Source organism: Candidatus Poribacteria bacterium, from assembly GCA_026706025.1.
Lineage (GTDB): Bacteria > Poribacteria > WGA-4E > WGA-4E > WGA-3G > WGA-3G.
In genome coordinates, this window is record JAPOZO010000026.1 from 57,672 (window position 1) to 115,342 (window position 57,671).

47 protein-coding genes (2 of these 47 cut by a window edge) are annotated in these 57,671 nt (G+C 46.9%); 16 read left to right on the top strand and 31 right to left on the bottom strand.

What is annotated here, in order from left to right; translation table 11 throughout:
* From OXH00_05620 to OXH00_05645, 6 genes are all read left to right on the top strand, one after another.
* Positions 1-875: the 3' portion of a DUF3352 domain-containing protein gene (locus OXH00_05620; protein ID MCY3740479.1), read on the top strand. 967 nt of this gene lie to the left of the window's left edge; 875 of the gene's 1,842 nt are visible here — the last part of the coding sequence; the start codon falls outside the window, past its left edge; its stop codon occupies positions 873-875.
* A 500-nt stretch (positions 876-1,375) separates the two neighbouring features.
* A complete protein-coding gene (locus OXH00_05625; GenBank protein ID MCY3740480.1) occupies positions 1,376-2,185 on the top strand; it encodes a hypothetical protein in 810 nt (269 codons plus the stop codon).
* 223 nt (positions 2,186-2,408) lie between these two features.
* Positions 2,409-4,250, top strand: coding sequence for an ABC transporter ATP-binding protein (locus tag OXH00_05630; protein ID MCY3740481.1), 1,842 nt, complete (start codon positions 2,409-2,411; stop codon positions 4,248-4,250).
* 165 nt (positions 4,251-4,415) lie between these two features.
* The gene (locus OXH00_05635) at positions 4,416-6,251 is read left to right on the top strand and encodes an ABC transporter ATP-binding protein (GenBank protein ID MCY3740482.1); all 1,836 of its coding nucleotides are present in this window, start codon (positions 4,416-4,418) and stop codon (positions 6,249-6,251) included.
* Positions 6,252-6,376: 125 nt separating this feature from the next.
* Complete coding sequence (locus OXH00_05640; GenBank protein ID MCY3740483.1) at positions 6,377-7,630, top strand: ABC transporter permease; 1,254 nt, start codon at positions 6,377-6,379, stop codon at positions 7,628-7,630.
* Between the two features lie 412 nt (positions 7,631-8,042).
* Positions 8,043-9,599, top strand: coding sequence for an RNA polymerase sigma factor (locus OXH00_05645; GenBank protein MCY3740484.1), 1,557 nt, complete (start codon positions 8,043-8,045; stop codon positions 9,597-9,599).
* Here OXH00_05645 and OXH00_05650 read toward each other — a convergent pair.
* A complete protein-coding gene (locus tag OXH00_05650) occupies positions 9,570-9,692 on the bottom strand; it encodes a hypothetical protein (protein ID MCY3740485.1) in 123 nt (40 codons plus the stop codon). The genes OXH00_05645 and OXH00_05650 overlap by 30 nt on opposite strands.
* Before the next feature lie 49 nt (positions 9,693-9,741).
* Between OXH00_05650 and OXH00_05655 the strand changes: the two genes are divergently transcribed.
* Positions 9,742-12,123, top strand: coding sequence for a carboxypeptidase-like regulatory domain-containing protein (locus OXH00_05655; protein ID MCY3740486.1), 2,382 nt, complete (start codon positions 9,742-9,744; stop codon positions 12,121-12,123).
* Between the two features lie 81 nt (positions 12,124-12,204).
* Here the strand turns inward: OXH00_05655 and OXH00_05660 are convergent, their stop codons facing one another.
* From OXH00_05660 to nusB, 11 genes are all read right to left on the bottom strand, one after another.
* Positions 12,205-13,086 carry a DUF1932 domain-containing protein gene (locus tag OXH00_05660; protein MCY3740487.1) on the bottom strand — a complete coding sequence of 294 codons (882 nt, stop codon included), beginning with the start codon at positions 13,084-13,086 and terminating at the stop codon, positions 12,205-12,207.
* Between the two features lie 181 nt (positions 13,087-13,267).
* Positions 13,268-14,227 carry a YozE family protein gene (locus OXH00_05665; GenBank protein MCY3740488.1) on the bottom strand — a complete coding sequence of 320 codons (960 nt, stop codon included), beginning with the start codon at positions 14,225-14,227 and terminating at the stop codon, positions 13,268-13,270.
* Positions 14,228-14,353: 126 nt separating this feature from the next.
* Positions 14,354-16,660, bottom strand: coding sequence for a tetratricopeptide repeat protein (locus OXH00_05670; GenBank protein ID MCY3740489.1), 2,307 nt, complete (start codon positions 16,658-16,660; stop codon positions 14,354-14,356).
* Positions 16,661-17,042: 382 nt separating this feature from the next.
* Entirely contained in the window at positions 17,043-19,430 is a 2,388-nt protein-coding gene (locus OXH00_05675; protein ID MCY3740490.1) for a tetratricopeptide repeat protein, read from the bottom strand.
* 72 nt (positions 19,431-19,502) lie between these two features.
* A complete protein-coding gene (locus OXH00_05680) occupies positions 19,503-20,588 on the bottom strand; it encodes a DUF262 domain-containing protein (GenBank protein MCY3740491.1) in 1,086 nt (361 codons plus the stop codon).
* Positions 20,585-21,568 (bottom strand): adenine-specific methyltransferase EcoRI family protein, encoded by a 984-nt coding sequence (locus OXH00_05685; protein ID MCY3740492.1) that lies wholly within the window; start codon positions 21,566-21,568, stop codon positions 20,585-20,587. The genes OXH00_05680 and OXH00_05685 overlap by 4 nt, the downstream gene beginning before the upstream one ends.
* Positions 21,569-21,772: 204 nt before the next feature.
* Positions 21,773-22,897: a hypothetical protein gene (locus OXH00_05690; GenBank protein ID MCY3740493.1), complete on the bottom strand. Its 1,125-nt coding sequence runs from the start codon at positions 22,895-22,897 to the stop codon at positions 21,773-21,775.
* 6 nt (positions 22,898-22,903) lie between these two features.
* Positions 22,904-23,752 carry a peptidyl-alpha-hydroxyglycine alpha-amidating lyase family protein gene (locus tag OXH00_05695; protein MCY3740494.1) on the bottom strand — a complete coding sequence of 283 codons (849 nt, stop codon included), beginning with the start codon at positions 23,750-23,752 and terminating at the stop codon, positions 22,904-22,906.
* A gap of 14 nt (positions 23,753-23,766) precedes the next feature.
* Complete coding sequence (locus tag OXH00_05700) at positions 23,767-24,429, bottom strand: hypothetical protein (GenBank protein ID MCY3740495.1); 663 nt, start codon at positions 24,427-24,429, stop codon at positions 23,767-23,769.
* Between the two features lie 100 nt (positions 24,430-24,529).
* Positions 24,530-26,332, bottom strand: a complete 1,803-nt coding sequence (locus OXH00_05705; GenBank protein ID MCY3740496.1) for an NHL repeat-containing protein — start codon at positions 26,330-26,332, stop codon at positions 24,530-24,532.
* Between the two features lie 90 nt (positions 26,333-26,422).
* A complete protein-coding gene (nusB, locus tag OXH00_05710; protein MCY3740497.1) occupies positions 26,423-26,824 on the bottom strand; it encodes a transcription antitermination factor NusB in 402 nt (133 codons plus the stop codon).
* A gap of 280 nt (positions 26,825-27,104) precedes the next feature.
* Here nusB and ggt point away from each other — a divergent pair, with 280 nt between their 5' ends.
* The 4 genes from ggt to OXH00_05730 all read left to right on the top strand — a co-directional run bounded on the left by ggt (position 27,105) and on the right by OXH00_05730 (position 31,045).
* Positions 27,105-28,706 carry a gamma-glutamyltransferase gene (gene ggt, locus OXH00_05715; protein MCY3740498.1) on the top strand — a complete coding sequence of 534 codons (1,602 nt, stop codon included), beginning with the start codon at positions 27,105-27,107 and terminating at the stop codon, positions 28,704-28,706.
* A 14-nt stretch (positions 28,707-28,720) separates the two neighbouring features.
* Entirely contained in the window at positions 28,721-29,509 is a 789-nt protein-coding gene (locus tag OXH00_05720) for an SDR family NAD(P)-dependent oxidoreductase (GenBank protein MCY3740499.1), read from the top strand.
* 180 nt (positions 29,510-29,689) lie between these two features.
* The gene (locus OXH00_05725; GenBank protein MCY3740500.1) at positions 29,690-30,016 is read left to right on the top strand and encodes a Rieske (2Fe-2S) protein; all 327 of its coding nucleotides are present in this window, start codon (positions 29,690-29,692) and stop codon (positions 30,014-30,016) included.
* A 12-nt stretch (positions 30,017-30,028) separates the two neighbouring features.
* Positions 30,029-31,045 carry an NAD(P)-dependent oxidoreductase gene (locus OXH00_05730; protein ID MCY3740501.1) on the top strand — a complete coding sequence of 339 codons (1,017 nt, stop codon included), beginning with the start codon at positions 30,029-30,031 and terminating at the stop codon, positions 31,043-31,045.
* A gap of 81 nt (positions 31,046-31,126) precedes the next feature.
* Here OXH00_05730 and OXH00_05735 read toward each other — a convergent pair whose 3' ends face one another.
* The 4 genes from OXH00_05735 to OXH00_05750 all read right to left on the bottom strand — a co-directional run bounded on the left by OXH00_05735 (position 31,127) and on the right by OXH00_05750 (position 34,975).
* Positions 31,127-31,798 (bottom strand): hypothetical protein, encoded by a 672-nt coding sequence (locus OXH00_05735; GenBank protein MCY3740502.1) that lies wholly within the window; start codon positions 31,796-31,798, stop codon positions 31,127-31,129.
* Positions 31,799-31,950: 152 nt separating this feature from the next.
* Positions 31,951-32,544, bottom strand: coding sequence for an isoprenylcysteine carboxylmethyltransferase family protein (locus OXH00_05740; GenBank protein ID MCY3740503.1), 594 nt, complete (start codon positions 32,542-32,544; stop codon positions 31,951-31,953).
* 90 nt (positions 32,545-32,634) lie between these two features.
* Complete coding sequence (locus OXH00_05745) at positions 32,635-33,696, bottom strand: LptF/LptG family permease (GenBank protein MCY3740504.1); 1,062 nt, start codon at positions 33,694-33,696, stop codon at positions 32,635-32,637.
* A 76-nt stretch (positions 33,697-33,772) separates the two neighbouring features.
* A complete protein-coding gene (locus tag OXH00_05750) occupies positions 33,773-34,975 on the bottom strand; it encodes an LptF/LptG family permease (protein ID MCY3740505.1) in 1,203 nt (400 codons plus the stop codon).
* Positions 34,976-35,282: 307 nt separating this feature from the next.
* Between OXH00_05750 and OXH00_05755 the strand changes: the two genes are divergently transcribed.
* Positions 35,283-35,768 carry a hypothetical protein gene (locus tag OXH00_05755; GenBank protein ID MCY3740506.1) on the top strand — a complete coding sequence of 162 codons (486 nt, stop codon included), beginning with the start codon at positions 35,283-35,285 and terminating at the stop codon, positions 35,766-35,768.
* Positions 35,769-35,912: 144 nt separating this feature from the next.
* Here the strand turns inward: OXH00_05755 and OXH00_05760 are convergent, their stop codons facing one another.
* From OXH00_05760 to purD, 7 genes are all read right to left on the bottom strand, one after another.
* The gene (locus OXH00_05760; GenBank protein MCY3740507.1) at positions 35,913-36,977 is read right to left on the bottom strand and encodes a tagatose 1,6-diphosphate aldolase; all 1,065 of its coding nucleotides are present in this window, start codon (positions 36,975-36,977) and stop codon (positions 35,913-35,915) included.
* Positions 36,978-37,088: 111 nt separating this feature from the next.
* Positions 37,089-38,153, bottom strand: a complete 1,065-nt coding sequence (locus OXH00_05765) for a polyprenyl synthetase family protein (protein ID MCY3740508.1) — start codon at positions 38,151-38,153, stop codon at positions 37,089-37,091.
* 258 nt (positions 38,154-38,411) lie between these two features.
* The gene (locus OXH00_05770; GenBank protein MCY3740509.1) at positions 38,412-38,648 is read right to left on the bottom strand and encodes a hypothetical protein; all 237 of its coding nucleotides are present in this window, start codon (positions 38,646-38,648) and stop codon (positions 38,412-38,414) included.
* 1 nt (position 38,649) lies between these two features.
* A complete protein-coding gene (locus OXH00_05775) occupies positions 38,650-39,456 on the bottom strand; it encodes a glucose 1-dehydrogenase (GenBank protein ID MCY3740510.1) in 807 nt (268 codons plus the stop codon).
* Positions 39,457-39,480: 24 nt separating this feature from the next.
* Positions 39,481-40,680 carry a VWA domain-containing protein gene (locus OXH00_05780; protein MCY3740511.1) on the bottom strand — a complete coding sequence of 400 codons (1,200 nt, stop codon included), beginning with the start codon at positions 40,678-40,680 and terminating at the stop codon, positions 39,481-39,483.
* Positions 40,681-40,738: 58 nt separating this feature from the next.
* A complete protein-coding gene (locus tag OXH00_05785; protein ID MCY3740512.1) occupies positions 40,739-41,257 on the bottom strand; it encodes a DUF2250 domain-containing protein in 519 nt (172 codons plus the stop codon).
* A 12-nt stretch (positions 41,258-41,269) separates the two neighbouring features.
* Complete coding sequence (gene purD / locus OXH00_05790) at positions 41,270-42,544, bottom strand: phosphoribosylamine--glycine ligase (protein MCY3740513.1); 1,275 nt, start codon at positions 42,542-42,544, stop codon at positions 41,270-41,272.
* Positions 42,545-42,896: 352 nt separating this feature from the next.
* On the opposite strand from purD, the gene OXH00_05795 reads away from it, so the two are divergent.
* Both OXH00_05795 and OXH00_05800 read left to right on the top strand, forming a co-directional pair.
* Positions 42,897-43,583, top strand: a complete 687-nt coding sequence (locus OXH00_05795; protein ID MCY3740514.1) for a hypothetical protein — start codon at positions 42,897-42,899, stop codon at positions 43,581-43,583.
* Between the two features lie 59 nt (positions 43,584-43,642).
* On the top strand, positions 43,643-45,652 hold the full coding sequence (locus tag OXH00_05800) for an acetylxylan esterase (GenBank protein ID MCY3740515.1): 2,010 nt from the start codon (positions 43,643-43,645) through the stop codon (positions 45,650-45,652).
* Positions 45,653-45,750: 98 nt separating this feature from the next.
* Here the strand turns inward: OXH00_05800 and OXH00_05805 are convergent, their stop codons facing one another.
* The 3 genes from OXH00_05805 to OXH00_05815 all read right to left on the bottom strand — a co-directional run bounded on the left by OXH00_05805 (position 45,751) and on the right by OXH00_05815 (position 49,841).
* Positions 45,751-46,974: an ammonium transporter gene (locus OXH00_05805; protein ID MCY3740516.1), complete on the bottom strand. Its 1,224-nt coding sequence runs from the start codon at positions 46,972-46,974 to the stop codon at positions 45,751-45,753.
* A gap of 667 nt (positions 46,975-47,641) precedes the next feature.
* Entirely contained in the window at positions 47,642-48,874 is a 1,233-nt protein-coding gene (locus OXH00_05810) for an ammonium transporter (GenBank protein ID MCY3740517.1), read from the bottom strand.
* Between the two features lie 247 nt (positions 48,875-49,121).
* On the bottom strand, positions 49,122-49,841 hold the full coding sequence (locus OXH00_05815) for a hypothetical protein (protein ID MCY3740518.1): 720 nt from the start codon (positions 49,839-49,841) through the stop codon (positions 49,122-49,124).
* 482 nt (positions 49,842-50,323) lie between these two features.
* Here OXH00_05815 and OXH00_05820 point away from each other — a divergent pair, with 482 nt between their 5' ends.
* Positions 50,324-51,733 carry a glycosyltransferase family 39 protein gene (locus OXH00_05820; GenBank protein MCY3740519.1) on the top strand — a complete coding sequence of 470 codons (1,410 nt, stop codon included), beginning with the start codon at positions 50,324-50,326 and terminating at the stop codon, positions 51,731-51,733.
* A 149-nt stretch (positions 51,734-51,882) separates the two neighbouring features.
* Here the strand turns inward: OXH00_05820 and OXH00_05825 are convergent, their stop codons facing one another.
* Positions 51,883-52,104, bottom strand: coding sequence for a hypothetical protein (locus tag OXH00_05825; GenBank protein ID MCY3740520.1), 222 nt, complete (start codon positions 52,102-52,104; stop codon positions 51,883-51,885).
* A 75-nt stretch (positions 52,105-52,179) separates the two neighbouring features.
* Here OXH00_05825 and OXH00_05830 point away from each other — a divergent pair, with 75 nt between their 5' ends.
* Entirely contained in the window at positions 52,180-52,344 is a 165-nt protein-coding gene (locus OXH00_05830; protein ID MCY3740521.1) for a hypothetical protein, read from the top strand.
* A 72-nt stretch (positions 52,345-52,416) separates the two neighbouring features.
* Here OXH00_05830 and OXH00_05835 read toward each other — a convergent pair whose 3' ends face one another.
* From OXH00_05835 to OXH00_05850, 4 genes are all read right to left on the bottom strand, one after another.
* Entirely contained in the window at positions 52,417-54,621 is a 2,205-nt protein-coding gene (locus tag OXH00_05835) for a DUF5916 domain-containing protein (GenBank protein MCY3740522.1), read from the bottom strand.
* 90 nt (positions 54,622-54,711) lie between these two features.
* Positions 54,712-55,461 (bottom strand): hypothetical protein, encoded by a 750-nt coding sequence (locus OXH00_05840; protein MCY3740523.1) that lies wholly within the window; start codon positions 55,459-55,461, stop codon positions 54,712-54,714.
* A gap of 239 nt (positions 55,462-55,700) precedes the next feature.
* Entirely contained in the window at positions 55,701-57,569 is a 1,869-nt protein-coding gene (locus OXH00_05845) for a sigma 54-interacting transcriptional regulator (protein ID MCY3740524.1), read from the bottom strand.
* 6 nt (positions 57,570-57,575) lie between these two features.
* Positions 57,576-57,671, bottom strand: the final stretch of a protein-coding gene (locus OXH00_05850) for a hypothetical protein (GenBank protein ID MCY3740525.1). Its footprint extends 1,224 nt past the window's final position; the window shows 96 of its 1,320 coding nt (coding positions 1,225-1,320); its start codon lies off the right edge, out of view; the stop codon is at positions 57,576-57,578.

Below are 57,671 nucleotides of genomic sequence, written 5' to 3' on the forward strand. Positions count from 1 at the left end.
ATGAACTGGTCTTCCTCAGTGAACTCCCAAATAACGCTTTTCTAAATTGCGCTTTTCAAGGAAGTCCAATTTTGCTAACTGAGACAAGCAAATTTTGGTTTAGTGTTTTTCCAGATGATACCCGAGAAAAACGAACGCAGCGAGATGCGCTCCGCGAACAGGTGAAAGATTTTTATCAATCTTTGGCGGATCGATGGAGTTTCTCTCTCAATTTAGGGGATCCCCCCATACCTGTGTTCATCTATGAACTGAAAGATGAACACAGTGCGAAAATCTATATGGATGAAGTGTTTCTGGAAAAACTTAAGGATACAGGTGCTTATCCGGGTAAGTCAATAGTGCACAACCGTGTTGAGATCAAAAGTTACGTGTTTCCGAACTTTAAGGCGGATCTTCCAGAGGAAGTGCCAGAAACTTCTAATTTGGCACCCTCCGAATGGCACTGGTATTATGCGTTTACTGAAGGGCAACTCCTTTTCGCAACAGGGACCACTCCAGAGATTATTCAAATGGCTCTTGATCGGAGGGCAGGAGGCGAGGAGAAGTTTTCTGACCATCAAAGTTATCAGAAACTCATTGGCAAGTTGGGGACCAACAACAACGTGTTTTTAGCACTTTCCCCGATTACAGCGTTCAAAAGCCTCGCGCCGTTGATGGGAGAGCCAGAGCTAAACGATCCAAACATGGCAATACTACAAATCTTTTCGGGTATGTTCATGAACCTACCAGAGAACTACAGTCTCGGTTTTGCTGCCAAATCAAAAAACAACGGCCTTGATGCAAACCTGCTCCTTAGCCTCGGTGACTTCAAGCAGCTCGGGGAAATGTTTGGAATGATGGAACAAATAATGCCTCAAATGATGCAGATGCAATAGACTCGTTTCTAACTCGTCCATAAGTTATGAAGATTAAGAATTTAATCGGGTAATTTTGCGAGCCCAAAAACGGACACACGCCTGTCACTGTTGCGTTCTGAACTGTGATTTTTCCGATGGCTATGATTCCCATGATAAGAGAACACATCACAAGAAATTGAACACCGAAAACCCAGGCCTGACGACTCAGCAGTTCCGCAGGAACGTCCTCCCTGTAGAAACTTCAACACCACAATCAGCATCTTATTTTTCTTCAGAGATTTTATCACAAAAATCAGAGAAATCACAGTTCAGACTGACTCTGCCGAGAATGGCACGAAATATCCCTAAATTGACACCGATGGTCCGCCGCAAACCGCACCTACCGGACCTGGGATCCTAAAATTGGACGAAAAAACCGAAAACTTAAATAGTCCTGATGATATTGACTTAAAAGGTTGCGATCCGATTTAAAAAATGCTATGATAAGCGCATAACACTAATCGGAGAAGGTACACCCGATGAAAAAGCCAATATTTCTGATTCTTATCGGTATAGGCGTTCTGATGCTTGTCAGTGGGATAGTTTTTGTGGTCCCGTGGTTCGGTAGAATGATGGAGGAGATGGATCAGATACACGCGCAACAAGAAGAACACCGACGCGCCTTAGAAGCATTCGCTCGCGAACCGTTGACTGAAGACAAAAAAATGCTGCTATCGCAACTTCTTGAAGCCGCCCCGGAAACAGACACATCGCAAAGCCCAAACGATTTAGAAGCCATCCTGTCAAGCGAACCGTATCTTACCTATTTAAACACACGAGAAGAACAGGATTATGCTGATTTCTTGGCATACGTCGACGCAATGCCGACAGACAACATGAAAACCGTCGCGATTTCCAGAATCAAAGCAATGCTCGGAGCAGATAAAAGTGATGAAGAATTAAAAGTTTGGCTGAATTACTATTTTATTGTTCGTGAGTGGGGGACTACAGTTGAAAATCCACTTGATAATATCAAGGAACTTCACGAACTCCAGCAGACCCATCTAATAGAGCCGTTGATGGAGAACGATTCAGAACTATCAGGTTTTTCCACTGCAATTGTGCAAATCAGCACGTCTCCCACATCCATAACCGAGGATAACAATGTGTTTCAAGAGGTTTGGCGTGAACGTTTAGAGGCACATGGAGAACAAGAGGGATTGCTGCGGTGCGCTATTGCATCCCCGAGTGAATTTGCGCTCATGCGTTCGTTTTTCGCGGATATGGCAGCATTCCAAAAATGGATTCTCGCACGTCCTGAACCTGAACCCCAAAATATAGAAGAATAAAATCTGTTACGGAACTGGCACCAGACGATTCTTGAAAACGTACTCGGTGCCAGTTTTTTTGCCGGGCATAACTTGCTCGCGTTAACGATTTCGATAGGAACAGGATACACTAACGTTATTATTTACATCGCCGCACAATTTATTATAGAATTCCCAATTTTAAGTGATTTTTTCCAAAGCCTTCGGATTAAACTCGGTAGGCTATTTTTATTGGAGAAAAAAAATGAACGCTGACAATACACATCCCACCAACACCGAACCGGAATCCCGCCCGTCAGCGATAAAGACGCTCCGCCGTTTTTTCTTTATCGCTTGGCATGCGAGTCGATTCGGTGCAATTGCGCAAGCACTTTTGACGCTCGCACACGGGGGCATCCCTATAGGGATTCTTTGGGCAAGCAAGGAACTGGTGAATCTCATCGCTGCGTTTCTCGATGAGGAAGCGGATTTAAGTTTAGAAACCGCAGCTCCGTGGGTGGTAGCACTCGTGCTTTTGGCAATGCTGAGAAATATAGCAGGCACCTGTGATGGCTACCTACGATGGAAGATGAACAACCTTATCGGACTCCACCAGCAGGGCGCCTTACTTGAGGCGACAACGCATATCGACTTCGCCGTTTTTGATCAGCCACAGACGTATGACCTCATACAACGGGCACGACAGGCATTGGGGCATCGGCTCACGAACCTACTACGCTTTCTAACAGAGGTTGGACAACTCTGCGTGACGTTAGTGGGATACGGGGTACTCCTATGGATAGCCGATCCACTGCTGGTCCTCGTAGTGGCGTTACCCGCGCTACCCTCCGCTTGGCTTAAAGTTAAGACAGCCGAAAGCAGGTACAGCCACGATTACGCAGCGACACCTGTACGGCGTATGATGGATTATATGCTGAGTTTATTGCTCGGTACCACCTCCGGACAGGAAGTGCGGCTCTATGGTCTTTTCAATCTGCTTTTCGGACGTTGGCGAACGAACCACGAAAAATGGAAGGAAGAATCGCTTGCAAAGATCTGGACGGAAGCGAGAGCCTCCATCGGTACAACTATTGCTGAAATGATCGCGTACGCAGTCGCGATTGGTATACTCGCTGCGCGTATTGTGGACGGCAATCTCACGCTTGGAGATTATGTGGTTCTTACCGGCATCGCTGCGTTCTTCCAAGGAGATCTGGAGGGATTGCTTAGAGAAATAAAAAAAATACTTGAAGATGTACCCTTGCTGCGTGATTTGCATTTCCTCTTAGAACGCGGAAAAACGGCGCGTACGCAGTCAGGCACCGAGACATTCCCGCAGCCCTTACAACACGGCATAGAAGTCCAGAATCTACGCTTTCACTACCCGGGCGCGACTGACGATGTGTTACAAGACATCAACTTTCACGTGCGTCCGGGAGAGATCGTTAGCATCGTGGGTGTTAACGGTGCCGGAAAATCGACACTTATCAAACTATTGCTCGGATTATACAAGCCTGATGATGGCACAATCCGCTATGACGAGAAAAATATTGCCGCGATTGCCCCAGAACAGATGGCACTTAACTGTGCAGCCGTTTTCCAAGACTTCGCGCGATTTCGTAGACCTGTGCGTGAGGAATTGGTGCCAGGTCCCCCAAACTTCAACATTGACGACGAAGCACTCCGGCGCGTCATCAATGCAGTCGGTCTTGAGGAGCGTTTTCAGACGCTTCCGCGCGGCCTGGATACATTTTTAGATCCTTCACTCGGTGAAGAAGGTGAGGGGGCAGAGTTATCTGGTGGTGAATGGCAAAAAGTTGCACTCGCGCGGGCTTTAGTTCGGAATCCTCAAATCCTTGTCCTTGACGAACCGACAGCAGCGTTGGATCCACAAGCCGAAGTCGAACTCTATCAACGTTTTGTTGAACTTGCAGCAGGACGGATGACGTTCCTGATTTCACACCGAATTGGATCGGCGCGGCTCGCAGATCGGATCTTGGTACTGGATTCGGGACGTATTGTTGAAGACGGGACACATGAGGCATTACTTGCCAGAGATGGACTCTACGCCAGATTTTTTCAAGCACAAGCACACTGGTATCAATAGGAATTGCTCAGAAGAATGGAAACTGTCTGTCTTGAGCGAACCCCAAGGAACAATTAATCAGGATAATTCCAAAAAACGAGTTCGGAACGAAGTGGAGAACGGCTCTACGACGGTGGATAGCAAATGCCAATCCGACCTGACCGAACCGCAAGGAACGATTAAAAGATGCAAAACGTTAATGGAAAATGGAAGACATGGGGATTGGCTGCGAAAGAAAGTATCATCGCGTACTTCCGTACTTTTGCGATTGTCTGGCGGAGCGGGGCACTCTCGCTTTCAGGGATGATGTTTTTCACACTATCCCTCGGCGTTCTGCCTGTAGGCGAGTTTTTCGTGACGGAACACTTGGTCAATGCAATCACCGCAGCCATAGGTGATACCGGCTGGTGGCGGCAAGTTGTCCCGTGGTTGCTTGGTCTGCTCGGCCTACAAATCTATAGTACGGTCGCAGACCAGTTACGAGAACCCTTACGCCTCAATGTCAGAGAAAACATCGAGATTTGGATTAGTGAGGGGATCGTTCGGAAATCCAATACAATAGAACTCGTCGAATTCCAGACCCCAGAATTCCAAAACGCGCTGGCGCGAGCGCGCACCATGTCCGGTGATGAACTTGAAGAAATTGTCTGGTGGATTGTTGATAGCATCCAACAATTAATCAGCGTCATCGCGCTGGGTATCGTGCTGTGGAGCCTCCATCCGTTGTTAGCATTGCTTCCGATGGTGACCGGTATAGCGTCTTGGTGGAGTGGTTCACGCTTTGCTGTTGATACTTACAGCCTTGATGTAGAACAGACCCCACAGCGGCGAGAACGAGATGCGTTAGAAGGTATTTTGACAGATCGGGGCGCAGGTAAGGAGGTGCGGTTATACCAAGCACAGGACCTCTGGATAGGACGCTGGCGAAAGTTATGGAAAGAACTTATACAAGCGCAACAGGCAATTGAACGGCGTAAATTTTGGGCGCATCTTGCAATTGGTATCTCACGCGCCTTGTTGTATGCTGGTTCCCTTATTCTTTTATTGCTGGCGGTTTTTCGGGGCGGACTTACCGTCGGTAAGTATATCGCCGCGATCAACGCCATTGTCAACTTAGATGGCATCTGGGACAGCGTCGCCGGTTATTTTTTATTGATTGCAGACGATATGCGGCGTTTGTCAGGAGATTTGTATTCGTTTTTGGATCGCGACACTGCAGCAGTGGCTAAAGACCCTTCAACACCTCAGAAAGCACCGAATCTGACAGCCGCACAGGAACCTTCACATCTGCAAGTAGAAAATGTTTCGTTCTTCTATCCAAATGCGCAAGAACCCGTACTTCGTCACGTCAACCTAACATTGAATAAAGGGGAGCGGGTGGCACTTGTTGGCCCCAACGGTGCGGGAAAATCCACATTGGCGCGCCTGCTGCTTGGTCTCTACCGACCGCAAACGGGTTTAATTCGCGTTGGAGATATACCTTTAAACGAAGCAGAGCGTCAGCAGTGGCTAACACATTGTAGTGCAGTGTTTCAAGATTTCACGTGCTATCATCTGACTGCACGCGAGAATATTATCTTTGGTGACCTTGAACATCCCGAACGTATGGAAGTGGCATCGACTGCCGGTGGTGCAGTTTCGGTTATTGACAGACTCAATGCGGGTTATGAAACTGTGTTAGGACCCACTTTTGGGGGACGCGATCTATCCGGCGGCGAGTGGCAACGCATTGCAACAGCAAGGGGTTTCATGCGGGAAAGCCCATGGCTCGTCGTCCTTGACGAACCGACTGCGGCACTGGACCCTTTAGCCGAACAAGCGATCTATGAACGATTTATTCAACGAAGTAGCGGACGGACATCCCTTATAATTTCGCATCGCTTGTCTTCAGTCCGCACCTGTGATCGCATCCTTGTCCTCGATAACGGTACAATTGTTGAAGATGGGGACCATGAAACCTTATTGGCAAATGATGGACTCTATGCACAGTTCTTCAGGGCACAAGCGCAGTGGTATGTTTGAGAACGTATCGTTTCAAATCAAACCATCGTTGAGAGTGTTACAGACAGATATCCTAATACCAAAACACCTTGATTGTATTTATCTACGTTTCAACCTCAACACAAATTTGAATGAGGAACAGGGAAGTGAAAGTTTATGAGGGATTTTCAACAGGACTCTCTGTCATACTACAGGAAAAAATGCGGTCGGCGTTGACGATGTTGGGTATCATCATCGGCGTTGCCGCTGTGTTGGCAATGCTTGCTATCGGCGATGGTGCGAAGCGCATTGTCATGCAAGAGTTTGAAAAGTATGGCGGTCATTTTTTTGTCCGTCGGAATCCGTGGATATGGCGCGGCGACCGCGTCTTTCCAAACCGCAGCGGTGAACACCTGAAATACGAAGATGTTTTGGCAATTGAAGCCGAATGTCCTACTGTTGAATCTGTGGTACCGAGTATCGCTGATGAAGTGCTCGCGCAGTCTGAAGATGGTGCTACAAAATGGACGGAGTATGATGGCGTTAATTCTTATTTTCCTATAGGGATGCAATGGCAAATTCAGCAGGGACGTTTTTTTTCCGAAGATGAATTCAATCATCGACGAAAAGTCTGTACACTCGGTACGGAGGTTGCAACAGAACTGTTTGGAAATCAGAACCCCATCGGTAAAGAAATTAAACTTTCACTACAAGGGGGAAGACCTGACCGCTTTACCGTCTTAGGCGTTATGGCGAAACGCGGCACAAGCCTTCAATACGGATTTAGTTGGGACGACATTGTGTTCATACCTCTAACCACCGCACAAGACAGATTCAAAGGCAAACGTCATGTCAATTATATCAACATCAGAGCAGTAGACAACGATTCCATCGAAAAAGCCGCTGAAGAAGTGAAAGCCGTTCTAAGAAAACGACATCGCAATCAAGACAACTTCTTTGATATTAGTTTCGCGACTGCAGCAGTAAAAGAACTCGATAGAATTAGCCGAATTATCAAAATCATGCTCAGCAGTATTGCTGGGTTTTCGTTGTTTGTTGGAAGCATTGGCATTATGAACATGATGCTGGTTTCAGTGAATCAGCGTACACGAGAAATTGGTATCCGTCGCGCCATTGGAGCCAAGCGACGCGATATTCTTTTACAATTTCTGATTGAAGCGGTTATGATGTGCAGTATCGGGGGCTTATTGGGTATTGGACTTGGCATAGGGATTGGATATGCCTGTTCAAACATCGCTGTCAAAATCGTTAAAGTTGTTCCGCAATGGCCAGTTGTGATCTCACCACAATGGATGGCAGTTTCTGTTAGTATTTCAGCGTGCATTGGTATTGCCTTTGGGCTTTATCCAGCGGTGAGAGCGTCCCAAATTTCGCCAATTGAGGCATTGCGAACAGAATGATACCAAAAATTCATACCCTTTGCTATTTTTATTAGGACTTACGCATCAGTGATTTATATGGCAGGAGATTTCAGTTGTTGACAGAGGTATTGTTGAAAAAACGACATCACGAGAATATACCAAGACCGATTCTATGAGGTTATGTCAAACATTATTGCGTAAGTCCTAATTCAGTTATATCTATGAACATTTTTCTGCACTAATTTCGCAAGGCGTGTAGAATTTTTCATTCTTAACCCCCTAAATCCCCCTTATCAGGGGGTTTTTATTTTTTTATCCAAAAACCAAATAGCCCTGTATGTTTGAGGATATTTGCTTCTTCTACGATTTTTTTCGCGGAATTGTGTAAGTTTTTATCCACAAGTCGCGTCACTATATACCAAATAAGGCACTTTCTTTTTTGAGGCGTTTGATGAGAAATAACAATGCTGAACTGATCCAACGTATCCTTGAAGGCGATGATGCTGCTTTCGCGTGCTTGGTTAGGAAGTACCAGAAGCGGGTTCACGCGCTTGCATGGCGGAAGATTGGCGATTTCCATATCGCTGAAGATATTACGCAGGAGACGTTTCTACAAGTCTACCGGAAATTAGCGACACTGAAAGATCCGACTCAGTTTCCGGGGTGGCTTTATGTCATCGCCAATCGTTGTTGCCTCGCGTGGCTCCGAAAGAAAAGGATCCAGACAGAACAATTGGAGGAGGTAGATATAACAATGGTAGAGAGCCCTTCATATTCCAAACACGTCGCTGCAGAGCAGGCAGAAAGTGCAACGGAAACTAAACGCGAACTGGTTAAAAACTTATTGGCGAAATTGAAGGAAAGCGATCGTACCGTTCTGACGCTCTATTACTTCGGTGAAATGACGTATGCGGAGATAAGTGAGTTTTTAGGCGTATCAGTCAATACTGTCGCGACGCGTGTTCATCGTGCCCGGGAACGCTTAAAACAGTACGAACCCATGATTCGAGAAGTACTCAGCAGTTTTCAACTGTCTCCGAATTTAACAGAAAACGTCATGCGCGAAATTCCACGTATCAAACCGCTACCACCTACCGGTGGAAAACCACCAGTTATCACGTGGGCACTTGCAACTTCAACTGTTATTTTCGTTGTGATGATGCTCGGCATCAGTAACCAATACTTCACGCGTTTCCAGCAGCCTTACAACTTTGATGCTACATCCGAAATGACAGTCGAGATTATTGACACACCTGTTGTCCGTGATCTGCCATCAAAGCCGGATGTCCGAAATCAGTTCGGAAATATCAACGGCACCCATAAAAGGAGGGGTACAGACATGAAACTTAATGATACTCTTGAATCACACTTTAATGCGATTGGCGGCCTCGCGAGGCTCTCAGAAATTCGGAATGTCCGACGCTCCGGTGACGCCCAACTCACACAATGGAATGGACAACCTGTGAACGAATCGGGTCGCGTTGAAATAGTAGCAGTCGTTGGAAAAAAATCGTACAACCAACAAGACTTCGGTGAACTTTTCAGAGAAACCAGCGTCTGGAATGGTGTAGGGGGTTGGCAATCCGTTATGGGAAACAGTCCAACAATCCTTCCAGAAACAGAGTATGGACGTGCCAGAAGCACAACCTATATGGATCCATTGCAGGCAATCTACGAAGAATTTGGGAACAGTGTATTTCAACAAATTGACGATGAACTGTTCCGAGGTAAGGAATGCTTGGTGATTCGAGTTATTGACACGGAAGATATATTCTATATCGATAAAGCTTCTAACCTACTCATCGGAGCGAAAACCACCTATACAGGTCTAAACGCGAAAAATGCTATCGCGGTCCTTCACTACGACGATTATACGGATTATGAAGGCGTAATGTTGCCCAATTCCTATGAAATCTTCATTGGAGACGGCGCGCTAACGGTCAATTACACCATTACAAAAACAGAGATTGACAGCGCATTAGACGAGACTATTTTTGAGAAACCGTAAGGTTTCAGTGTGATCCGCAAACGCTTGCGCGACTGCATAGGCGATAAGCATGTTATTCAGCATGCCGAGAGTGACGTTTTTCAAGTATCTCATTCTGTTTATACCACTCACAACCTATCCTAAAGGAAGTTGAAACTCATCCATGAAATCTTGCTTATTCTTCGTCCTATTTATTGGCATCATGATACCCTACTCTGTGTTTGCCGAAACGAACACTGCTCAAGAGGGTATGCCGGAAAGCATCCGACAGCCTATCTCGCCGACTACGGGTGATGTAGAAGGCACCGTCTACTCACAGGACACCGACACGCCCTTAGCTGCGGCAGAAGTGCACTTCACCGAGCTTGATGTGTCGACAAAAACCGATGCATCTGGAAACTTTCAGTTTATTGGCATCGCACCCGGCACCTATGTCCTGTCAATTATGCATCCAACGTCCAAAACCCCAGCCACTGTGAAAATAGAGGTAACCGCGGGTGAGACCAAGCAGGTGAAAATATACGTTGGAACAACTGTCCAACTTGAAACAGTCCTTGTGAAAGGGCAAAGCCTTCCGCCAACGATTAGCCGTAAAGTGATGCGAGGCAGCGAACTCGTCCAGATTCCCAGTGCTGGAAGTGATGCACTTAGAGCGATCATGACACTGCCGGGAATCGGTGTCCCCAACGATTTTCTCCGAGCACTCCATATCCGCGGAAGTGCGCCCGGCGATACGCGCATCTATGTGGATAGGACTCCGCTCAGCTATCCCTTCCACTTTGGTGGATTCTTCTCAACAACGCATTCGGACAGTATCGAAAATATCTATGTGTACGCAGCTGGTTACGGGGCAGAATTCGGGTTAGATTCGCAATCGGTTATTGACATCAAAACGCGCGAACGTTTGAATAAACAAAGAGCAGGGGTTTTAGACCTCAACTTTATATCTCCCTACGGGTTCTTTGAAACCAAAATCGGAGATAAAGGGTACGCATCCATCGCTGGACGTTTCACCACCCTTGACCTCCTCTTAGGATTATTCTTTGATTGGACCTTTCCGACTTGGTCGGATTATCAACTCAAATTTGCATATCAACTCACCGAAAAACATCACCTAACCCTTAATGGTATCGGTGCGACAGATCATTTCGACTTCTCCGACACCCGGTCCTCCGCATATTTCAAGAACGGGTTTCAGGCAGAAGGGGTACACCTACGCTCACATCTCACTGATAGACTCACGTCCCATCTCTCTCTTACCCATTCCTATAATTTCCTGAATATCAATCTCGGTGGTGATCCAAGTCAAGACGAAGCATCGGCAAATGAAAAATTCATCTACTCATCAGTCCAAGTCAACGTCCCAACGTATACCCTTCGCGAAGACCTTTCCTACGAACTTACACCGAAACTCCGACTTGAGCAAGGATTTCTTTTCGCCTTCAGCCCTGCAGAAAGTACCACACATACCTTTCTCCCAGAGATCATCAGTTTCGATGATGAGAAACTCGTTTGGGAAGAGAAATTCGACACATTTCATTACAGTTTTCAGCAGGCAGAAGGATACCTACAGACCCGCTATGATCCGTTAGCCTTTTTGTCCATTGCACTCGGTGTGCGGCTCGATTACCTCAATTTGACAGAAAAACTCTCCATTCAACCGCGTGGCAGCCTTAGCTTAACACTCCCTACTACCTCTACCCTCCGATTCGCCTACGGTAGATATGAACAGAGCCCCTTCGCGTATCAAGTCCTCAAAACGAACGGAAACAGAGACCTGAAATCGAGTATCACCGAACATTATGTTGTCGAATTAGAGCATGAACTCTCTCCACAAACACAACTCAAATTCGCGCTTTATTACAAAGACATGGAAAAATTAGTCACCCGATCTGTCAATGTCGATGCACTTTTTGACAATACCAACACAGTTCTCACAACACCCTATCGCAATCAAGGAACAGGTTTTGTAAACGGGGCAGAGATTTTCCTACGGCACCGTGTGAGCGAAAAGTTTTTCGGCTGGTTCTCCTACGCATACACCCATGCAGAACGGCGTGAGACCCTCAACGCCTCCTACAAACCCTTTCTTTTCGACAATACACACATTGCCAGTCTCGTTGCTAACTACAGTCCAACACCCAAAATCAGCATTGGCGCAAAGTGGCAATATGTCAGTGGAACCGCTGCAGTTCCGCTAAGCACACTCCTGATGATCCAAGACCCAGTCACGCTCGGTATGCATCCCCTCCTCTCCGATGTCACAGGTGCACTTGCGCCCGCTGCATTTCAGGCGTATCACCGCTTAGATCTGCGTTTGAGTCGTCAAAGAACGCAATGGGGTATCCCTGTAACAGAATTCATCGAAGTCTGGAACGTCTATAACAGCCAAAATAAGATAAATTTCAGTTTCCCTGATAATCTCGTCACAGAATTTAAAAAGACAGACTCCGAAGAGTTTCCGTTAGATTTAGAAACCTCGGAGTATAAGAGTCCTGTGCGATTCCCATTTAATTTCACTTTCGGTGCTACATACAAATTTTGATCCAAACCCACTTACGATCCGTAAGACTTGGCATAACAAGCCAACGGCACAGTATCCTACACGCACAATGGATACCATTCTTTACTTCAATTTCAGGTTTTCCGCCAAGATTTCAATCAGTTCGGCTAAAGTCGGGAATTCGTCGCGAGCTTCCGGTGGTAGATCCGCGAGGTGTGTGTCGCCAACAAAGCGGTACATATCCGCCGCGCCTGTCAAGATATTCGGTGTCAGTCCGACGTGTTCAAAAGTTGCTGAAATCTCTTCCATCTCACCTATCCAACGTCTCGCTTTCGGTGGCATGCTCGGCAATCCTCTCTCCATCCGCTCAAAAAGTGCCGATTGGCTCAATTGAAACTCTGCGGTCAATGCGTCCGAAACCCCCAAAACCGATGCTGCAGTGAGCAGCTCTGTGCAGAGTGCTGTCAATCCTTTCGTTAGGGAGGCGTAGCACATCTTAATCGCAGACGCAAGCCCTATCTCGTCGCCAAGCGCGCGCACATCTAACCCGTAATTGTTGAGTTCGGAGAATGTGTCGAGGTTCGGTCCCGATGCGTAGAAGCGTGTTGCTCCCGGTGTGCGAGGGGGCGGGCCGATAATGGACGCATCAACAAAAGTTCCACCTACGGCGGTGATCACATTTCCCAATTTGCGAACCGTCTGGGGTGCGATGGCGTTGCAGTCGGTGTATGTCAGCGTTGTGTCGGTCTCCTGCAATGCTTCCGCGACTGCGGACGCAGCGGACATCGCCTGTGCAGGTACCATAATTGAGAGGATAAGGTCAGCTTCGCTAACAAGTTGCGGATACGTCGGCACATCCACAATACCTGCTTTCTCAGCGAGTTCATGGGTGCGTTGACTTCTTCCGTGCAGACAGGTTATGACGCGCAAACCGTTTTCACGAAGGACGTTCCCGACAGTGTGCCCCATATCACCAGGACTTAAGATTCCGACAGTGTTGGGCATAATGGGCTGTGCCTCCCTTGGTGTTAATTGCCAGACTCAGGATTCATGTAGTATAAAGCGTTAGTTTGTGCGGATGACGCGGATTTTTTAGATATGCGTTTTATCCGCAACCGATTTGGGACTTGGATGGTTTTCCAGAAAAGTGAATGCCTCTGGGAAAATAGAAAAATAATATTATCGTTTAGTAGACTTTATTCAGTAATATCTCACCTCGCTTCTGATCCATTTTTCTCTCTAAATCTTCAAAAGCGTACATATATGTCCGTTCCAAAATCCATGCTTCACTAATAGGAACAGATTTTATTATTCCCATTTTTGGATAACGGTCATTGTTTAACAAACCTCCAATCCATTTAACTTTATCAATAGTTCCTGGACAGGTAATGTGTGCTTTAAGTCTGGTAGATGGATCGTCAGTTTGCCCGACGTATTTAACCTTCCTGCTGTCATTAACCTCCTCAAATAAGACGTAGATATAGGTAGTTTCATCCGGTGCTTTTGGGTATTCGTCCCCGTAATTTATAATTTGCCCGTTTGATGTATCATAGAACACCTCACAATTTTCAATAACTTCATCGTTAGGGTACGGTGCTTTTTCGCCAGAATAGGCTTCCCATGCTGTGCATAAGGTATTGATCGCCCCCTCGGATGCATTCAAAGATTTCAGATAATCCCAAAAATCAATAGGTTTCTTTGCTTTACGAGGCCAAGTATCATCGAAATAGGCATCTCCAGCTAAGTGACTAATGACAGAGTCCTCATCTTTTTTCTTAAAAAGCCATCTTGAAAAACCGGTGGGTCGTACATATTTCCATTTTTCCTCCGAAATCAATAACTTTATTCCAAAATATGCATTCGGACCATCATTAATGACTTTAATGCGATAGCCAAGGTTATGAGCCGCTTGGATAAATGCCCCGTTTGAAACGTATGTATCCGCCCAATCTTCTACTCTATGTTTTAAAGAATATGAACTCTCATTTCCTATTTTTGAATAAGTTTCACTGTATTCTGTGAGCCATTCTTCACAGGTCTCAATTTCATCAGGAATTAAGGGTCTATCTCGGTTAGAATCAAGTTCAGAGTTTGGAATAAGCCCATCACCACTTATCATAAAGTCTTTTCTTCCTGATCTCAACATGACAATCTCCTTCTATATTCTACTAAACTTTGGACAATTTTAAGGATACTCAACGGATAGATCAGATCGAAAAAAATCCGTGAAATTCGCGTCATTCGTATAATCCGCGATTTAGACGATTTATGCCTATGGGGGTGTCAACATCGCGGCGATGTCTTCGGGCAGCTGAACGCCTTTTGACTGTTCAAAGTTGGCAATACTTCCATGGTCTTGGTGAAATACACTGATGATGTCTAACCCCAGTTCTCTGGCAGTTTTTAGGTCTGTTTTGGCTTTTTCCCATTCTCTTAGGATGAACCACGACTTAGTTCTTAGGTAATAGACCATGGCATTATCAGATTGGAGTTCTATAACCTTGCTGAAGTCAATGATGGCCTGATCAACTTTGTCTATGGAAAAATAAGCAAGGCCTCGTTTGTAATAAGCTATAATATCATCGGGATTGAACTGTAGTACTTTATCAAGGTCTTTGATGGCGCGATCAAAGTCACCTTTTATGAAATAAGCACTGCTACGACCAATATAGGCTTCAGAAAACTTGGTATTGAGTTTTATTGCCTTATTATAGTCTCTGATGGCGCGATCAATCTCCTCTTTTTCCATCAAAATATATCCGCGGTTGCTGTAGGCTTCAGCAAATCTTGGCTTCAACTGTATCGCTTTGCTAAAGTCTTCAATAGCACTGTCAAAATCATCTCTGTGGCCGTACATAGTGCCTCGATTGTAATAGGCTTCGGCAAAATCCGGATTGAAGGATATAACTTTGGTAAAGTCCTTGATGGCCAGGTCAAGCTCCCCTTTTTCGATGTAAGCAGCACCACGATGGTAGTAGATTGTAGCATTAGCAGGGTTGAGTCCTATCGTTTTGCTAAAATCTTTAATGGCGAGATCAAAATCGCCTTTTGCGAGATAAGCATTGCCTCGATTGTGATAAGTTTTGACAAGTTCTGGATTGAGGCGTATTGCTTTGTTATAATCTTCAATGGCACTGTCAAAATCGCCCTTGCCACTGTAAGCACGCCCGCGATTACTATAGGTTGCGGCATAATATGAGTTCGGGTCTATAGTGTTATCAACCGTAATTTCGTCAAGAATCAGATAGCCGCGATTGTTATAGACCTCGGGAAAATTCAGTTTCAGTTCGAGTGCCTTGTTAAAATCTTTGATGGCGAGGTCATATTCGCCTTTGATCCCATAAGCAGTACCCCGATCATTATAAGCTGCAGCAAACTTGGGGTCGAACTGTATCGCCCTACTATAGTCCGAGATGGCGAGATCAAGTTCACCTTTTTTTCCGTAAGTACTCCCACGAGCGTAGTAAACCTTAGCATCATTAGGATTGAGTTCAATTGCCTTGTTATAATCAGTTAGTGCTCTATCAACCTTACCTTTTATTTTGTAAATAGTGCCGCGGTTGTTATAAGCTTTGGCAAGCTTAGGGTCTAGTGCTATTGCTGTACTATAGTCATCAATGCTCTCATCAACCTCACCTTTTTTATAGTAAATATTGCCACGATTGCAATAGACTTGGGGAAAATTCGGTCTGAGTTGTATTGCTTTATTATAATCCTCCATGGCTTTGTCAATCTCACCCTTTTCGTCGTAAACTCTACCACGACTGTAATAGGCCACGCTCCACTCTGGTTCGATTTCTATTGCTTTGGTATAGTCTTCAATGGCTCTATCATGTTCACTTTTGCTGGCGTAGGCAGTCCCACGGTTATTATAGGCCGTGGCATCCTCTGGCTCGATTTCTATTGCTTTGGTATAATCTTCAATAGCTTTATCATGTTCACTTTTGCTGGCGTAGGCAGTCCCACGGTTATTATAAGGAGAAGCATGACGGGTGGTGAGTTTAATTGCCTCTGAGTAATTTTCTATTGCCGTGTCTATTTGCCCGAGGAAGAACTGGCTATTACCTCGCTCAAACGCCACCTCAGCGCGTAGTTCCGCTTCAGATGTAATGGATGGAGAATCCATCTGAGACTGCATTTTGCTAACAACTTTTCGGAGGCCATCCACCACACTTTTCCAGCCTTCACTCTCACGTTTCCATACTGAAGAATCAGTAATCGGCTTGCCTTTATCTGGTAGAGCTTGGAAATCACTGAGTTGATGGTTTCCCCAATCACAGTGATCAAGGATAATTGGAACAACTCTTATCTTGGTGTTTGCATCCAAAGCAGCAGCTAATTCCTTATTGCAGTTTTCAGAGGCAAGACTATAAGCAGAGGTGAGGTAGAGCAGAATGTCCGAGTCAGCAAGGTTGCTGAAAATAGCATCATGCCACTTGTCGCCCGGCAGAATTTCGTTGTCATGCCAGAGGTTTATTAATCCCTCACGCTTCAGCACGGCAAGATGAATTATCAATTCGTCCTTTGCCTCTGTATCTTTATGCGCGTAGGTTATGAAAATCTTTAGCGGCTTGCTCATTGGTTCTTCTCCACAATCGCAATCTCTTCAGCAGTTAACCCATATAAAGAATATACCACACGGTCAATCTCATTTTCAAGGGAAATGACATCCGCATCTGGAAACGTCCTCATACCTCTTCCGCTCCAGCGGAGCGGTATGTGATGCATGAAAGAAATTGACGGGATTGATTATTCTCAGTATTTTTTTCGCATAAACTTGCATCGCAGTGAGATTTTGTGCAAACACAAACGCAATCTAACAGATTACGCTACAAAAACAGAGATTTCTCAAGACAGACTTCAGTTAATTGTCTGAATCGCGGATTTTCACGGATTACACGGATGACGCGGATTTCAAAATCTGTCCGATCTGCTTCCTCAATGATTCAGATGGTTTTCCCTCAACTGCTGGGGGTTAGCATTGCGGCGATGTCCGCGGGCAACTGAATTCCTGTTATCCGCTCAAAGTTGGCGACGCTTCCGCAGGCATTACGAAAACCTATGGCGATATCTATACCTACATTTCTGGCAGTTGACAAGTTTGATCTGAAGTCTTCCCATTCTTGCAGGTATAACCACGTTATCCCGCGATTGATGTATGCTTCGGTGTAATCAGGGTCAAATTCTATCGCCTTGGTAAAGTTGACAATAGCGGAGTGAAGTTCGCCTTTTTTCGCATAAACAGCACCGAGATCGTTATAGGCTTTGGCAAGCCCAGGGTCGAGTTCTATCGCTTTGCTATAGTCTGCAAGGGCGCGGTCAAGTTCACCTTTTCCGAGGTGAGCGATCCCACGTTTGTAATAGGCATCGGCAAGTTTGGGATTGAGTTCTATTGCTTTGTTACAGTCTGCAATGGCACGGTCAAGTTCACCCTTTGCTCCATAAGTAGCACCGCGATTGTAATAGGCTTGGACAAGTTTGGGGTTGAGTTCTATGACTTTGTTCCAGTCATCAATGGCACGGTCAAATTCACCCTTTGCTCCATAAGTAGCACCGCGATTGTAATAGGCTTGGACAAGTTTGGGGTTGAGTTCTATCGCTTTGTTATAATCATCAATGGCTTTGTCTATCTTGCCTCTCTTGTGGTGAACATTCCCACGATTGCTATAGGCATCAGCAAGTTTGGGGTTGAGTTCTATTGCTTTGTTACAGTCTGCAATGGCACGGTCAAATTCACCCTTTGCCCCATAAGCAGCACTGCGCCCACAATAGGCGTTGGCAAGTTTAGGGTTAAGTTCTATGGCTTTGTTACAGTCTGCAATGGCACGGTCAAATTCACCCTTTGCCCTATAAGCAGTACTGCGCCCATTATAGGCGTTGGCAAGTTTAGGGTTAAGTTCTATGGCTTTGTTACAGTCTGCAATGGCACGGTCAAATTCACCCTTTGCCCTATAAGCAGTACTGCGCCCATTATAGGCGTTGGCAAGTTTAGGGTTAAGTTCTATGGCTTTGTTACAGTCTGCAATGGCACGGTCAAATTCACTCTTTTCACTATAAGTAGCACCGCGATTGCTATAGGCTTCGGCAAATTTGGGGTCGAGTTCTATCGCTTTTTCATAGTCATCAATAGCGCAGTCAAGTTCACCCTTTTCCGCATAAACAATACCGCGATTGTTATAGACTTCGGCAAGTTTGGGGTTAAGTTCAATTGCACGTGAGTATGCTGCTATCGCCTGGTCCATTTGTTTTACCATCATCAGGAAGTTTCCCTGTTGTAGTTTCACATTGGATAGAGTCTCCATTTCCTCGGGTGTTATATGGACAGAGGGTTTTGCCTGAACCTGCATTTTGTTAATGGCTGCCCGGATACCATCCACCACATTTTGCCAGCCTTCGCTCGGATCCTCCCATTGGGAAATCGGTTTACCTTTGAGAGGTAGAACCTCAAAGTCGCTGAGCTTATGCTGCTGCCAATCACAATGCTCAAGAATGATTGGAATGACTTTTATGTCTGCGGTTAATGCCTCTGCTAACTCTTTGTTGCAATTTTTGGAGGCAAGACTCGCTGCTGACACGAGGTAGAGGAGAATATCCGCCTCTGCAAGATTTTTAGAAATATCTTCATACCATTCGTCGCCCGCAGTAATTTCACCGTCATGCCAAGTGGTGAGTTCATTTTTCTCTTCCATGACGGCAAGGCGTTTTCGCAATTCCTCCTTTGCTGCAGTATCTTCATGTGAATAGGTAATGAATCCTTTTAGGGAGTTCTCCGTTACTTTTTTTGCATTATTATCCCGTTTTTCTGTGTCAAAGGTGTTCTCTGCATTAGTGCTATCTTGATCTATACACCCTTCAGAAAAATCCGTGGCAGTGTTCGAGTCAACCCGGTTTCCGGAAGTATTTTCATGTTTAGTAGGTCCAGATGGTTCGGGTTGAACAACTTTAAGTATACTTTGTATGCCGACATCCCAATCTTTGTAAAGATTAATATAGTGCAAGTCTCTTAAGGTTTCCCCTCCACCAATGTTACGATCAGGAATCTTACATCTGTTTAACTTGACTGGAATAAACCAGATTCGCTCAGAGGGTTTTTGACGTAGTTCATCAATTGCGATTGTTAGTTCTTCATTCATGTAAGTCTTATCACTCTTATTCTGTTCTTTTGAGAAGCAAGCGACGAAAAAAGCCCCTTCGCGAATGGCTTTCCGAATCTCTTGTTTCCAGCGGCTTCCCGGATTGAGATCCTGCCGATCCAGCCAGACTTTGAGGCCGCGTGATATAAGTTCTTGGCAGAATTTGTCAACTATTTCCTCATTCTCACGGACATAAGATAAAAAAATGGGCTTCATTTTTTCCGTTCCCTTTTCAGATGCTCATTAATTCATGAATAAACCCCTGACTTGGGCACAGGGGCGGTCTGATTATCGTGCGGACTTCTCCCTGTTACACTTTTTACAAAGCATCTGGCAGTTATCCTCGGTGGTCTTGCCGTCCTCGGACCAGGGTGTGATATGGTCTGCTTCCATCTCTTTGATTGTGAATTTGTCGTCACACCTAACACAAATGCCTGACTGTGTTTCGTAGACCTTTTGCTTCATGCTGTCTGAAAAGGCGCGTATGTTCAGGTGCTTCTCCTCGCCAGTCAGAATGTAAGAGTATATCCCCGCTTTCCGTGTCACATCATCGTCAAGTATAAGGCGGGCGGTTTCCTGCTCAATCTTTTCAGCGTTAAGGTCGGCGTCTCCAAAGTGGTTGTGCAGCGAACCCCAATCTACGCCCCTCATTATTTTTGGTCTTGTGTTCGTGAAAGTGGATTCAACCCAATCGATCACCGATTGAAAATACTCCCATAGGAGCAACGCGTCTTCGTCGTGCTGATGCGTCCCCATGTAGTCTTCAATTGAGCCTTTGCTGACCCACTTAATCACTGTCTCCAAGTACTCTTGTCGGATTGGCCTGCCCTTGACATAGGCATTGCCGATTTGGTATGCAACGCAACCGTTCCGACTAAAATATCGCTTGGCATCTGACAACCAAGTTCCGGCGTAAACAGCATTACGCAACTCTTGGGTGGTCAACTCCTTTCCCGCAATGTTGATCGTCTTGAACCACTCCAACTTCTCGCTGTCTGCCCCACTACAGGCGTAGACCATCAACTTGTAATCCAATATCAATTCTTGTTTGTCTGATGGGAGATTGTGGAAGTATTTACCTTCAATCGAGAAATCACCATCCACATACTGAGCAACGGAGATTGTACGCTGCTGTCCGTCAATGATTTCAAATTCTCCGTTTTCCCGATCTGACCAGTACATCACGTTCAACGGGAATCCTTTCAGGATGGAGTCAATGACGGCGTTGCGTTCCTTGTCGTTGTAGATAAACTCCCGTTGAAATGGCGGACGTATATCCAGTTTGCCGCCGTACCCGGTTACGCCGCCCTCGCCAGCGTCGTCGTAATCCTCGACAATCTCTCGCACTGTGAGGTCGAGTTGTTCGATCTTCATTGCCGTATCCTTTTGTTGCGGATGACTATGCGAGCATAAATCTCTTTGCCTTTGATTTTAAATCTACTCTGCTTGCCTGTTAGCTGGGTTATGAGAGGTCGGTCCATACCAATAATTTCAAACTGTTCGGGATTGTGCTTGTCCAAAAAGGTAATCGGCACGCCCATTTCTCCAGCATAATCTACTGGAATATCAGCCGTTTTATTCACATTGATGGCATCATAGTTATCGTATTTAAGGTATTCCTCTGGTGAATATCGTTTGAACAAAATTAATTCTTCATTTCGCTTCTTGTGGTTGAGGTTGGTGAACCAAACAGCGTTCCCCAATCGGCCCTTGATGACACCATCCACCAGTCGGTAGGCACTGCCCTCCTTCTTGTTTCTAACCAATTCTGTCGCATAGTCTTCCGGCACATCAAAAAGCATATCTTTGCCAGCCGGACCATGACCAAGCCACAACCTGCCACTCTTGATTAGGGGAAATACCTCTTTGTATGTTATCGCGTTCATGCTCCCAATAACGACAAATTTTTTGCCGTATTCAACCAGTTGCGCGATATACTCCCTAAACAATGAAAACGGCGGATTTGTAACCACAATGTCTGCCTGTTTAAGCAACTCAATACATTCCCGGTTCCTGAAATCGCCATTTTCCTTGAGTTGAAATACGGTGGGTTCTGTTTCATTGCCGACATACTCAAGTCCGGCAGCGGTTTCCATGTCGTGTTTACTGAATAGGTCTGACTGCTGATTTTTGTAGCAGGTTGCGATCAGTCTTTTGAGTCCAAGTTTCGCGAAATTCAGGCGAAAGTAGCGAAAGAAATTGCTGATGGTGGGATCGTCGCAATTGCAGTAAACAGTCTTGCCGCGAAAATGTTTCCTATAATGCTTTAGCTCTTTCTCGATGTCCGGGAGTTGTGTGTAAAATTCATCCTGCTTTGCTCTATTCGCAGCGTGCAGAGACTTATTTCCTGCCATAATATGTCTTTCTATAATTCCCTATTGTAAGGTGCTGTGTAGATACTATTTTTACTGGTTGCGAGATAAACCTCGCATTCTTCAGTGATGGCATTTTTTGGTCGGTAATGGTTGGGATTGCCCCAAGCGGGAAAACCGAAATTCCCAACCAAGTGACGTTCTAACTATTATAATTGAACGAAATCTTTAAGTGCGTAAGTCCTTTTAAATATGCACTCCGACAGTGTTGAATGCTTTGAAGACTAATATTGCGCCGAGCAGGATGACGACAGCGGCACTGATCATCGGTAGACGTTGTAACCAGATACCTTCGCCTGTGAAACGTTCAATTATAGGTTTTGCCATCACCATCAGAATACCGATAGCGACCAAGACGGCGGCAAGCCCTAACGAGAAAGCACACAGGATAATCAGCCCCCACACAAGTTTGTTAAGACTAATCGCGAATAGAAGCCCGATGAGTGCATCGACACACGGCACAATACCACCGGAAATACCGAGAGAGAGTAACCCCCAAAAACCCGTCCGTTCTGAAGGCACAGCATGGCTATGCGTCCGCCCACCATGACTGTGTGTAAGTACCTGATCCTGTGAATGTCCATGGTCATCGTCGTGCGAATGCTCGTGTCCATGATCGTGGTCATCTGTGTGCGGATGGTCGTGGTCATGGTCATCATCGTGCGAGTGTTCATGTGAGTGGTCGTGTCCATGATCGTGATCGTCTGCGTGCGGATGGTCGTCATCGTGTTCATGTGAATGGTCGTCATCGTGCCCATCTTCATCGTCGTGTCCATGATTGTGATCGTGCGGGTGATCGTGATCATGTGAATGCTCGTGCGGGTGCGGGTGCTGATGTCCATCTGCCTGGCTGTGTACACTACCACTGTAATACTGCTTCATGTTTCTGGTAAGCAGCCACGCCCCAATACCAACAATCAAGACACCGGAGAACAGGCTCAACCACGGGACAATATTCTCCGGGGCAAACCCCTGCGCTACCAGCATAACGATGCCAAGTACTATGACGCTGAAGGTGTGCGTAATGGTAACGACAACCCCAAGGAAAACTGCGTCAATGACCCTGCCTTTAGAACCGACGAGGTAAGCAGCAACTATTGCTTTTCCGTGACCGGGTGTTAAGGCATGCAAACCACCCAGCACAAATGAGACCACGAGGGCAACAATCGCCAATTGCAGCGTAAGCGGTTGGTTTACCAACTCTTTGATTCGGTCGCCTGAATGCTCATGGCCTTCATCGGCAAATCCTAAAGCACACGCGACAATCCCAATAAAAATAATAAGAAAAATATAGAGGTAATGGTTCTTCAAAACAGTTTAAATCCTCGCGAATTTTTGGAAACGTCTGTCGGCGATGACTTCGCTAACATAGATGTCGCCTTTTGAATCGATCCAGATGCCGTGTGGCGAATCGCTGAATTGTCCGGGTGCATCGCCCTTCTCGCCCCACCGTCCAATAACTTCTCCGTCAAGCGTCATGATGCTAATGCGTTGCCCGCCTTCGGCAATGTGAATAACATTATCGCTATCAATGAAGAGGTCGTTTGGAGAACGGAGGTCTGTCCACTCGGTCAGGTATTCTCCATTGTTATTAAAAATCTGACAGCGTAGGTTCCCACGATCAAGAATATAGACGCGGTCGTTATGGTCTACAGTAACATCGTGTGGCAAGTTAAATTCACTGGGTCCTGTGCCGGGTGCGCCCCACGAAACGATTACTTCGCCGTCGGCAGTCATCCGGTGTACCCGCGATTGTCCGTAGCCATCGGAGACGTACATCTCTCCAGAGGTAGAAAGGACGGCGCGCGTCGGTTCATTAAAGGGACCCCCCGGCGCGCCGGGTTGATTGACAGTACCGAATGTCTGCAATAATTCGCCATCAAGCGAGAATTTTCGGACTGTGTGATCAACAGTATCTGTGGTATAAATTTCATCATTGGGACTGATCCAGATGCCGTGCGGTTTCTGGAAGATATCCTTGCCCCATTCGCTAACGAATGTGCCATCCGCCTCGAAAACGAGCATCGCGGGTTGTGGACTCCGGTTGTAGACGTAGACGCGATCGTTTGAGTCGCACGCTACACCGGAAACGAGTCCGAGTTGGGGAATCATGCCCCATCCTTCTACGACTTCATATTGATAATCGCCTGTTCCAAAAGTTGCCATAGTGATGCCTCCTGTTAAGTGCCAACGCTTACGTACTTGGCGACAATAGATTTCAGAATTTGGACGATGCGTTCAGTTTCCCAGACCGCATTATAAGTTTTGGAGAGTTCAACAGTAAACGTCGGTTTTTCGGTCTCAATATCTCCAACAATTCCGTGAACGAATGTCCAACTATCAGCGACAGTATAACATCCAAAAATCTCCTGATCCGTCTTAGCATCGCTCTTCCAATTGAGCCATGCGGCGGCGAGCATTTCGCCATAGAGCTGAAATTGCGGGTTTGGGGCATTAATGCCCCGTTTAGTTTCATGAACGACCAAGTAAGGTTGGTGCATTCGTCCGGCGATGCAGGGAGCGAGCGCACCATCGGCCTCGCCTTCCAGTTCAAAAGTCGGGTAACTTGCTCTGAGCGGGACTCCTGACCACGCTTGAACATGCCCTTGTTCCGCAAGCACCAACAACGGATAAATAGCACGTGCCCAAAGCGTGGCTTCGTTCATCAGTATAAGTTGACGTTTTCCTAACAGAGATTTGAAGTAATTCAGGAGTCTGATTTCTTCCGGATTCAGCGTTAACGTCATTTCGTCCCATTTGTCAGATACATCTGGTTGCTCGTACAGGGTCACAAGTGCTTTGAACGTATCTTCAGTAAGCTGCGATAATGGATACGTTTGCATTGCTGAAAACCTCCTTCGAGTCTGCTCAGGTACTTTTGAAGCTCCTTCCAAAAGATTTCAACTTCGATAATATCTAATTTTGGAATATATTGCAACCGTTTTAAAAGATCCCGTTTATGAACAAGGCAACACGTATGAAGTCTGCCTCTTGAAACCCGGTCGCATAGAGGACATTCGTCTCGTCGATATAGGTGTATCTGTTTTTGCCGAAAAAGTGTGTGATTTCAAAATTCAAACGGAATGTACGACTTAAATCGTAATGGACACCTGCACCCCAGTCGGAGAGATTCGCGTTGAAGTCAAAGAAGCGATAGTTGGCTGGATTCAGCGCATCGTTGACGAAATCAAGGCGTATGATGCTGAAATACGCAAATGCGCGTGCTTCCCGATAATTGTAGAGGCTATGGTCGCGTATCCATGTAAAATCAATCTGGATTCTATCATCCCAAGAGTTTTCAGTCGCCCTATCATCTTGATTGAAACTGCCGCGAAAGTCTACGAAATCCCTTGCTCTATAATAACTCGTATCGGTCATCCGGACGTAAGTGAGTCGATTAGAGAGTGCGAGACGGAATGACTCGTTTAAATCATAAGAGAAAATTAAATTTGCGTATGCGGTATCTTGAACAATCTGCTCATCAAAATCGGATTTGGTATAGAGATCGGCATCCAAATCATCTTGATTATCGATTTCAATGTCGTGCAGATCGCGTGTATAACGGAGTTTGAGTTCCGTCTGGAACATCGAAGAAAACAAGGATGTGGTCGGCGCGTATTTCCTAAACAATAACTCCGCTGGGTTGAGATAGTAAAGATTTCCGCTCCCATCAATCCCCTTGAGTTGCAATGCAACATCGGTTTCAACTTCCCGTCGGAACCGGATCAGCAGCTTCTGGGTATATTCACCATCTGTGGTAAACCGTTGGATACGCCGCAGCCGGTAACGAAACAGCCGTGTATCACCGCTGTAACGTCGCGTCGGATCGTCAAGCCGATTTGGAAGCGTGGAGACGAAATCTTTTAAGTACTTCGCCGTGTCTGCGACAAGGAGTGTGCCATCTGTCAATGCCGCTATCCGAAAGGGAGCGATAAATTGTCCAGCCGCATCGCCGTATTCACCGAAGGCACGTAAGAACTTCCCTTCGGCACCATACTTCAGTACCCGATGTCCTCTTTCATCAACGACATAGAGATTCCCGTGTTCATCTATTGTCATATCCACGGGATGTACGAGGCGGCCTGTCCCCGGTTGCGCAAGCGGATACTGAGCAACCGGTTCACCTTCTGAACTGAGTTTGTAAACCGTTCCACCATCGCAAATATAGAGATTTCCATTTGCATCTACCGTTAGAAGAAACGCCCGCTTTGTATCCCCTTGTGGGATAATGAGTGCATAATTACCGTCAGCATCTAAACCAGGTGAAGCGGCTTCAAGGGGTGCTATCCGCTGACTGAAGTCTTGGATCGGGTAACTCGCGACAAATCCGCCTTGTGCGTCAAATTTATGGATACAGGGCCCGTAATTAAAGATTTTGGGTCCCAATGTCGTTTGTAGATTGGGGTCTGAAATCTGAACGAACATCCAATCCATCACATAGATACTACTATCCGTGCCAACAGTAACAGCCGTCGGATTAATGAACCGAAATTCGCTCTCTGTCTCCATCTGGATGTCAAATAGAAAGTTCCCTATTTCATCGAACTTCTGGATTCGGAAGTTATCTGTATCAACGACATAAATGGCACCGTCAGGTCCAAACGCCATGAACAAAGTCTCTGCGAATTGTGCTTCATCTTCACCTTTGCCACCAAACGCAACAACAAATTCAAATTCTTGTGCGGCGTTTATGTGTATCGGAAGCAGCAACAATAGGCAAAGCATTAATTTTTTTATTTTAAACATGTGCTATTTTTATTCTTTTCTGTTCTTGATCTTTTATTCTTCTGAATGCAGCGTCTATTCCACAGTCAAATATTTAGCGTTTAGACACATTTATGTATTTTTGGGGATGTTATCTAAGACTCCGTTAATAAATTTTGGGGAATCTGGGGTACTGTAAACTTTCGCGATTTCAACCGCCTCATTAATTGAAGTCGCTGGATCAATATCGCTAAGGTAAAGAATCTCATAAGCCGCGCATCGCAGGATAGAGAGGTCTACGACAGGCATCCGATGGAGTTTCCAATTTTTAGAGGTGTTTTGAAGCAATTCATCAATTACATCGAGATGTGAAGTGGTACCCTCAACGAGTTCCACCACGAACGGACGGAGTTTGGCAGATGTATCGTGGTTCTGCCAAAACTGTTCCATGACAACCGGGACCGGCGCCTTGGTGAGTTGAATCTGATATAGCATTTGCATCGCGACGATGCGAGATTGCCGACGAAGAGACATTATAATTTCCGATGCTCCGATTTTCGAGTGTTCACGCGTGAAGTTTTATTCGATTAGATACGCTACCGTGTATTATACACGGTTTTAGGCGGCATGTCAAACAAAATACCAGAAGAGGCAGTCAGCAGTTCATGAACGGAAACCCGGCGGAGGGTACCTACTACTTTACGAATTCTGCTGTAAATATACAAAAAAGCGGATACAATGTCTGAAATACTTGACAATTCTATAAAAAAACTTTAGAATTCCGTATATTAGCCTTCAGGGAAAGGAAAAATTTGTGAATTCACACAAAAGAGATTACGGTACTGTTGCAGGCCCCCATCCTCGCACCGCGCAAGCCGGGTTCGAGATGCTCCTTGCTGGTGGAAACGCTGTTGATGCTGCTGTCGCCGCGGCATTTGCGGAAGGGGTCGTGGAACCCTCACATAACGGGATTGCAGGGTACGGCGGTTGTGTGCTTATCTATCGTAGCAAAACGCAGGATGTTATTGCAATAGATTACAATTCCGCTGCACCGGCTGCTGCCTCCGAAAACATGTTCACGATCGAAGAAGCACCGGATGCAGTTGCAGGGTACCGGGTCCCCGGACGGGTCAACGTTCACGGTCCGCTGTCAATTGGCGTGCCGGGGGTTGTCGCCGGCTTATGCTTGGCGTTAGAGGCGTTTGGAACGCTGCCACTCACCGATGTCCTCCGTCCTGCTATCAATTCTGCCCGCCACGGCTATGCTCCGAACAGTGCGAACCGCGGCGGGATAGCTGGAAATGCAGAACGGTGGAGACGCGAGTTTCCGGAAACTGCACGCGTTTTCCTGAAAAATGGTAGACCCCCGAAAAAAGGTGAAACGCTTACGAACCCAGAACTCGCGCGGACTTTGGAGGCAGTCGCGGAGGGAGGACATTCCGCGTTCTACGAGGGAACAATTGCCGAAACAATCGCAAACCACATCCAAAAATTAGGCGGATGCTTAACTGTGGACGACCTGAAGGATTACCGTCCTTTCATCACAACCCCCTATCAAATTCAGTACCGAGGCTACTCCGTCTATACTTCCCCACTCGGTGCGGGAGGACTGACGACCTTACAGATGCTCCGACTGGTAGAGGAATTCGACGTGGCGGAGATGTCTGTTACTGAGAGGTTCCACCTCTTCGCTGAAGCGATGAAGGTGTGCTGGCCCGAAAGACTCCGGCGATTTGGAGATCCCACTTTCGTTGACATAGACATTGAAACGGAACTTTCGGATAACTTCACTGCGACACTCAGTGAGAAGTTGAAAGCAGGGCTGGCATCGCCTCAACCTGGCGAGGTTGTCTACCATGAACCGATGAACTGCACAAGTCACATCTCAACTGCAGATGCGCAAGGAAACATGGTATCGCTAACACAAACGCACGGTGGCGGATTCGGCTCAATGGTTACAGTCCCTGGAACAGGTCTGCTTTTTGGACACGGTGTTGGTCGTTTCGATCCGAGACCGGGACTTGCGAACTCTGTCGGCCCCGGAAAACGTCCGCTTCATAACATGGGTCCGCTTCTCGTTACACGGGATGGCGCACCTTTTGCCACATACGGAATCCCGGGTGGCAGGACTATTCAGAATAACCAGCTTAATATCAGCATTAATCTTATGAACTTGCAAGTGTCAATGCAGCAGGCATTGGACGCGCCGCGCTTCCACAGTGATGGTGCCGAACCGATCCAAATCGAATCGCGCGCCGGTGAAAAGGTTATTATCGGGTTAAGGAAACTCGGGCATGAAATCACAGCAAGCGCGGGCATCGGGGGGCCGGGACACGGTGTCCGTCTATGGAACGACGGAACTCACCATGATGGCGGCACGGATCCACGCGGCGAAGGCAAAGTGATAGGCAAATAACAGGAGATCTGGCAATGGCTTTCCGTAACGATGCACTCGCTGGACAACACATCGTTATTTCCGGCGGGTGCGGAGCAATCGGGATTGGAATTATCCAAAAATTGATGGCACACGGTGCCAACCTAACGGTAAACGATATCCTGCCGGATCAACAGGCGATAGATCGGCTCAGCCAAACCGGAATCGACACAGCGCAACTTCACTACGTTAAGGCAGATTTGACAGATACTGACGAGACCAATATGTTAATAGATGCAGCGCGCGAGCGGTTCGGACCTATTCACGTCGCGCTCTGCCATATCGGTATGGTGATCCCAAAACCGTTGTTAGAATACAGAGCAGAAGAGTGGGATGAAACAATGGCAGTCAATGTACGGACAGCGTTTTTACTCGGAAGTGCCGCATCCCGTTCTATGCTTGAAGATAGGGTCAGAGGACACCTTATTTTTACGACATCTTGGGTTGCTGACGTGCCGTGGCCCGAGATAGGACCGTATAACGCAAGCAAAGCTGCAATGAAGCAGCTCATGCGTTCCTTCGCACGGGAATTGGCTGATAAAGGGATTCGCGCCAATGCAGTCGCACCCGGTATTGTCAGTGTAGGACTCGCAAAACAACAGTGGGACACGGATCCAATCTACCGTGCCCGTGCCCAAAAAGCAATTCCACTCGGCGTTATGCAACCGCTTGATTCGGTGGCAAACGCCTTCTTATTTTTATGTAGTTCCGCCGCAGATTATATGACAGGAACAGTGCTACTCGTAGACGGCGGATGTAGCCTGTATCCTATGGACGATGCTTAGCCCGCGCGGAGGAAGGGTGAAAACCCTACGTGCAGTCTAAACCGGTTTGCGTCTATTCTGAGACCAAAGCCGTAACTGAATTTTTTAGCAGCAGTGGTATCCATCGGAAGACCACAACAATGTTTTCTGATACGATTTTAATCTTATTTTGCGTAAAAAACGCAAAAAGCTGGAGAAATTATGTCACAATTTGTAAAAGCCGCGACAACCGATCAAATTCAGCCCGGTAGATGTATTGGTGTGAAAGTTGAAGGTGTTTTTATCGGTATCTACAACGTTAAGGGTGAATATTATGCGATGAACAATATCTGCCCACACCTCGGTGGCGTTTTGAGTTACGGCTTCTTAGACAATAATTGTGTTACGTGCCCACTCCACATGTGGGAATTTGATGTGACGACGGGTGAATGCGTCTGGCCAGGGGAGGAAAGCATACCCACCTATCCCGTTAAAGTGGAGGGCGACGATATTCTTGTGAATGTGGATACACCCCTCCAAGCGAGTTAGTACCTATTTCGCATGGCGATTTTGGTAGAAGGGCGCGGTTCCCCAATCGCGTCCCTCTCAGAGGAGAAAAAGATTATGGCATATCTGCTCACCGGTGGCATGGGCTGCATCGGTACTTACGTCATCCGCGACCTGTTAGCCGCCGGTGAAAAGGTAGTGGTTTACGATTTCGCTTACGACCTAACCATTCCAAAGATGGTACTCACGGACGAACAGATTGAAGGGTTCACCTTCGTGCAAGGTGACATCACTGACCTACCGCATGTCTTACGTACCGTCCAAGAACACGAAATTGATAGGGTTATCCATCTTGCTTCATGGCAGGTACCGGCGTGTAATGCGAACCCACCGCAGGCGTTAAAGGTCGTCTGTGAAGGCACAATCAATATCTTGGAAGCAGCGCGTATTTTCAATCTTAAACGCGTTGTCTGGGCAAGCAGCGTTGCAGTCTTCGGGGCACCAGAAGATTACAATCACCAACAGATTCTCAATGATGCGCCACACTATCCGAAGTTTATCTACGGTGCATGCAAATCCCTTAATGAAAAATACGCGACGCACTATTTCGATGCTTATGGTGTTGACTCGATCGGGCTTCGGTTTACGGCTGTCTACGGTGTTGGTCGGACGCGGGGGATGAGTTCGTTCACGACACAGATGATTGAAGCCGTCGCATTGGGTGAACCACATGTCTGTCCATTCGGTGACGATGCAGTGGATTGGCAGTACGTAGAGGACGTTTCCAGTTCAATTGTACTCGCGTGTACCTGTCCGACGACACAGACACGTGTCTTCAATGTAAAGGGTGGTATCCGACCCGTTAAAGAAGGTGTAGCATATCTTAAGACGTTGGTACCGGACGCACAGATTACGTTGGAACCGGGGGTATTCGGAATCTCGTGGGATTACGACGCAACAGCCATCGCCGATGAGATGGGATTCACGCCTGCCTACACGATGGAGCAAGGGATTCTGAAGACGTTCAACCGTTTTCGCGAGCGCGCCGGATTGGCGCAGGTAGCATTGTAAGGCGGAGCATACTTCGCCTATTAAACAATGATGCAATGCCCGCCGAAAACCTGGGACGCGCGCATCTTCAGCGCGACATTATCAAAAGATGTCCCGTAGAATCTGCATAATCCCCATTAAGATCAAGAGTCCTCCGAGGAACAGGGTGCATTTTCCAGCGAATTTCTCATGGCTGGAATCGGCAAGTCTCCGGGTGATGAAGTGCGCCCAGACGAGTAAACCACTCCCATTTAAAAGATATACGATTCCTTGTTCCCAATGTGCGATTTTGCGAATTATATCAAAAGTAAGTGCGTCTTTTACTGCGATAACATCCAAACTGAGCGCGTATCCTGCTGCAGTAGCAATAAAAATTGTGCTAATCAGCAGTGGACGGGTGACAGAGGAGATGTTCAGAACCGCGAAAATCCATGCCAAAATTGCCAGACTGCTAAAAACTGAAGGCATCCATAGTACCCATTTCCACTGCCACACCGTTGGAAAATTAGGAAACAGTCTCTCTAATATGTTAACCAGCCCCAAACTGCCTATAGCGCCGCCTAGGGCAAACACGATACTGCAAGCAATGGACACAGCACGAGGTCTATTTGGAATACCTAGGGGCATTAGACCTGACACAACTACTATAACGCTGGTTGCAATCAATCCGAGTGTGTCAATACCCGGCGAAAATGCCATAATAGTAAAGATAGCTGGATTCACCAATATTGTCTTCCATGTTACCTTGGTTACTTTTGCGGTTCTGTTAAACATTGTGTCTCCCTGCTTCAATTTAAGCCTCACCATGATAAAATATGGCATCCGTAATTTGTAGGTTCAGTTCTTGAGACTATTATATCACAGATTTTAACTGCCTTAGAGAAAAGTGCCTGCAGATGGAACTGTTGAACTTCAAAACCGAATTATTATAGTATACCTATAGCCTGTCTGGCGAAAATCAACCCGATGACGCAGCCAATTGCTGTCAAGGTGCGCTTTTCACTTTTAATGGCACGTGTAAAAGAAAAATCATGGGTAGACGGATCCGGGTAGGAACGGAACTGGGGAATAAAGCGAGGCACCTGCTCACGGTATGTCTGATAGACCAAACCGCAGGACTCTAATAGATACGTCTCTTCTACTGCTATAATGGGGAGATATTGGAAGAAATAGGCGATAATCAGTACCGCGACAAGCCAATAGACGTTTGCGACAAGGCAGACCCCGAGACTCAGCAGAAAATTGCCGAGATAGAGTGGGTTCCGCACGTAACTATAGGGCCCCGTTGTGACGAGGTCGCGTGCGGCACCGAGCGTTCTCGCACGCGTGGATGCGCCTGCATATCCAACAGCCCACCCCCGAAGTAACTCGCCTACAACAATGAACGGCACCCCCATAACGACTGACTGCCATGCGGGTTCTGCGAAATAGAGCAGCGCAATGATGAACGGGATCGGAGTGAAACTGCGGATTTTAAAAAAAATGTTGCCAATTCTTGAGGCGTGCATGTTTTCTGCCATTTGGACACAACAAAGCGGCATTTTCCATATTTTAAACCCCCGCAATCCCCCTTATCAGGGGGACTTTAAGAGGAAACGCGCAAGTTCTATTTATTTCGGTGTACGCCAGATCAGGATGCTTCCGACGGCAGCATACAGGATGTTCGCCCCCCAACAGGCAAGAAATGGATGGAGTTTGCCGTTTTCACTTAACCCTTCAAGCGTAGCGAAGGAAAGTGCCCAATAGATGAAAGAGAGGAAAAAAGCGATGACCAATCCAGCAAAAAACCCTGCTCTACCAAAACGGATGGCAATTGGCGCGCCGAGCATCACAACGACAACAGCCGCGAACGGGTAAGCCGTCTTATGATACAACTTCACCTGTTCCTTGCGTGAAATCTGACCTGCCTCCCGTTTATAGGCGATCTGCTCACGGAGTTCCTTGATAGTCATTGCCCTTGGATCCTTCTGACTCCCGATAAAACGGGCAGGGTCTTCGTGGCGTTCAATCGTATAGGTATCAAAAGTTTCGTAATCAACCTCAACGCCTTGCTTAAAATGGCGGATGTATCCATCGGTGAGATCCCAGTGCGTGGATGTCCATGTCGCGGATTTCGCAAAGGTTATGCGGTCAAGTTGATCTTCAGCGTCATATTCATAAATCGTCAGTTGATTGATTTTCTGGGCATCTAAGGCGACTCGCTGCGAGTAAAAAACGCGATTATTTTTCCCTCTGAAGACAACATTTCTGCCGCGCTGAGGTTTCACCTTATTTTGCAAGAGATGTGCTTCATGAAAGGCAGGAGACGCAACTCGGTTGTAAAAAATAGCGAAGAGTCCACAGATAATGAGTGTCACAATTAGGATAGGTGCAAGGAGTCGGTAAACGCTTATGCCACCAGCTTTCATCGCTGTGAATTCGTTGCTCCTAACCATCCGTCCGAGCGTAAAAAAGACAGCGACAAAACCAGCAATCGGCACCATTTCCATAATCCGGCGGGGTGCTTGATATAAAACAATCTTAACAGCGGTGATATAAGAGATGTCGTCTTCAAATTTCTTCAGGTCGTAGTCCAACAACCGCACGATGACAATCAACGCGATAAAGAACACGAGACCGACAACAAAGGCTCTGAGGTATTCGCGAAGCAGGTACCGGTCAAGAATGTTCAAGGCATGCATCCTACATCAATATTTTTAAGATCTTGCGCGATTAAAAACTTTGCAGACATACAGTGCGAAGCCTCGATTAAAATTCAGCTTTCCTACTAACGACGAGTGGTAACGTGCTGTCACGGTCGCGCCACGCATGAATCTTCCCTTCGGCGATAACCCAGAAGTTAAATCCAATCCCTAACACGCCGATTACAATATTGGGTAGCCACATAGCAAAGGCTGGCGACAAGGTGCCATTTATGCCTGTATTCTGACCAATCTGGAGCAGCAAATAGTACAGCACAATTACCGCTAAGCCAAGCCCAAAACCGAGCATTCTACCGCCCTTTTTCACCATCAATCCCAGCGGAATACCTATTACACCGAGTACGAGGCAGGCAAAAGGGATAGAGAATTTCTTGTGGTATTCAACCTCAGCAGAACGAATTTTCCGGAGGAGGTAGTCCGGGTTGTTACTGTTTGGGAGCGTGGATTTCAATTTCCCGATGAACGCACTGAGTTGCGAAATGTGCATTGAACGCGGGTTCTGGTTCTGAAACGCACTCCGTTCAAGATCTTCGGTCAACTGGAGCGCGAGTTGTTGTTGTTGAAATTTTGTTACACGGAACTCGTCTAAATTGCCGGTCGCGGGTTCATAAGTGAGTCCATCGTAAAGCGTGAGCATCGCCCTACCGTTTTCAAAACCGAGACTGGCTTCTTGTGCGTCGCTGAACCGCGGACGCCCACTCCAGATATTATCCCAGATTCTGACGTTCAGCATGCGTCCACTTTTTTTATCTGTAGATTCGTACATCCAGAGTTTACCTTCATTCTCTAACTCTTTCATGACGGTGGCTTCCTCTAAAACGAACGCCGGTTTGTGCCTGCGAATATCACGTTGGAGAGAAGCATAAGCAAGGTTTGCCCGTGGTAGCGCGTAGTCTATCAACACAAGATCACCAACGCTCAGCACCACTGCGATCCCTAAAAGCGGCAACATGAGCTGATGGAAAGCGATGCCGTGTGCCTTCATTGCGATAATCTCATTATCAGTAGAGAGCCGTCCAAGTGCCAGCAAAATAGCCACTAAAGCTGCCATCGGAATGGATAACACCACCGTCGCTGGCATCACATAGATGAGCAGCTCGAGAAGATACAACGGACTGACCCCTTTCTGCACAAACAACTTCGTCAACCGGAACAGGTCATTGAAGATGAGCATGAGGGTGAAACAGATGAGTGCTATTATGAAAGGTGGAAAAAATTCTTTGAGGATATACCGTGCTAATATTCTCATATTTCTCGTGTAGCCGTAAAGTTTTGCTGTAAGATGCCTCAACAATTTTATCGGTTTTATTTACAACCTGGCGCGTATTCTTATTTCTGTTAGTTGGTTTATGCCGAAAAAACCTTCACTGCTTTATTAGTGGGTTTGTGCCGAAAAAACCTTTATTTTTTCTAACACGCGGGTTATCAGTTAGATTCTGTCTAACGGTTTCCCGCAAACTAACAAGTTGGCGATAAAAAAGATCAATGCGTAATGAACCGTCCTCATTTAATTTGAAATTACGTTCCAGAGATGTTATTATATCACTATGACACTTATGTTAGAATCAATTCAACTTACATCTGACGATCTCAAAGATGAAGCAGCACGTCATGCCTCTGCGCAAGAACTCTACTCTCCAACCGCCCCGAAGCCGCCCGTTGCACAATTCGGTTGGCGCGACAGATGGTGGTTGAACAACTCAGCAGCACAGCAAGTCGCTATTAATTACTGGTTCTTTGAATCGCATGACGAAGCACGCACAGCAGCTGATGAAGGTAGACTCCGACTCGCAGCACAAACCGTGTCGAAATTTGGCGGATATGAATCAATCTATCAACCGCCACCGAATGACGAACACGGACTGGGTGATGTGGTATGGCAGGCTGGTGCGAATTTCTTGTTCGTTCAACAGACCGTCGTTGTGCTGGTAGCGGAAATTGGAGGGCGAGTTTCCGAAGAAACGACCCTCCGCATCTCCCAAATGATCCTTGAGAAAATCAACAATGCAGTTACCAGCCATCAGTTATCAGTCGTCAGTTAAGAGGTTTTCTGTCCGCAGATGTCTTTTGGTAACTGTCAGCACCGCAATTTGGTAACGACGATTACCAAGGGATAACCTACAACCAGACACTGAACTGAAAACTGGTAACCGATAACTATTTCCGCGTTCGCCAATCTGCCCGACCTAATAGTCTTGATACCATGTTGCTGATTGCTTTGCAACTTGAACGTTTTCGGGACCACCGAATTGGCGATGCTCAAACCACGGTAGCGCGTTTTCCGCTGCAGCGTTTGCGTTCCTGAAGTTCGTCGTCGCTTCGTTGTCAAGGAATTTCTGAACTGCGTCGGTATCAGGATAGTATTGGACAGCATCTTTCCAGATGGCGCGTCCACAGAGGAAACCACTTGCCCCAGCACCGGCAGCGAGATTGACGTTCTCAATAAACTCCTCAATATCCACACCCGCACTGAGAATCACCCACGGTAACGTTGAAGCTTCGTCTAATTTCTCGCAGATTTCCTTCACTTCAGCGAGTTCATACGCTGATTCTCCCGCATAAAAACTGGCGTTTTGATAATCCTGGGTGTATTTTAGGTCGGCAGGGAATTCCAATTTCAGGATGTCCACCTTGTAACTGGGATCTGTGAACTCCTCAACACTCCTAATAACAAGATCCGGTTTCTGCTTAGCGAACCCAACACTCTTCGCCGTCCCTTCGAGTGCGTAACTGACCAATTCTAACAGAAACGGTAGATCTTGTTTTTCACACTCGTCGCCAACATGACGAACAAAGGCTTGCTGATGCTTGAGCGTTTCCGAGGAAGCATCGGGGTGGTAGTAGGCAAGAAGTTTAATAGCATCTGCGCCAGCACGTTGTGCCTTTGCGATGCTCCAGTTTTCAATCGGATTGGAAAGCCGTTCGTTCTCGCCAACGCCTTCGCTGACATAGCCTGATTCTTCATAAGCCAGCAGCAGGGCGACATCCCGCGGGATCTCGGTAATGGAATAGGGATGACCGTAAATCGGGTCAGTGAGAACTGCGGTGGCATTCGCGGAAAGGACGCGAGTGATTAGCGTTTTGAGTGCAGCGACATCTTCATATTGGACATCTGTTTTGTCCTTGTTCAGGGCATCTGCGAGTGCTTGTACCATCGAGCCACGCTGATCAATCGCCATCATTTTAAAGCGCCCATTCGCATCAGCGAGTTTCATGATACCTCGCAATTTTCCAGAGGAAATATCGTTCATTGAATTCTCCTTTTTCAGTGGCTGTCGGCTATCAGTCTTCAGCAGTCAGTTTTAAAAGGTTTTCGTTTAACAAACACCTTTTGTTACTGACTGCTGACCGCTGACGGCTATTTAGTATTCCCGCTCAACGAAAAAATGGATTAAAGATAAAAACAGCTGCTTTGCTTGTCCATTATGGAGGTGGGCAAAATTATTCTCAAACCTTCCAGCAGCTTCTCGTAACAGTGCTTGGGAGCGACGTTGCGCGTATGTAATAGATTTATATTTCAGCATCAACTGGAGGACACTCTCGACCTCCGCCTCCGTTTTTTCTTCACGCGGACGTGCCATAATGTCAATCACATGCTGCGCTTCGACAGCGGTACAGGCATTGATAAGGTGGATGAGAACGAGCGTGCGTTTGCCCTCACTAATATCACCAGCGATCTCTTTTCCGTACCTACCCACATCACCGATGAGGTTCAGCACATCGTCTTGAATCTGGAAAGCGATTCCGATTTCTTTACCGAGTTCGACAAGTCCATCTATTTCCGACTCACTCGCGCCGCCGATAATCGCCCCGACACGGCATGGCGTGATGCAGGTATACCAAGCGGTCTTTTGTATACACATCGTCAGGTAGTCGTCTTCAGCGAGATTCCATCGGTTATCGCTAACCCAACTCAATTCGATGTGCTGCCCCTCAACCACTTGATTACTAAGTTGTATAAATTCAGATAAGATACGGAAAGCGAGCTCGTGCCCAAGAATTTCCGTGTTTCGGTGCAGCATTTCCCACATCTTGCAGTGGAGCGCATCACCGACATTAATCGCCATCGGAATTCCGTGCTTTTGATGAAGGCATGGCTCACCTCTACGGAGTTCGGAACCGTCTTCAATATCATCATGGATGAGGAGCCAATTCTGGAGGAGCTCAAGTGAGGCAGCAGTATTGACGGCGCGCTGTGGATCACCACCAAACGCCTCACACATAAGCATGCAGAGCGCGGGACGCAACCCTTTCGCGGCGCGGCGCGGGTAGTCTAACATCATCTGGTACAACTGATGCACATCCGGGTGCTCATGAGCCGTCGGGAGAAAATCAAAGATACAGGCATCAACCTTACTTTTAATGTCGCTGAGGTATGTAGTGACAAGGTGCTTCGTCGGTGAGATATCTTGTCCGGTTTTCTGCATTACTTCCCTTACATTTTGCGCCGTTCTCTTATTTCACTCAGCCCTCCTATGTTGCCTCGGGTCCCTGAGCACAAACACAAGATTCCATCAAGCGTCGGTTTACAGATTTTGCTTTAAAATTATACCACACTCTGCGGCGAAAATCAAATTTTTCGGTAAGCAAGGATGTGTAAATATTTTGTCAAAAGGGAGGTGCCAAATCGGGGTTAGAAACCCCTTCTACAATAAGCCCTTCGACGCTTCTCGTTCAGGATGCATCTACGCTTCGTCTAAATCAATCGCGACGAATCGGTATCCGAGCGGTTTTATCCGTTCAACCAAGGTTTCTCGCAATTGGAGGGCACGCGCAAATTGGGCATCCGAGACCTGTATCCGTAAAACAGGATCGTGGTCAAAGAGCGAAACATCTTTAATCTGGAATTCGTGGAGGATCTGTTCGATTTGCCTTAATGCTGCAGTACTGTCATCTTGCAGTGGATTGTTATCTTTTTCCATCTCAGGAACGCCGCCTCCAGTCACTACCCGCCATGAACCCACCATCAACAAAGACCATCTGCCCCGTAACAAAGTCGGAAGCATTAGATGCGAAGAAGATTGTCAAGCCTGCCAAGTCTTCAGGTTCGCCCCACCGATAGGCGGGAGTCCGATTGAGAATCCATTCATTTCGACCGTCCTCACGTGCCGGAGCAGTCATCTCCGTCCTGATAAAACCGGGAGCGATGCCGTTCACCTGAATGTTGTGTTCCGCCCATTCCACGGCGAGAAGTTTTGTTAATTGGAGCAGCCCACCCTTCGCCGCTGTGTAGGCGACACTCGTCGGTAATCCGATTGCTGAGGTGAGCGATAAGGTATTGATGACCTTGCCTGACTTCTGATCTTTCATGACATTGCCACAGGCTTTCGCGAGAAAGAACGCGCCTTTTAGATTAACATCCGTGACGAAATCCCAATCCGCTTCGGTAAATTCCAGTGCGGGGTTACGGACGTTGACGCCGGCATTGTTGACGAGGACATCAAGGCTGCCGAAAGTTTCTACGGTCTGTGCAACAAGTGCGTCAATTTCCGCAAGATTGCTGACATCCGTCTGAATAGGCAGAATCTTTTTGCCGGTTTCATTAGCAATCCGTTCAGCAATAGGTGTCAGCGTCTCTATTTCTCTGCCTACAATCACGAGATCCGAACCAGCACCGGCAAGTCCTTCCGCCATAGCAAGCCCAATGCCGCGACTCGCGCCGGTAACGAGGCTCACCTTACCGTCCAATTGAAATTGCTGGATCATCCCTGTAGCAGATTTTTGATTCATGTTTTACTCCAATCTCAGATTTGATTATTCGATTGGCCCATCCGGTTCGGTTAATTCAGCCAATCGCTGAGTCCCAATAACCTTTATTTTTCCATTGTGTTCTTCAGCGAGAGAGACAAGCAGCTGGGCACCGGCAGAACGTTTCAGATCAATCTCAAGTGCAACAACATAGATAGCAGCGTTGTTGTGGTTCCCCTCACGCACAACATCAAGGATCTTCTGTGTGTTTGTCTCAATATCATATCCACCAACAGTAGTGGGAAGACCATCTGTCACCAAAACAATAACAGACGGATCCAATGTCAGCGCACCTTCAAGCGCGGCAAGGATGTTAGTCCCAACATTGGACTGAATGCGTTCAGGTGTAAATCTATCCAAATATCTCAAGGTCCGTTCTATATTTGCGGCATTCGCGGGTAGCATTTCCTTATGCATAGTGCTCGCCTGTGTAGAAAAGGCCACCACGTTCAAGGTATCCTCGTCGCCGAGCATAAGCACAGAATCCTTGAGGGAGTTAACGGCCAATTCCAGTTTATTAAGGCCCGCTGCCTGCATACTTGCCGACACATCAAGACAGTAAACGACATTTTTGGGACCGCCGAATTCATTGAGGAAGTCGATGATACCGAGGCGGTCAGAGGTGCCGGACTTTCCACCGCCGCCGAGAAGTCCATCACCACCACCCTGACCGTCGCCACGGAAGCGCCCCATGCCATCGCCTTTCGCTGGGACTCTACCTGTAACAATACCGCGTCCATCGGTCTGTCCAGGTTGTGCGATTAACCTACTGAGGTTTGAGGCTTCCGCATCGCGCAACTCGGCATCCGTCATGACATCTGGAACAATCTCACTCAAGGGTGCTTTGTTGACTTCCACGTCTTCGAGGACAACGCGCGGACTGAGTTTGACGACTTCATCCATCTTGTTCCGAGCGGATTCAATCCTCTTTTCCATTGCATCTCTGGCGAGTTGCTGGCTTGGATCATACACTTTTTTCGTGAGTGGCGGTTTAGGTTTCTGCTTTCGCTTCTTAGGTGCCTCTGGATCATTGAGTAAGTCAACCGCAAGCATATCCTTATCTTCCTGGGCAATCTGATTTATCGGCAAAAACAGGTAAACAATAACGATAATCAAGTGTAAAATAAGGGATAGTAAAATGACAGATCGCATCCGATTTTTACGGCGTTGTGCGTCAATTCGCCAATTCAACAGTTGATTTAACACGGTTCAGTCCTCCCCGTTTTGTCTCTTTTGATGGATATATCTTGGTAATTTGTGGTGTCTATGTTTCCGATGCAATCTGTTTCTTTTCAAAAGCCTGAATCCAGGTTTTACCTTCCGGTGTTAGTTCGTAGTAGGTATGATTGCGGTGCTTAATCCATTTGCCTTTGACGATATTCTTACGATAGTGGATGATACGTCCTTCAACGCGTTTCAAGCCGCCGAGTCCTCTCAATTTTCGGTGCCGTTGGTGCATCTCCGCAAGTGGAATTCTTAAGGCTTCAGCGACAACAATAGAGTAATCCATTCCAAATTCTTGATGGTGTTTTAAAATAAAATAATCGGTCTCATCAAGTTCATCGAATTCAGGCGCGATCGTAACGGAATCCGCCGAACGCTCGGTTGCCTGAATCTCATCCCAAGCGACTGCTAATAACCGCTCCGGTCGTAAACCTTGCACTCCGTTACAAGTTGTGTGATGGACCGCGATAGTACCATCTTCCTTGAAATAGCCGGTAATTGGATCGTTCTCTTGCGGGAGACAACACTTAGCGATCTTATAGGTGAGTTCAAGCGTCATATTTCTCTCTCGCTATAATTTCTCTAATGCCCGATATCCGATGTCGCTCCGTGCATGTGCCTTATCAAAGTGGATAGCAGATACACCTCGATACGCCTGTTGAATCGCCTCGTGTAATCCGTCAGCAACAGCCGTGATCCCCAATACTCGACCACCAGCCGTGACAATGTTTTCACCATCGTGTTTTGTGCCAGCATGAAAGACAGTAACGCCTTCAATCGCAGCGGCATCTCCAAGACCTGTAATAATCTCATCTGTCTCGTACGGGTCGGGATACCCACCAGAAGCCATAACGACACACGCCGCTGCCTCATCGTGCCATTGCACGTCAGCGTGCTGTTCAAGGGTTCCGTCAATGCAGGCGATGAGCAGCGGGACCAAGTCGCTTTTGAGGCGAGGTAAGAGGACTTGTGCCTCTGGATCCCCAAAACGGCAGTTGAATTCGAGTACTTTTGGTCCGGCATCCGTAATCATCAATCCGACGTAGAGTACACCTTTGAAGGGACTGCCGATAGCCGCCATCCCATTGACGGTCCGGTAAACGACGTGCCTCATGACATAGTCGTGCAATTCTGGCGTGATAACAGGGGCGGGAGAATACGCGCCCATGCCACCGGTGTTCTTACCCGTATCACCATCGTGTGACATCTTGTGGTCCTGTGAACTGACAAACGGGAGGCAGTAGGCACCATCGGTGAGGACAGTAAAAGAGGCTTCTTCGCCGATCAATTCTTCCTCAATCACAACGCTATTGCCTGCGTCGCCGAATGCCCTATCCACCAAAATCGTTGTGACAGCTTGCAACGCCTCTTTGAAGGTACGTCCAGGGATAACTCCCTTTCCCGCAGCGAGTCCGTCTGCCTTGACAAAAACCGGTGCATTGTGATCTTCGATATAGGCCATCGCTTTTTCGATGTCCGTAAATGTACGATGTGCTGCTGTAGGTATTCCGTTTTTCTCCATCAGCTGCTTGGCAAAATCTTTACTTGCTTCGAGCCGTGCTGCACGTTTATTGGGTCCAAATGCTTTAAGCCCGTGTTCTTGAAAGATATCAACGATGCCTTCAGCCAACGGATTTTCAGGGCCGACAATAGTCAACCCGATATTTTGAGACTCTGCCCAGTCTGCCAAATCAGTAAATCGGTCAGGCATAGGGATAATTTCAGCGATTTGTGCGATGCCAGCATTACCGGGCGCGCAATATATTTTTTTGACGCGTGGACTCTGGGCAAGTTTCCAGACGAGTGTATGTTCGCGTCCGCCTTGCCCGATAACCAGAATTTTCATGCCATATATCCTTTTTGATTGTATTGTATCATAAAATGTTCGGAAAATCAAGTATTTCAATTAATTCCTGTTTCCGTCTGAATCACAGATTACACGGATTACGCAGATGACGCGGAAGGATATTTGCTGTCAAATCAACATCTCATGCGCGCAGACATTCGGGATAGATCGGGGTTACAAACCCTCACCCAAATATAGGAAACGCCCAAGACTAAAAATTTTACACACCCACCTGCGACGACTTTAATTTGACAAAGCACACGCAACCTGCTATACTGGACGCGATTTAATTCACGACTCACGTAAACAACCGTGCCACAGTGAAATGGATCGTGGTAGGAGGAAGCAGCCTATGCGCTATTTGCAAGGTATTATTACATGGATTGATTCATTGGAATCTGGCAGACAATTTCGGAGTTGGGCTGCAATTCTCCTCAAAATTCTTGGGGTGGCAGTCTTAGTCAGTATTAGCGTGTGGGGTATTGTAGTCTGCGTTGATACGATAGGTACGAGCAAAGACTTGGAAATGATTCCATCGATTCTCGTCATCATTGGATCAATCTTGGAAGTTTGTATCAACGTCATCCTTGCTACAGTCCTCGCCATGCTGTTTTGGAACAGATCCAATAAAATCAAAACACTCGATAATGACCCGCAGTTCATTTTAATATTTATTGTGGTTATCACGGTCCAACTGTTTGGCGAAGTAAGTTTTCTTGGACTCATCGGGACAGGAGTTCAAACGTTGGTAGCTTCAATTTTCGGATCCGGGATTCCGAATTTCTGGGAACAGACAGGTATTTCTGTTCAGATATTAGGTGAAGGAGAACCTCTCAATACCTCTCTGCTCAAGCAGGGAGAAGATATTAACTTGATTTCAGGTGTAATTTTGTTTTTCGTCTCTGCTTTCTCTGGGACATTGTTATTAATTGTTGCTTACTTCATAGCAGAAGAGATCAACGGACTTGCCAGCATAGCGGAGAGTCTCAATAATATAGAGACGAAATTGGTAGATGAGGAACCTGCTTCAGATACTTGACCCACTCCGTCGCCAAAGCACGGAGCCCTGACAGTAGATTACTAACGGAGGAATTAATAATGGCTGAACAACACCATGAACTCGCTCACGTTTTTACTGAGGCTTCACAGGGTGTTAACGACGCACGCGGCGGCACTCCCCGTGATCTGAACACACCCTATACCTTTCCCGGTTATACCAAAGCAGAATGGAATGAAAAAGCTGCGGCACTGCGTCAGCAGATTCGCGTCGCCAACGGCTTAGTTCCAACACATGAACCGACTCCGCTAAATGCCGAGATCTTCGGAAAAATTGAGCGGGAAGATTATAGCGTGGAAAAGGTCTATTTTGAACCCTTTCCGGGCTTCTTCACAACCGGAAACCTCTATCGTCCCCTTGGGAAACCCGGTACTTTTCCGGGCATTGTAAGTCCCCATGGACATTGGGGGCGCGGTAGACTTGAAAATATTGAACGCGGTTCAATTCCGGGGCGCTGTATCAACTTCGCGAAACACGGATATGTTATCTTTGCCTATGACATGCTCGGTTATAACGATAGCGGCAAACAGATTGAGCACCACTACGGCGGAGCACACGAAAGTCTCTGGGGCCTGAGTGCGATGGGACTTCAACTCCAGAATAGTATCCGTTCCATTGACTTTTTAGAGAGTCTACCGGACGTGGACGATGAACGCATCGGTTGCACAGGTGCGTCGGGGGGTGGCACGCAAACCTTCATCTTGACAGCGGTGGACGAACGTATCAAAGTCTCGGCACCCGTCAATATGATCTCTGCGACGATGCAAGGCGGCTGCATCTGTGAAAACGCTCCGAACCTCCGCTTAGATGCAAGCAACCTTGAAATTGGAGCATTGATGGCACCACGCCCACTCCTACTCGTTTCTGCGACAGGCGACTGGACAGTGAATACACCGACTGTTGAGTATCCCGCCATCCGAAGCATTTATGCCCACTTTAACGCAGAAGACAAGGTGCATCAGGTTCAGGTAGACGCAGAGCATAACTACAATAAAGAAAGCCGCGAGGCTGTATATGCGTGGTTTGCTAAATGGTTTTTGGGCGCAGAAGACGCTTCCGCGTTTAAAGAGATCCCATTTGAAGTTGAGCCAGATGATGATTTACTAGTCTTCGCGGAACGCGAAATGCCTACACACGCGTTAAAACAAGATGGATTCCTACCGGCTTGGATAAACCGTTCTGAACAAGCAATCGAGAAACGAAAGCCGAAAAATGACGCTGAACTCCAGAGTTTCAACGGAGAATTAGGTAGTGGGTTGGAATATGCGCTCGGATTACAGATTCCAAAAATCACGGATGTAACGCTTGTTGAGCCCAAAGGCGCGTTCCCAACAACCTATCAGACAAATTTATCCGCCAGACATCTTGTTATCGGCAGAAAAGGTATCGGTGATGCCATTCCTGCTATCCTATTTAGTCCAGAACCGCAGGTCGGACACGATCCTATAGTGCTTATCGTTCATCCAGAGGGCAAAGAGAAGTTAATTGATTCAGAGACAGGGAATCCGTTACCCCTCATTACGGACTTGCTCAGCGCGGATCGGAAGGTGCTACTCATTGATGTCTTCGGAAAAGGCGAACACGGCAATTATGAGAGACCGGAAGATACTGCTTATTTCACCACCTACAATCGGACAGCTGCTGCACTCCGTGTGCAAGACATTGTTACAACGCTACGCTGCTTTACAAACAGAGGTGATGTTTCAGAAGTGAACCTGATCGGAATAGGCGAAGCGGGTTTATGGAGTTTGCTGGCAGCCGGATTTACGGATGTTAAGAATGTGGTTGTAGATGCCGCAGAATTTGATAATAGCAGCGACGATGCTTTTTGGGAGACCTTGCCGATACCGAGTATCCGCCAAGTCGGAGATTTTCGGACAGCAGGAACACTTGTCGCCCCTCGCCCCCTGATTATTCACAACACCGGTAGTGCATTCGATACGACATGGCTTACTGAGGTTTACGGTAATATCGGAGCAAGCGAACTGTTGTATATAGAAAAAGACCGGCTGCCTGACGCAGAAATCGTCGCGCGAGTCACGACAGCATAATCAGGGAAAATATAAGGGCGGACACCCTACAGCGTCCGCCCCTACATTTTTATATTTATGCGCAATTTGTAACCGCGCAAAATTACGAAACAGATTGTCTATGAAAGGTTGTATCCACGCTCGTTGTGTTGGGAAAGGTCAAGTCCCATCCGTTCGTCATCTTCTTCAACACGCAAGCCGACTGTGGCATCCACAATTTTGAGGATGATAAACGAAAGGATTCCACTCCAAGCAATGGTGATGATAATGCTGAGCAATTGTGCCCAGACCTGTGTCCCTATTGTCATACCTTCAGCCAATCCGTTACCACCTAAGCCCTTAGCAACAAAAACGCCAGTCAACAAGGCACCAACAATCCCACCAATACCGTGAACACCGAACGCATCCAGAGAATCGTCATAACCGAGTTTTGCTTTCAGACTCGTAGCACCCCAGAAACAGACGACTCCAGAGACAAGCCCGATAGCGAGCGCGCCAATCGGTCCGACAGAACCCGAAGCAGGCGTAATAGCGACCAAGCCAGCGACGGCACCTGTTACAATACCCAAAGCACTCGGTTTGCCATGTTTTCCCCACTCAACGAACATCCACGCGACCGCAGCGGTGGCAGTTGAGATCTGCGTAACGAGCATCGCCATGCCTGCTGCGCCATCAGCAGCAACAGCACTACCGGCATTGAAACCGAACCAACCTACCCAAAGCATTGACGCACCGACGACGGTGAGCGTTAAACTATGGGGCGGCATTGCTGTTGTTTGGTAACCGATCCGCTTCCCGACCAAGATAGCAGCGACTAACGCCGCAATCCCTGCGTTAATATGAACAACATTTCCACCTGCGAAATCCAGTGCGCCGATAATATCACCAAATAGCGATCCGTCGCCGGACCACGCCATGTGGCAGAGCGGTGCGTACACAATTATTGACCACAGGATAGAGAAAATTAGCATCGCCGAGAATTTCATCCGTTCAGCGAACGCACCAGCGATCAATGCGGGTGTAATAATCGCAAATGTCAACTGGAAGGTAACAAAAACAGTTTCGGGGATAGTTCCAGAGAGTGAGTCTACACCGACACCCTTCAGAAACATGGTGCCAAGTCCACCAACGAAAGAATTGAGGGTAATCTTCCCTGCTTCCATACCAGCGGTGTTGAAGGCGAGACTATAGCCGCAGATTATCCACACAATTGTAATCAACCCTGTCAACGCAAAACATTGCATGAGTACAGAGAGTACATTTTGGACGCGCACTAAGCCTCCATAGAAGAGCGCGAGTCCAGGGATAGTCATAAAGAGCACAAGCGCAGTTGAGGTGAGCATCCAAGCGGTATCGCCAGAATCAGGTGCTGTTGCATCTTGTGCCATCGCCAAACCCGGCACGCCACACAGTAATAGAATAACAATTAGCGTTCCAATTCGTGTATAAGCAGATCGCCCTTTTGGCACAGCTTGCGAACTAAAACTTGCCACGCAAAGAGCTAACAGTGATGCACATCGTTGTCGCATCAGAATCCTCCATAGTATTTACAAGCAGATATTGCTTGTTTTGTTGTTTATGTTAAGACAGACAACTTTGTCTGTCGGTTCAATTAAGAATACACTTTCGCCAACGAAGTTTGTAACCTGCCGGTGAAAGTGGTACGTCCATCATACCTCTAAACATTTTCCACTTTACAATAAAAAGGTGTTGATTTGCTATTTTAGCAGAATATTAGAGTCGTATCAAGTGATAATTTTGGCACAAACAGACAGTAGATCGAATAGGACTTACGCAAATTCAGCAGGCGGCGCGAGTTCTTTTGATTTTTAACGCCCGAAATCCACTTATCAGGAACTTATGAACCAACTGCGTAAGCCCCACAGAATCCAAAAACAGTAAAAAGGGAAACACCCACAAGGCGTGAAGTTAAAACTCAGGGATATAAGTGAAACTTCCTGTGGGTGCCCCTATTAGGTTTGTAGCCTGAAGGCTACCTGAGCGATGTGTTTACCGTATTGAGGAGACATTAAAGTCAGGATAGGCACTTGCACCGTGTTCTTCGTAGTCAAGCCCTCCCTGTTCTTCTTCTTCTGTGACCCGCAAGCCTGTAATTGCTTTGATCCCGTAGAAGAGAATAAAGCCAGTAACGAGGCACCACACGAAGACAGCAACAACACCGACGATCTGTGCCCAGAGGAATCCGAATGAACCACCGAAGAAAATTCCCTGCTCGCTATGGAAGAATCCAAGGAGGATTGTGCCTAATGCGCCACACGTCCCGTGAACAGAGATAGCACCGACCGGATCGTCAACTTTCAGACGTTCTAACAATAGAACACTAAGGACAACTACGATACCGCCAAGTGCGCCGATTATTGCGGCGGATACTGGACTTACAAAAGCACAACCCGCAGTAATCGCGACCAAACCAGCGAGTGCGCCATTGAGTGACATACCGGCATCGGGTTTACCGAGGAACATCCATGCCGTGATCATAGCAGTGATAGCACCAGCGGCAGCGGCGATATTTGTCGTTACGGCGATGAGAGAGATGTCAGCTGCATCAGCACCCATCTGGCTACCGGGGTTAAACCCGAACCAACCGAGCCACAAGATAAAGACACCGAGCGCGGCGAGCGGAAGGTTGTGCCCGGCAATGGGTCTCGGTTTCCCGTCCGCATCATATTTACCAAGTCGGGGGCCTAAGACGATGGCACCCGTCAGGGCAAGCCAACCGCCCGTTGAATGGACGACTGTTGAACCGGCAAAATCGAGCATCCCTGCACCGAAATTTGCCAACCAACCGCCACCCCAGATCCAGTGTCCAACAATCGGATAGATGATACCGGTGATGAAGACACTATAAATCAGATAACTCTTGAACTGTGTCCGTTCTGCCATCGCGCCGGAGACAATCGTTGCCGCGGTCGCGGCGAATACGAGCTGGAAAAGCCATGCGGCGTGTGTCGGTACTGAACTCCACTCTAATGAAGCAAACGCTGTGGAATCCGCTGGCACAAACCATCCGCTTGTTCCCATGAATGCGCTACCGGTACCAAACATGATGGCAAAGCCGATTGCCCAATAAGCGATTGACCCCATTGAGAAATCCATCAAGTTTTTCATGAGAATGTTGACGGCGTTCTTGGCACGTGTGAATCCGGATTCCACCATAGCGAACCCTGCCTGCATAAAGAACACAAGAAACGCAGCGACGAGTACCAACAGTGTATCTGACATATACTTTGCATCCGAAACCTTCTCACCCTCAACAGATCCGTTTAAGGCGAAAACGTTCAGGCTCAGGAGGCAGGTGAGTACAAAAACTGTTATGATAACCTTTCTTATCATTTGGAAATATCTCCTTGTAGAACAGCAGTCAGTTATCAGTTTGCCTCGCAGTGAGAGTCGTCAGTGAAGAGAGATTAATACATCAAACATCTCTTGTTACCACTAACTTATAACTAACAACTGATAGTTTCCATCTTTACCACGTGCGGACGAAAGTCATTCTACCGGTAAGACCTGTTTCATCGTCCCCCTTTTGGGTTTCAAATCCGACGAAAACACCGAGTGTGTTATTTTCACCGTAGCCGACATTTGCCCGACCGCCAACAACCATACTGCTGAGTCCGCCTTCATCCCCTAAACCGATCGTTACTTCTACTTGGGGACCGATAGCGAGCGTATCATTGACGGAATAAAGGACAAAGTCGCGCGTATAGATTGAATCGTCGCCGTAATCGAAAGGCGAATTGAAGAACCCTTGGATCCACGATTCAAAATAGATGGAGCCAGCCGTGAGATAGGTGAACAGCTGCGGTGCGATCAAGGAAGAGGGACCGTTCGCCGCTGCATAGTCAAACCCAATACCGACCATCGGCAGGAAGCTGAGGGACAGTGAATCACTATCAACGACAGGAATACCAAGACCTATATCCAATTCACCGAATGTTCCAACGACGTAAATATCGGTATCCAGGGAGAGACCGCCGAGGAAACTTGGGGAATGGCTCGCACCGACCCAAATCTGCGTTCCCAAACTATCTGTATCCGTTCGGAACCACCCGGAAGCACCTGATGATTCTTCTTCTGCCATTTCTTCACCCATTTCGTGGGCATCTGCGTAGACCATGGGGACACTGCCCACTGCGAAAATACAGACTATTACTAACAAACGAACTAACCAAAATGTATACGTTTTCATTCTTTACCTCTTGGAGTTTTACTCCGATTTTTTCGACCCCATACGTTATTGACTATGGGGCCCCCTGTCAAAATCAGGTTAGGGATTAGACCCTGTTAATATGTGCGTCCAAAACGCGCCTACAGGATTATGTAAATTTGAGCAACGGACAATCACGGTGCAATAATGCCACTCTGAAGTTTTTATTCAGAAAGGGTCACTTGACGCTGGCATCAACTTGTGATATAGTGATTTCGGCTGCAAACGGCAGACTTTCACCAATGCTTACTTCGCACCTGTTTTCGTTTAAAGCAAAACGCGTGCCAATTAACAGTTTACCTCACAGTGAGAGCCGTTAGACCATCCGCTTCACTTATTTTCTGTTGTCAATAATGTAAGCATTACAAGGGTTTAACCGATAATAGATAACGGATAACTCTCGTCGTGAGACAAACTTTTAAAACTGATAACTGATAACTGACAACCGATAACTCGTAAAAAAAATGCTGAAATTTTCAACAAAAGATTGCCCAAAAAAGATGCAAATCGCGCTTTTGAGTGTCGTTGCGATATTTGGAATCACACTTCGCTTTTGGAATTTAGGACACTGGAGCTTCTGGATTGATGAAGTCTTTACAGTCAGAGATGCTCAAAGCCTCTCGCTTAACAATTGGCAGTCTATTCCGAACCCTATCCCTTACCTCGCTGTGAAATTGTCAATAGTACTCGCGGGGCAGAGCGAATGGGGAAGCCGTTTAATTCCGTGCCTTGTCGGGATCGCATCAATTCCTGCAGTCTTTGGGTTAGGACGAACACTCTTCAATTGGCAGGTCGGACTGCTCAGTAGCGCATTCGTGGCATTCTCAAGTTGGCACCTGTTTTGGGCACAGAATGCGCGTTACCCCGTCTTTACCTTTCTGTTTGCAATTTTGACAGCGTGGTTTTTCTATCTATCTCTCGAACGCGATTCGACACTTCTGACAATCGCAGCACTTGCCTGCTGTCTCTGTCTAATACTGTCACACACGCTGTCTGTTGTGATCGTTCCAGCGTTAGGAGCCTATGCAATAATCTGTCTATTAGAAAATTCCAACAGGAAACGCTGGATCAATTTGCTCATCTTTTTCATTCCGTTTGCGATGCCTGTATTTGCCTTAGCATTTCCAGAGGTCCGCGGCTATATCTTCTCCGGCTGGGGACGCAATGAATGGCAACGCAGCCCGCTTTATATTCTGCTAACGCTCGTCGAAGGTGTGAGTGTGCCGATAGCCGTTGCTGCCTTCTTCGGTTTCGTTACGACATTATCTCATAGGTCAACACGCTTTCTATTTTGTTATGCAGGTATCCCGTTAGTACTTTTTCTCATAGCTTCACAGTTTCAAAACGTCGCTGGCTACTACCTATTCTGGACAACACCTGCCTATTTTATTTTCGCTGGCGTTATATGCGAACGGGTGGTCTGGAGGGGGACAGGGCCGCAATCGGAGAAAAAAAGAGTGGGACTTGTGCCGTGTATTTTGGTGATAGCATTACTCTCACAGACCTATCTCTATTTTAAGATTGAAAACGGGGGGAGACCAAAGTGGCGGGAAGCGTTTGCAGCCATCCAAACCGAGAAGCAACCCAACGACAAAGTGGTACTTTCTGAACCTGAGATGGGCAAATACTATCTACCAGAACTATCGCCGATTTACATCGGTGAATTGTTAGACGACAAGAAAGGTTTTGAGAGACAGTGGGAAAATTCAGGGAGAGATCGGTTATGGTTCGTTGTGGACGTGGCGAGTTTTAATGTTTTTGATGGAAATGAAAATGTCCGCAGTTGGATTCGCCAACGCGGACATCTCGTAAAAACGTTCCCTGCCTTCTCGCGCGCAAAAGACAGGACAATTCATGTTTATCTGTTGGAGTAGAACATTTTGATAGGTCCTACCCAAACGGCTGGTGGCTTGGATGGGTTTCCTCCAAAAGCGAAACTCACGGATGTGTTGCTCTTGCCGGTTTCTTGAAAGTAGGACCTAAACATCTGAATGACATGTGAAAGTTTCCTTTTGGTTGTGCTCTACGCCTCTAATTCGCTTTGGAATGCCTGAAAGCTGGGTGCTAACGAAGCATTTAGATTCAAGTGCTTCAGGCGGTTGAGGTCCGCAATCGCTTCAAGCGTAGGTTTTAGGGCGTTGATATCCGCCTGCAGGAAACGAGCCGTGAGGACTGCGACTATATTTTCCATAGTTGTTTCACGCGCACCGCGTTCTAACAAGACTTTTGCCATCGTTTGTGCCATTGTAGATACCTCCTTATCGGATGTATGTCGCTCTACTAAACTTATCAACTCATCATGTTCTCCAGCAGGGCGACGATGCAGGATCAACATCATATAGAACAGGACGCGAAACCCCATCATCTCATCCACCGTGGATTGATGTTCTATGAGGATATAGATGAGCAACGTCTCACTTGCGTCTTGACTTCTAAACGGCACGTTAAAGAGAATGTCGGCTTGCTGCTCGCGAAGTGTCTCTGAAATCAGATTCCTATTTGCTGCGATACAGATAGATATATTTCTCCGATAAATGCCTCGACTCTGGAACTCACATTATATGCCAAAGGTATTGGTATACTTTAGTAACACTGTGCGTCCCCTCGTCACCAATTTTCTTGGGACTTTATCTTCTCTGTCCGTGTTGAGGTTTTCATTGTAGACCAACCATAGATCATTCCCCTCACGGAAATTATATCGAAACCGAATATTTGTTGAGAACCGATCATTAGCACTATTGTATTGCACAAATGCATTCAGAGAGATGTGTGTATCCAGAGCTGCACGGGTTCGCAGGCGAACGACATGTGCATAAAATCCCTGATTGCGTTCGGGAAAACGGATAACATTGACTTCATACTCACTGATTACTTCTAAATGTCGGGAGACATTCCAAGTTGGTTTAACACCCGATTCCAGTCGCCATCCATCATAGAAACCGCCGAAAGCCCAATCGAAATCCGTACGGAACAATCTTCTATTGGGCATATCAAATCCGCCCTTGACCTCAAAAGTGGTGTAATTGCCTGCTGGAACCATTGTGTCTTTCGGAAAATCCTCATCTTCGGTGAGATCCTCATAATCCATTTGAAAGTCCAGTGTCGCTGCTGCGCCAGACTTCCACTCAAGATCGATATCATAGTCAAGTTGCGCGGATTCCACAGAACTATCTTCATTACGGAGCACAACGAACCCTTTAAATTGTAACGGACTCACCTGTCTAATTGGGGTGCCTTTTTTCATGAGCCAATCATAACGAGCACCCCACTGCAGTTGCGTGAAATCCTTTCGTTTTGTATACCCAAGTCCGGGCGAAAAGTCTTTGCCTCTCCGCGCTACGACGAGTTCATAATCGAATCCAACATCGGTGCGCCGGGTGAGTTCTGCGAGAAACATCGCTGTATCTAAAAAATTGGATGTCTGCTTTTGAGCAGTTTGATCCTCAAAAGTTTGTCCCCACTTAAGTGTCAAATATTCTTTTTCAAAAACCCGAAAAATACCGTCAAGTCCGTACGCGAAATTATAATTGCCTTCCTCGTCAATACGGTTTGTTAGCATGACACCAGCATAGGAATATGGATTCAGAACTTGCCGACGCAGCCGTAGTACCCCGAAGTTTTCGCTGGGGATGTCTTCCTTACGTGCGGTTTGCATGTCAAGGAAACCGAGGTCCCAATCGCCAATACGCCCAACGAGTCTCGCGCCACCAATGATAGGGATTTGTTCATCGTCCTGAATGCCGATCCGACGGCTATGAAAAAGTCGAGCACGATCAATGAAATTGAAGGAAAAAATCCCGGAACGTTCTTGAAAAAATTGCCGTTTCTCCGGGAAGAATAGCGAAAATCGGCTTAAATTAACCTGCTGATCATCAGCTTCTGCTTGGGCAAAGTCAGGATTTAGGGTGGTATCCAAGGTGAGGTTGCTAGTGATATTATATTTAATATCAAGCCCAACATTTCTCGCTAACTCATTTTTGAGATGATAGGCGGTCTTGGCATCGTTTAACGTGGGTGTTTGTTCGAGTCCGCCGATGGCGTAAGGTGTGAAGTAAACGGGTTTTTGGCTGTAAACCTGGTTTAAAACGATAGGATGCGCTCGCGAGGGGGTATCAATCCCGCGCTCCGGAGACAGATCCGGGAAGACAACGCGCTCGTTTTTTCGGGCAATATTTCGATAAGCGATTAATCCCATGGTCACGCTACCTGCTTTATCCTGAAAACTCAGACTGGAAAACGGGATACGCATTTCAACGAACCAACCCTTTTCATTCTGAACCGTGGCGACATCCCAATAGGTATCCCAGTTTTTGTTATCAGACTTGCCATCATTAAAGACGGCTTCATCACCGCGAACACCTGCTGGTGTTGTCCAAAATGACAGGGCAGTTTTTTTATCATTGAAGGTATCAAGAATGATTCCAAATTTATCATCCTTGCTCGATCTATCCCGATAGAGCGAGTTCACACGAATCCCGGAAGGGTCAGTATCATAACATCGCGCTGAACAATAAAGATAATTCTCATCATAAGCGATTCTGATCTCAGTGCTCTCGGTGGGTTCACCCTTGTAGGTGGGTTTGTACATGATCATAGGGAGGGGTTGAATCCGCTGCCATCCGGGTTCATCGCTCAATCCATCAATTTGGATAGCCTCTGTCAAGTAGGTTAATGGTAGCGATTCTTGAGCATCGGTGGCATTCACAGAGAAAGCAAGGATTAGGATTACGTACACCACAACAGACTTTGATAAATCTATCATTTCTTCATTCAATGCGTTATAAGAAATAAAAGATGTAGGCGCGCCTCTCATTTGTTTGAAGCGCGCCTACGGATTGATAGGAAAATATGCCTACCATCTACGCGTAAAATTCATTCTACCGGTAAGTCCGGTTTCATCTTCCTCTTTTTTCGTCTCATACCCGACATATAAGCCGAGGGTGTTGTTCTCACCATAACCGATGTTCAAACGTCCACCGAAATTCAGAGCCCACAGTCCGCCGCCATCGCCAAGCCCCAGCACTGTTTCAAACTGCGGACCGACTGCGACGGTGTCGTTTAAGGCATAAGTAAGGTAAGTACGGTTGTAGAGTTCATTGAGGCTTTGGTCATCAAATAGGGTCTTGACTGTTCCGATTGTCCAGTGGAAACCGAAGATTTTACCGGCGGGCAGGATAGCAAAGATTTGCGGGTATAAGGCATAGGGTCCGTCTGGACTGGTATACTCGAACCCAACGCCGAGCATCGGTGTTAGCAGCAGTGCCATGCTGTCATTGGCGATAACAGGGAATGAAACGCCCATATCAAACTCGCCCAAATGATCATTAACATAGATATTAGAATCGAATGAAATGCCACCGCTGAGCGGATGGCTCGCACCCACTAAAAAATAGGTGCCGAGGCTATCAACATCAATTTGGAACCATCCCGTAATCTTTGGTTTTTCTTCCATCGGTTTTTCTTCCATTGCCTCCTCAGCCTCGTGGGCATCAGCGTAGACGGTAGAGAAGGTGCCAATAAATACCATATACACAATTAGCAAGATAGAAGGTAAACGAAATATGTCGAAAGCCTGTTTTTGGTAGGTTAGATTCTTGATCATATAAATCTCCTTTATTGTTGACCGATTCTGGATAGGAACTTAGAGAAAAAACAATCTGAGGATAACGAATACGGGTTTCATGTGATTCTATTACTCCGACAGATTCATCAACTGTACCAAATCGAGCACTCCTGTTTAGATAATCTATTTTTTGCTATTTCACACTTAATGGACAATAGACTGTTTCATCTGTGTCTTTCAGGACTGAACCTACGTGCAAAGTTGCTACGTTCGTTGGACTATTGCTCCTGTTGTTCATGATTTCTACCAAGAATTCTATCACATGCTTTCTTCAGAACAGGATCTGACTCCACGAACTTCCGCAGGTGCTCAATTATCTCAGGGTCGTTTGAGATCAAATACGGGGTCTTGGAGAGCCAGAGTATTTTCTCAATCTGACGCTTCGCTTTCGCCCCAGACAGGTCGCTATCCCCTGTTATGCATCGCATCGCCGCCTGATATTGAATTTCACCCCTCAGATTTAGTGCAGCTTTCAGGTAGCAAGCGATAAACCGGGCATACGCACTTTCAACTTGTGGTAGTTTACCTGAAAGGTCTGTGTGTTGATAGCCATCAAAGTTAAAATTATTGAGATATTTGATTAATGCGTCTAGGTTTTCGTGGATGCCTGTCTCAGTCATTTGCGGTTGCGAATCTGGAATATTGTTATCGGAATCTATTTGAGACGAAGACTGATCTAACGGAATTGGTTGTCTCTGCGTTTCGTGAGAAGGCAATTTGAGGTGATCTGCCTCAAGCCACCTCAGCCCTTTATAGGTAAAAACTGCGTTCTCAATCACATTTTCAAGTTCTCTAATATTGCCGGGCCAGGGATAGGTTCTTAGTACTTCAAGTGCTTCTACCGACACTTTACGTGATTCAGCACTGAATTCCTGTTCATACTTTTTGACGAAATATTCAACCAGCAATGGAATATCTTCTGATCTCTCATTGAGCGTAGGGATCCGAATAGAATTATGAACTTGTGCTCTGGCAAGAAGTGCTTTACGGAAGTTATCTTCGAGCAGTATTTCCTCGCGTTCTGTTGCCATAATGACCTGAAGATTCCTGAGTTGTTTTGCTTTCTGTTCACCAAGGCGTTGCGTCTCACGAATGTTTTTGTCAAGAAGTCGAAGGAGTTTTGCCTGAACAGTAGCAGGGATATCACCGAATTCGTCTATAAAGAGTGTCCCCGCATCCGCTAATTCGGCAGCACCGGGTTGGTCAGTAGTAGCACCATTGAATGCCCCTTTCTGATGACCGAACAGCCGATCCTCGATTAAAGTCTCTGGTACACCCTGGGGAAAGAAAGGAACATATTTACCCGCTTTGCCTGCCTGTTGATGGATGTATTCCGCCAGCAGTTCCTTCCCTGTGCCACTTTCCCCCAAGATAAGGACGTTCTCGTTAGGAATACGCCCCCTCCGACGTGCTTCACGAAGACATTGTAGCAACGGCAGCGAGTGTCCGATAATTTTGTCATCTGATAGAAGTCCGTAATCGTCTAACAATTCCTTCAACTTGGCTTTGTTGAGATCTGTTTTATCCACAAAAGCCCAGACCCCTTGCGTCGTAAAACGGCGTTCAATGACATCCCGCTCCATGGCGGACGTGATGACGACCGGGATATCCCGCAGCTCGGAGTCCCGACAAAGACTGTCGAGTATTGTGAGGCCAAAGTATCTTTCTGGCTCCCAGTCTTCGTCTGTTCCCACCGGCTCTCCATCTACTCCAATGGCACCTGTTGCAAAGTGCATATCCAATAACAATAGACTCCAATGTGGGGGGTGTTCCCAACCGTTCCTCGCCATTTCCAAGGTGCCATCAAGATCATTTCTGACTTCACCAGACATCTCCACTTGACCCCGACAAAAGGTAACGTCCGCAACGACTTCATCTTTATTATTTTCTGTGGGATCTATATCGTCTATTTCGCGATCGTCAACTACGAGGAGCGGTTTCGGTTCTTGTTCATTCCGGGGAAGGCAATCGCCGGTAATGTCCTGTAATCCTAAACGGGAACAAAGTGTATCGCGGTGTTTGTTGCGACCATTTCGCGCTTTTCCATAAACGTCATCAATCCAGAGAATTCTCGGTTTATCTGCCATTATGACTCATCCCTCCTGGGGAAGATTGCTCAGGGTTTTTGAAAGGGCTTCATAAGTCTGTTTCAATTCACAAAACTGAGGGCGTAGGGAGATGAGGGTGGT

Bases quoted from the DNA above. Each gene is read 5' to 3' on its own strand.
- OXH00_05625 (MCY3740480.1), top strand. From the start codon at position 1,376: ATGAAAAAGCCAATATTTCTGATTCTTATCGGTATAGGCGTTCTGATG.
- OXH00_05630 (MCY3740481.1), top strand. From the start codon at position 2,409: ATGAACGCTGACAATACACATCCCACCAACACCGAACCGGAATCCCGC.
- OXH00_05635 (MCY3740482.1), top strand. From the start codon at position 4,416: ATGCAAAACGTTAATGGAAAATGGAAGACATGGGGATTGGCTGCGAAA.
- OXH00_05645 (MCY3740484.1), top strand. From the start codon at position 8,043: ATGAGAAATAACAATGCTGAACTGATCCAACGTATCCTTGAAGGCGAT.
- OXH00_05650 (MCY3740485.1), bottom strand. From the start codon at position 9,692: ATGAGATACTTGAAAAACGTCACTCTCGGCATGCTGAATAACATGCTT.
- OXH00_05655 (MCY3740486.1), top strand. From the start codon at position 9,742: ATGAAATCTTGCTTATTCTTCGTCCTATTTATTGGCATCATGATACCC.
- OXH00_05660 (MCY3740487.1), bottom strand. From the start codon at position 13,086: ATGCCCAACACTGTCGGAATCTTAAGTCCTGGTGATATGGGGCACACT.
- OXH00_05665 (MCY3740488.1), bottom strand. From the start codon at position 14,227: ATGTTGAGATCAGGAAGAAAAGACTTTATGATAAGTGGTGATGGGCTT.
- OXH00_05670 (MCY3740489.1), bottom strand. From the start codon at position 16,660: ATGAGCAAGCCGCTAAAGATTTTCATAACCTACGCGCATAAAGATACA.
- OXH00_05675 (MCY3740490.1), bottom strand. From the start codon at position 19,430: ATGAAGCCCATTTTTTTATCTTATGTCCGTGAGAATGAGGAAATAGTT.
- OXH00_05680 (MCY3740491.1), bottom strand. From the start codon at position 20,588: ATGAAGATCGAACAACTCGACCTCACAGTGCGAGAGATTGTCGAGGAT.
- OXH00_05685 (MCY3740492.1), bottom strand. From the start codon at position 21,568: ATGGCAGGAAATAAGTCTCTGCACGCTGCGAATAGAGCAAAGCAGGAT.
- OXH00_05695 (MCY3740494.1), bottom strand. From the start codon at position 23,752: ATGGCAACTTTTGGAACAGGCGATTATCAATATGAAGTCGTAGAAGGA.
- OXH00_05700 (MCY3740495.1), bottom strand. From the start codon at position 24,429: ATGCAAACGTATCCATTATCGCAGCTTACTGAAGATACGTTCAAAGCA.
- OXH00_05705 (MCY3740496.1), bottom strand. From the start codon at position 26,332: ATGTTTAAAATAAAAAAATTAATGCTTTGCCTATTGTTGCTGCTTCCG.
- nusB (MCY3740497.1), bottom strand. From the start codon at position 26,824: ATGTCTCTTCGTCGGCAATCTCGCATCGTCGCGATGCAAATGCTATAT.
- OXH00_05720 (MCY3740499.1), top strand. From the start codon at position 28,721: ATGGCTTTCCGTAACGATGCACTCGCTGGACAACACATCGTTATTTCC.
- OXH00_05725 (MCY3740500.1), top strand. From the start codon at position 29,690: ATGTCACAATTTGTAAAAGCCGCGACAACCGATCAAATTCAGCCCGGT.
- OXH00_05730 (MCY3740501.1), top strand. From the start codon at position 30,029: ATGGCGATTTTGGTAGAAGGGCGCGGTTCCCCAATCGCGTCCCTCTCA.
- OXH00_05735 (MCY3740502.1), bottom strand. From the start codon at position 31,798: ATGTTTAACAGAACCGCAAAAGTAACCAAGGTAACATGGAAGACAATA.
- OXH00_05740 (MCY3740503.1), bottom strand. From the start codon at position 32,544: ATGGCAGAAAACATGCACGCCTCAAGAATTGGCAACATTTTTTTTAAA.
- OXH00_05750 (MCY3740505.1), bottom strand. From the start codon at position 34,975: ATGAGAATATTAGCACGGTATATCCTCAAAGAATTTTTTCCACCTTTC.
- OXH00_05755 (MCY3740506.1), top strand. From the start codon at position 35,283: ATGTTAGAATCAATTCAACTTACATCTGACGATCTCAAAGATGAAGCA.
- OXH00_05760 (MCY3740507.1), bottom strand. From the start codon at position 36,977: ATGAACGATATTTCCTCTGGAAAATTGCGAGGTATCATGAAACTCGCT.
- OXH00_05765 (MCY3740508.1), bottom strand. From the start codon at position 38,153: ATGCAGAAAACCGGACAAGATATCTCACCGACGAAGCACCTTGTCACT.
- OXH00_05770 (MCY3740509.1), bottom strand. From the start codon at position 38,648: ATGGAAAAAGATAACAATCCACTGCAAGATGACAGTACTGCAGCATTA.
- OXH00_05775 (MCY3740510.1), bottom strand. From the start codon at position 39,456: ATGAATCAAAAATCTGCTACAGGGATGATCCAGCAATTTCAATTGGAC.
- OXH00_05785 (MCY3740512.1), bottom strand. From the start codon at position 41,257: ATGACGCTTGAACTCACCTATAAGATCGCTAAGTGTTGTCTCCCGCAA.
- purD (MCY3740513.1), bottom strand. From the start codon at position 42,544: ATGAAAATTCTGGTTATCGGGCAAGGCGGACGCGAACATACACTCGTC.
- OXH00_05795 (MCY3740514.1), top strand. From the start codon at position 42,897: ATGCGCTATTTGCAAGGTATTATTACATGGATTGATTCATTGGAATCT.
- OXH00_05800 (MCY3740515.1), top strand. From the start codon at position 43,643: ATGGCTGAACAACACCATGAACTCGCTCACGTTTTTACTGAGGCTTCA.
- OXH00_05805 (MCY3740516.1), bottom strand. From the start codon at position 46,974: ATGCTCACCTCAACTGCGCTTGTGCTCTTTATGACTATCCCTGGACTC.
- OXH00_05810 (MCY3740517.1), bottom strand. From the start codon at position 48,874: ATGTCAGATACACTGTTGGTACTCGTCGCTGCGTTTCTTGTGTTCTTT.
- OXH00_05815 (MCY3740518.1), bottom strand. From the start codon at position 49,841: ATGAAAACGTATACATTTTGGTTAGTTCGTTTGTTAGTAATAGTCTGT.
- OXH00_05820 (MCY3740519.1), top strand. From the start codon at position 50,324: ATGCTGAAATTTTCAACAAAAGATTGCCCAAAAAAGATGCAAATCGCG.
- OXH00_05825 (MCY3740520.1), bottom strand. From the start codon at position 52,104: ATGGCACAAACGATGGCAAAAGTCTTGTTAGAACGCGGTGCGCGTGAA.
- OXH00_05830 (MCY3740521.1), top strand. From the start codon at position 52,180: ATGCAGGATCAACATCATATAGAACAGGACGCGAAACCCCATCATCTC.
- OXH00_05835 (MCY3740522.1), bottom strand. From the start codon at position 54,621: ATGATAGATTTATCAAAGTCTGTTGTGGTGTACGTAATCCTAATCCTT.
- OXH00_05840 (MCY3740523.1), bottom strand. From the start codon at position 55,461: ATGATCAAGAATCTAACCTACCAAAAACAGGCTTTCGACATATTTCGT.
- OXH00_05845 (MCY3740524.1), bottom strand. From the start codon at position 57,569: ATGGCAGATAAACCGAGAATTCTCTGGATTGATGACGTTTATGGAAAA.